Below are 57,671 nucleotides of genomic sequence, written 5' to 3' on the forward strand. Positions count from 1 at the left end.
CGTGTCCCGTCCTACTCGTTTTCACGTAAAGTTAGTTTTCATGTACGGGGCTATCACCCTGTGCCGCTGTGCTTTCCAACACATTCCACTAACACCCTCTACGCTTAAGGGCTAATCCCCGTTCGCTCGCCGCTACTAGGGGAATCTCGGTTGATTTCTTTTCCTCCGGGTACTTAGATGTTTCAGTTCCCCGGGTTTGCCTCACATACCTATGTATTCAGTATGTGATACTAGCTTATGCTAGTGGGTTTCCCCATTCGGACATCGTTAGCTCAAATGCTTGTTACTAGCTCGCCAACGCTTATCGCAAGTTACTACGTCCTTCATCGCCTCTGACTGCCAAGGCATCCACCGTATACGCTTAGTCACTTAACCATACAACCCACATAGGTTTTTCTCGCTTGCGATTTGCTATTTTGTCTGTATTGCAAGCTTCGTTCGCCAGTCATGTAGCACGCTACACTCCTTCCTCTCTCAACTTACGGCTTAGACAAAAACGCAACTTGCTGCGCTGATATTATCTATCGTTCAAACGGGTAAGTTTGAACGAGATGTATCGCAACTAATGGTGTTTACTTTCGCCAAAAGAATACTCTTGAACCATCGTTAAGATGATTCGGCACTTGATTTAAGTGTTTGAGAACTCAATTATTTATTTTTCGCGCTAATGCTATTAACAATAAATCACTTACAAATAAGATATTTACTGTCCCTTTCACATTAACACTATCAGCTTTCCAAATTTTTAAAGAACAAACATCACCGTAAAGGCGTGTTTCTCGCTCTAACAAGAACAAGTTATCTGTGTGAACACTCAACAAACATTAAGTTAGTCGTATAGGTAAGGAGGTGATCCAGCCCCAGGTTCCCCTAGGGCTACCTTGTTACGACTTCACCCCAGTCATGAACCACACCGTGGTAAACGCCCTCCCCGAAAGGTTAAGCTATCTACTTCTGGTGCAGCCCACTCCCATGGTGTGACGGGCGGTGTGTACAAGGCCCGGGAACGTATTCACCGTAGCATTCTGATCTACGATTACTAGCGATTCCGACTTCACGGAGTCGAGTTGCAGACTCCGATCCGGACTACGACCGGCTTTGTGGGATTAGCTTGACCTCGCGGCGTTGCGACCCTCTGTACCGACCATTGTAGCACGTGTGTAGCCCTACTCGTAAGGGCCATGATGACTTGACGTCGTCCCCACCTTCCTCCGGTTTATCACCGGCAGTCTCCTAAAGTTCCCGACATAACTCGCTGGCAAATAAGGATAAGGGTTGCGCTCGTTGCGGGACTTAACCCAACATTTCACAACACGAGCTGACGACAGCCATGCAGCACCTGTCTCTCAGTTCCCGAAGGCACAAGTCCATCTCTGGTCTCTTCTGAGGATGTCAAGAGTAGGTAAGGTTCTTCGCGTTGCATCGAATTAAACCACATGCTCCACCGCTTGTGCGGGCCCCCGTCAATTCATTTGAGTTTTAACCTTGCGGCCGTACTCCCCAGGCGGTCTACTTAATGCGTTAGCTTGGGAGCCCAGTAACTAAGTTACCAAACTCCGAGTAGACATCGTTACGGCGTGGACTACCAGGGTATCTAATCCTGTTTGCTCCCCACGCTTTCGTACATGAGCGTCAGTCTTTGTCCAGGGGGCCGCCTTCGCCACCGGTATTCCTTCAGATCTCTACGCATTTCACCGCTACACCTGAAATTCTACCCCCCTCTACAAGACTCTAGTCTGTCAGTTCCAAATGCAATTCCCAGGTTGAGCACGGGGCTTTCACATCTGGCTTAACAGACCGCCTGCGTACGCTTTACGCCCAGTAATTCCGATTAACGCTTGCACCCCTCGTATTACCGCGGCTGCTGGCACGAAGTTAGCCGGTGCTTCTTCTGCGAGTAACGTCACAGCTGTCGTTTATTAAACGACAACCTTTCCTCCTCGCTGAAAGTGCTTTACAACCCGAAGGCCTTCTTCACACACGCGGCATGGCTGCATCAGGCTTTCGCCCATTGTGCAATATTCCCCACTGCTGCCTCCGTAGGAGTCTGGACCGTGTCTCAGTTCCAGTGTGGCTGATCATCCTCTCAGACCAGCTAGGGATCGTCGCCTAGGTGAGCCATTACCTCACCTACTAGCTAATCCCACCTAGACTCATCTAATCGCGAAAGGCGCTCTCGAAAGTGCGTCCCCTCCTTTCCCCCGTAGGGCGTATGCGGTATTAGCAGTCGTTTCCAACTGTTATCCCCCACGACTAGGCAGATATCTAGGCATTACTCACCCGTCCGCCGCTCGACAGCGAAAGTAGCAAGCTACTTTCCTGTTTCCGCTCGACTTGCATGTGTTAGGCCTGCCGCCAGCGTTCAATCTGAGCCATGATCAAACTCTTCAATTAAAGTTTTTTGTTCTACTCCGTTAGAAGTAAAACGGCTCAACGAATTATACTGTTTTTCACAAACCCGAAGATTCATGAAGTTCACATATTATTGCTCCGTAACCTCATTTTCCCGAAAGAAGTTGAAGTCCGTTGCTATGGTCACTCAGTGGTTCATTGAGTAAATTTTTGATTGCCTCAAAAGAGACAATTTCGAATAACTCAACACCTGTGAGTGTCCACACAGATTTCTTGTTTTGAATTGTTAAAGAGCGTTAGCATCAATCTTTCAGATACTGCCGGTAGACGCTAGGTCATTGGCTTGAGGAGGCGTATTCTACACTCTCCAGTGTCGGCGTCAAGCGCTTATTTTAACAATTTTTTCGAGTGGTGATTTCTTAAGCAGAAGTCAAACTCGAAGCCCGTAAAGCGGTTGTCACCTGAATCAAATCCCCGAAGAGTTTTAACTCTCACTCTTCGTTAAAAGAGTGAACTAATCACGCTGCAAGTCCCGTGCTATCTAGCCTTTCGACTGGGTAGTCTGCCTGCTGTGCCGTGTCAGTGGATGCGCATTATAGGGATATCGGAGAAGAGCACAAGGGCTTTTTGTCTCAACGCTGCCGTTTGAACACTTTAAGCGCACTCTGAGCTTAAAACCACCAAAATCTGCCACAATCGCCATGTCAAATTCTTGCATATGACTAAATCGGTAGTATCTTGTATAAAAAACAAACCATACTGATTATATCGATGTTAAACCTAAGCTTAGCTTCAACTGAATATTGATTAGACTAGTTTCAGTTCTTTTACTTTTAACAAATAGGTTTTATTAAGTAGGTATTATGTTCAGAAAATTTATCTTACTCTCTTTACTGCTAACGCTTATTCCTTCGTTATCAGCTACCGTGATCCATAAATGGATAGATGAGAATGGGGTCACTCATTACAGTCAACAACCACCTGCAAATACTAACTCAAGTAAAATTTATAGTGAGGATTTAGAACAACAACCTATTGGCTTTATCCAGCCAAAAGTAAGAGAACATGCCGCTCCACTTCAAAGTGAAGATGAAAAAAACGCTGAAGCCATTAAGAAAAAAAACAGTGAACAAGCGAGTGCTATATGTGAAAGTGCAAAACAAAATTTACATCTTCTAAGTTCTCACTCCAGATTAAGGAGTAAAAATGAAAAAACAGGTGAACTTACCTCGATGAAAGAGGAGGACAGGCAGCAAGAGATTATCACTCAACAAGAACGTATCAAGCTCTTCTGTGATCAATAACCTTAATGTGGCTGAAAAATAAAACAGACCCAAATGAGTCTGTTTTATTTTACATCATGACATCTAAGGTTACTTATTGGCTAAAAACCAATTTACCTTCCAAACAATTAACATTAATAGGCTTACCAGGTACTAGACTTTCACTTAAAATACGTTGAGCTAAGGGGTTTTCTACCTCTTGTTGTAATGCTCGCTTCAGTGGTCTGGCACCATAGACAGGATCGAAACCTGCTCTAGCAATAAAAGCTAACGCCTCATCACTTAAACTCAATTCATAATCTTTCTCTTCAAGACGCTTCTTTAGAGATTCAATTTGAATTGAAGCGATATGCTCAATATCTTTCTCACCTAATGGATGGAACACGACCATCTCATCTATCCGGTTAAGAAATTCAGGCCTAAAGCTATGAATCACGACGTTCATCACCTCAGATTTCATCTCTTCATAGGATAAACTTATGAACTGTTCCTGAATGATATCTGAACCTAAATTAGAGGTCATTATCACCACAGTATTCCTAAAGTCGACCGTTCTCCCTTGACCATCAGTTAGACGACCATCATCAAGCACCTGCAGTAAAATGTTAAAGACATCAGGATGGGCTTTTTCTACTTCATCAAGCAAGATCACCGAATATGGTTTTCTTCTTATCGCTTCGGTCAGATATCCTCCCTCTTCATAGCCTACATATCCAGGAGGAGCACCAAGCAGACGCGCAACTGAATGCTTCTCCATAAACTCAGACATGTCGATACGTACTAATGCCGCTTCAGTATCAAAAAGAAATTTAGCCAAGGATTTGCATAACTCTGTTTTTCCTACACCTGTAGGACCTAAAAACAAAAATGAACCTATTGGACGATCAGGATCTGACAGACCAGCACGACTACGCCTAATCGCATTTGACACTGCATCAACGGCTTCGTTTTGCCCTATCACTTGAGTATGAAGAGCATCCTCCATATGTAAGAGTTTCTCTCTTTCTCCTTCAAGCATCTTAGAAACAGGGATCCCAGTTGCACGGGATAGCACTTCCGCTATTTCAACTTCCGTGACTTTATTCCTTAACAAAGTCATATCTTGCATTTCGGCTTGAGATGCCAAATCCAATTGCTTTTCTAGTTCTGGAATACGGCCATACTGTAATTCAGACATACGAGTCAGATCGCTTGCTCGTCGGGCAACCTCCAGATCTAATCGAGCTTGTTCAAGATCCGATTTAATATGTTGAGTTCCGGCCAAAGCGGCTTTCTCTGTTCGCCAAATTTCATTTAACTCTAACGCTTTAGTCTCGACACTTTTTAACTCTTTTCGTATAGTCAAAAGCCGACGAAGACTTGCTTCGTCCGTTTCTTTAGAAAGCGCTTGTTCTTCAAGTTTAAGCTGAATCGCGCGGCGATCTAACTTATCTAATAGTTCGGGTTTCGAATCCATCTGAATGCGAATACTCGATGCAGCCTCATCGATTAGGTCTATTGCTTTATCTGGTAGCTTTCGATCTGAGACATAACGATTTGACATACTAGCTGCAGCAACAATTGCAGGATCGGTGATCTCTACATGATGGTGTAACTCATAGCGCTCTTTAAGCCCACGTAAAATGGCGATAGTGTCTTCCACATTAGGTTCTTCAACTAACACCTTTTGGAAGCGTCGTTCCAACGCTGCATCTTTTTCTATGTATTTGCGATACTCATCTAGAGTCGTTGCCCCAACGCAATGAAGATCTCCTCTTGCTAAGGCAGGTTTAAGCATATTGCCCGCATCCATGGCACCATCACCTTTACCGGCACCGACCATAGTATGAAGCTCGTCAATAAAGAGAATCACTTGTCCCTCTTCCTGAGACAATTCATTAAGTACCGCTTTTAAACGCTCCTCAAATTCACCGCGATATTTTGCACCAGCAACCAATGCCCCCATATCTAATGAAAGTACACGCTTATTCTTAATCCCTTCAGGAACCTCACCATTAATGATTCTTTGGGCTAATCCCTCAACAATTGCCGTTTTACCTACACCAGGTTCACCGATTAATACCGGATTATTCTTGCTTCTACGTTGTAAAACCTGGATAGTTCGACGGATCTCGTCATCACGGCCAATAACCGGATCGAGTTTTCCCTGTTCGGCACGCTCCGTAAGATCAACCGTGAATTTTTTGAGCGCCTGACGTTGATCTTCCGCATTGGGATCATCAATATTTTTTCCTGCACGTATCTGCTTGATCGTTTGCTCCATCAAGTCTTTGGTCGCACCTGACTTTTTCAGGTTCTGTGCAAGCGTGTCATTCCCTTCGAGAGCTGCGAGTATAAATAACTCACTAGAAATATATTTATCTTTGCGTTTCTGGGAAAGTTTGTCACATAAGTTCAATAAGCGGATCAGAGACTGCGATAACTGAACATCGCCTCCAGTGCCCTCTACCTTAGGTAAACGTTCTAACTCTTGGCTAACTAAAGAACGTAGCGAACTAACATTCATACCCGCTTGGGTTAATAGTGAATGAATCGAACCATTATCTTGATTTAATAAGGCCATCATTAGATGAATGGGTTCAATAAATTGGTGATCACGGCCTAGCGCTAATGATTGTGCATCGGAAATTGCAGTTTGAAATTTATTAGTCATACGATCGAGTCGCATACAGCCTCCACAAACAAATTTAACATACCTGAATAACTAAAATATGGGGGATATTAAGGGTTTTTCAAGGTATAAGGTAATCTTTCTGTGAAAGAAATTATAGTATTTATGACAACCAAATATATGAAGCCATTCGACCAGTAGTTTTATCTCTTCGATAGGAGAAATATTCATCCGGATGGTTGAAAGTACAAATATCGGATTGATAGACCTCGGTCACACCCGCGAGTGTTAAACGAAGTTTTGCCAGCCCCTGAAGATCGGCAAAATATTTATCCTCAGCGGACATCTCGCCCTCTAGACAAGATATGGGGAGCAATTTTTTAATAAAATATTGTTCCGACTCTACATGTCGAGATAAAAATAATGCCCTCACCTCTGCACCGACCTCAAACTGTTCAGGACCTATTGCCGGACCGAGATAAGCAATTAATCGACTATTTTTAACATCAAATGTCCCTAAAGCAACTTCAATAATACCGTCGCACAAACCTTTCCATCCAGCATGCACTGCACACACTTGTGTACCAGCTTGATCACATAATAAAATAGGCAAGCAATCTGCCGTCATCACCACACAGACTTGTTCAAGGGAATCAGTATAACTAGCATCGGCATTTTGAACCGTGCGATTATCGGCTTTTACCACATCAGTACTGTGGATCTGGTTTAACCAAGCGGCTGATACAGGGAGTTGTAAGCGCTCTTGAACAAGCACTCGATTTGCCAACACATCATCAATGACATCCCCCACATGCAAACCTAAGTTTAAACTTGCATAGGGAGCACTACTTACACCATCACGGCGGGTAGTAAATGCGATATTAACGCCATTGGGAATGTGCCAGCCTTTATCTTTCATTACGTTTATCTTAAGTATAAATCTTGCTCACTTACTAAAAACCTTGAAAGATAAAGCTCAAACATTTAAACAATGACAGGATTATCTTCAGTATCTTTTCTCAAGGCTCTGGTTAAAGTAACCATATCCTCAGGTACTGGAGCTTGCCAACTCATTATTTCAAATGTATACGGGTGCGCCAATTCAAGCCTGATTGCATGCAAAGCTTGACGTTTAAAGCCCATATAGATTTCAAAAAATTCAGGTGTAATACCTTTAGGCGGGCGAGGACGACCACCGTATACTGGATCGCCGACTAAGGTATGACCAATATGAGCCATATGCACACGAATTTGGTGAGTACGACCCGATTCAAGACGTAATCTTAAACGGGTATGAGCTCTGAATTTTTCAGCAACACGATAATGTGTCATAGCAGGCTTACCGTTATGCACGACAGCCATATGAGTACGCTTGGTTGGATGACGATCGATAGGTTCATCGATTGTGCCACCTGCAATAATAGAGCCTAAAACAATAGCCTCATATTCACGCGTGATCTCACGAGCTTGTAGTGCAGAAACCAGATGAGTCTGAGCTTCTACCGTTTTAGCCACAACCATTAGACCTGTCGTATCTTTGTCCAAACGATGCACGATACCAGCACGGGGAACGAGTTCAATTCCTGGGCTATGATGCAGCAAGGCATTCATTAAGGTGCCATCTTGGTTACCTGCGCCAGGATGGACGACTAGACCTGCTTGCTTATTAATCACGATGATATGATCATCTTCATAAACAATATCTAAGTCGATCGCCTGAGCCTTAGCTGCAGTTTCTTCTTGGAGTGTCGCTTCAACAGCAATTTCTTGCCCTTCAAGCACTTTTTCTCTTGGCTTAGTTGAAGTAACGCCATCAATGTAAACCCAACCTGATTGGATCCACTCTTTGATGCGTGTGCGCGAATAATCAGGGTACAATTCAGCCAAAGTTTGATCCAATCTTTGGCCTGTTTGTGTTGCTGTAATCTCGCTTTTTAGATTAATCTCTAGTGTCATAGGAACCGTACCCGCTTTTCGGGGTCATAAAAAGTGTGTAATCTGTTACAATCGAATTGTTTCTATTTTATCTTGAAATGGAAAAATTCCTAACTATAACTTTAAAAGAATCGAATTTAAGTATGCATAATTTTGTTAAAGGCGCCTTAATAGGCCTGTTTTCACTGGCCATAACCGCCTGTAGTAGTAACCAAGAAGATCAGCTGAAGACTAGCAAAACCTCTCCAGACGTACTGTATTCACAAGCAAGAACCTCTATGGAGCTAGGTAATTACAGCAAAGCGGTACGATCTTTAGAAGCATTAGACTCCCGCTATCCGTTTGGCCCACATAAAACTCAAGTGCAACTCGACCTCATCTACGCCTATTATAAGCTAGATGACCCCGCTTCGGGTATAGCTAATATAGATCGCTTTATCAGACTCAACCCAACACATAAAAATATCGACTATGTTTACTACATGCGTGGCTTAGTCAACATGCAATCTGATAACTATATGTTCCATGATATGTTGAACATTGATAGAACTGATCGTGACCCTAAGGTTGCTCAAGATGCATTTAAAGACTTCAACCGCTTAATCAAATCATACCCGAATAGTAAATATGCTCCAGATGCGGCAAAACGCATGCAGCAGTTGAAAAACCGTTTGGCTAAATATTCAATCACTGTGGCCGAATACTATATCAAAATGAATGCTTGGAGCGCTGCTGCAATAAGAGCCCAATCGGTAATGGAAACTTACCCTGGTACTCCATCAACAGAACGAGCATTAGAGATAATGTCAGTAGCTTATGGTGAACTAGGGCAGACGAAGCTAAAAGAAAATGTCTTATCAGTAATGAAAGTCAATTTCCCAGAAAACTCAACACTTTCAAACTAGATGTTAGATGATTGATTTAAAAGCTCCGATGTTCGGGGCTTTTTTATCTGGAACATTTATGAAGATCGGTCATGGACCGTTAATCGTTTTCAGCGTCTTCCTGATTCGACTTGTATCATTTGACACCACTTAGTGCGAAAGGTGTGCAATCAGTAGATAAATAACGATTATTAAAAAAAACTTGTTGACTCAAAAGCGCAAAAGCTTTTTAATGCACCCCGTTGCCCGAATAGCTCAGTCGGTAGAGCAGAGGATTGAAAATCCTCGTGTCCCTGGTTCGATTCCGGGTTCGGGCACCAATTTTCTACTTAAAATAAAGTTTGATTAGCACTCCGAACATTTTCTCAGTTGTACCTCTTAATTTAAACTACTGTTAATTTCATATTCTATTTCACTCTACCAATTTTAATTCTTCCTCCTTGTTGTATTCCAGCTTGCTCTGATTCCGTCCTGATGTTTTAGCCTCATAAAGCTGTATATCCGCATGATCTATCATCATCTCCCACGTCATCTCTGAAAATGAGGGATGAAACCTCTCATACAAACTACCTCCTATACTTATCGTCACTCTTTTGCCATGAGATCCTTTAGGATGATACAAATTTAGCGCCCACACTTGCTTTAACATTCTTTTAGACAACAACTCCATCTGTGCAATATTGTCGCCATGGATCACCACACAAAACTCCTCGCCACCATAACGAGTCAGTAACTCGCCTCTGCGTCGACACTCTAGAAGTAAAGTTTGTGCTACCGTCAAAATAGCTTTGTCTCCAGCCAAATGACCTTGCGTGTCGTTATAAGCTTTGAAATTATCAATATCGATCATCAAGAAACCTATCATCCCTTTTCCTTCACGCCACTGTTCATAAGCCCTTTGGGCGAATATTTCTAAACTTCGGCGGTTAGCCACACCTGTTAACGAATCTTTATAAGACAAAGATTCAAGATAATTCTGGTGTCGTTCTAACTTCTCAACCACCTGATTAAACGAAACTGACAATTTCGTGATCTCGTCGATATGCCACTTGGTTTTCATTTTGATCAACTTGCCACTTTCTGCCATCTTCACCAGCACACGGTTAGCAGTTCGGAGCGGTTTCAATACCATAATTGAGATAGGGATTATCGTACCTAGAGAGACCATGAACAATATACAAAATAGCATTGCAGATTCAGGGGTAAATAGTGAGGGGGTCAGGTTCTTATCATGAGTCACGGATATTTTTAACGCAGGCGTTGCAAACACATCATTAACTAACCACATATGTTGCGGTGACAAAGAATCAATGGTAGGCACATTATTAAAGGTTTCAAGGCCATCATATTTATTGCTGGGATCTAATTTATCCAAACTAAAATTAACCAAACTTAGCTGCTGAATCTCCTCTGTCAGTTTGTTGTTTATCACCCTTACCATCAGTAGACTTCCTACAACGATCCCCCTTTCATCGGACGGTAATACTGATGTATTACTGAAGTAAACAACGGTTCCACCAAGGTTTATCAGTCCATTTCGAGTTGTTGGTGTCTCTTGTTCTATGGATTTTCTATCAGGCAGAACTAAGCCTATCCAATCTCTATTTTGTTGCGGAAAGGTTTGAGGAAGTAGGCGTTCATCGCTGCTGTAATGCCACAACAGCCTCCCATCTAAATCAAAAAGATAGGCACCATCTATATTAGCTGCTTCAAAGGTATTATTGTTCAAGCTCGATAAGCTAAAATCTGGGTCTCTTAGCGTAACGAAATCAACCATCTCATCCCAGACGGCATAGTCGTAGCACAACACTTCTAAATTCCGTTGTGCAAACTTAATTCCCATCTGAACGGCAAGTAACTCTTTTTCTTGCTGAGCACGAATTTCAGATTCGATCGCTGGTAGATAAGCAAAATAGTACAGCACACTTGTCAGTGAAAGCGAGACCAAGAGTAAGGCTAAACCCAGAACGTTTAAAAAATGGTTTAATTTCATCAATCATACCCATCTATTCACCTCCTTAAGCTTAGCCTACTCATACAAGTTAGATCTTAAATAAGCTCACAGCGTTATGTAGTAAATCAGCACTCGCCTTAACCTCTTCAGAAGCTCGTGCATTATCATCTGCTGATGTTGCCGACTCCTGGGCAATATCGCGGATGATAACCACATTTTTACTGACCTCTGAAGCCACCATACTTTGCTCCTCAATTGCAGCTGCTATCTGCGTACTCATATCCATAATATTGGTCACATCTAAGTTAATCTGTTGCAATAGAGTTCCAGCCGAAGCTGCTTGCTCAGCACTTTCACCTCCCTGCCTTTCAGTTGTTGTCATTAACTCTACAATGGAGCGGGTTCTAGATTGTAAGGTCTCAATAATACTAGCGATCACTTCCGTCGACTCTTGTGTTCTCATTGCCAGATTACGCACTTCATCAGCAACAACAGCAAAGCCCCTTCCCTGCTCACCAGCTCGAGCTGCTTCAATTGCGGCATTAAGAGCAAGTAAATTTGTTTGATCAGCGATTCCACGAATGACGTCCAAAACACTGCCAATCGTCTTACTGTCTTGCTCTAATTCACCAACAACTTTCGACGAGCTATTAAGTTGCTCTACTAAACATTGAATCTTCTCAATCGTCTGCTCTACACTCCTTTGACCTTTAAGCGCATTATTATAAGTATTACTTGCGCGCTCAGCAGCCAATTCAGTATTCTTTGCAATCTCATCGATGGTAGCCCCCATCTCTGTAATCGCTGTAGCGACCATATCTGTTTCATTTAGTTGTTGCCCAACACCTTCAGAAGCTTTTACTGCATTTAAAGAAATTCAGAACAGGAGTGGGTCATGCTATTAACTGACTCAATAACCTCTTCAATTAACCGTTGAAAACTATCCAACATTGTATTGAAATGTTTTGCCACTTGGCTGATTTCGTCATCTGCACCTGTATCACAACGGATTGTAAGATCTTTATTTCTCTCAATTTCTGAGATCGCCATTGTGAGACGAGTAACGGGTTCCATGATGCTACGGATAATGAAGATAGTAAAACCGATCAAAATGATTGTTATAATACTGAAAAGGACAAAACCTAAGGTAATTGAAGACTGTTCAGAATCTGCAATCGCTGTTAATGATTGTTTTTTTAATGTGACTAAGCTCGAATTCGCTGATGCAATGGCATCACCAAGCTTTCCCATTTGACCGTCATTATGAGTTAAGCCTAAGATTTGATCCTTAGACACTAATAAGGCGAAATTCTTCTGGTAACTTGACACTAATTCGGACAATTCATCTTTAGCTGAACTGTCGATATCAGAATGAGTTAAACCCTGCTGAAACTTCTCAATGTTGCCATTAAACTTTTCGACATAATTCATGCTTCGACGCAGCATAAAATCTTTCTCATTACGCCTAAGCTGCAGCATTATCACCATTAATTCTGGCTGTTTATACTCTTTAACTAAGGTTTCGACATTGTGAACCGCTTGCCTTAATGCCCCATACAAGCCGGTTTTAGGGGTTAAACCTATCTCTTGTTGAAGTGCAACAACACGCTGAAATGAATCCTGATAAAACTGTATATTGTTTTCAAAACCATCAAGCTCGACAGCAGGGATAACATTTGATTCAAAGATATCCCTAAGAGACTCTACTTCTGAATTTATCTCATCAGCACTTCTGCGATGCTTATCAAGGTAAGCAAGGTCTAAGCGGAAAAAAAATCTTTTTCATCCTTTCTTAGACTCAACACCTCTTTCTCCAGCTTAAGAACCCCTAGTGCGGCAAGTGATAACTCTTGCTGTATTCCACTGGAATATCGCTGTAATGAGAACATTGCCACTAACGCTACAATCGATACTGCAGCGCTGAGCATTAATTTATGACGGATGAGCATATTTAGATCCCTAGAATTCAAGCAAACTATAAAAAATAGTTAAAAATTTACACTATGATAAAATGAACACGGCCACATTAAATGCGACTCTTTATTTACCTCGGCTATCGACCGTCAGGTTAACATTATTAATCCAACTTTAAACGTAAAGGCAGTGTTAAATACCGTTCTAAGCAACCCCAATCAAGCACTTTCACTGCTCATCCATCCCCTTTTATTGAGAGATATTTATATAAACACTTATTTGGTATACAATATCCCTAAAAAGGGGTGAGTATGATAGTCATTGATGCAGCAGCTGTACATAACACACTTAACTTTCCAGAGTTAATATCTGAACTTAGAGATGCTTTTTCAAAGCCTGCTGGAATGCCACAAAGACAAGTATTTAACCTAGATGAAGCGAATTCACATAGTGATGCATTTGCGATATTGCCTTCATGGAATAACAAAACCATCGCAGTAAAAGCCTTTACCTATTTCCCTGAAAATCCAATGGAAAATCCAGAACTGGAAAGTCTATATTCTAAGATCATGATTTTTGATCGTAAAACGGGAGTGCCTCAAGCTTTAGTCGATGGCACCAGTATCACTTACTGGCGCACAGCCGCTATATCAGCGCTTGGAAGTGATTTCCTCGCTAAAAAAGATGCCCGTACTCTCTTAGTTTGCGGAACTGGCAGACTTTCCTCATATATGGCGCTAGCCCATGCCGGTGTTCGCCCCATCACGAAAATCTACATTTGGGGACGTGATATTGAAAAAGCAAAAAAGACAGTAGAGAAAATAAAAAAAGTCCGCTCAGACATCCTAGTCACTGTATGCCAAAGCCTAAAAGAGATTGTGCCAATTGCCGATATCATTAGCTGCGCCACTGGCTCTGCAGAACCTTTATTTAACAGTGATTGGGTCAAACCTGGCACACACACAGACTTTGTCGGCAACCACAATCATGATCGACGGGAATGTGACAGTCAGCTCATCTTAAAATCGGCGGTGTATGTAGATTCAAAAATCAATGTTTTCGCTGAAGCCGGAGAGATCTTAATCCCGATCTCTGAAGGTCTATATAAATTGGACTCAGTGAAAGGCGAGCTAGCACAACTTTGCAAAGGAGAGATAACGGGACGCACGGACGATCAAGAGATCACCGTTTTTAAAACTGTAGGTACTGCGCTAGCAGATCTTGTGGGCGCACAATTAGTCTATTCTCGTATTCAATTAACATTATAAACTCACCTAAATAAAGGGAGAATCCCTCCCTTTATTTCATCTAATCATTCCCTTCACTTACACGCTTCAATGTTATACCTTTGTTCTTTTTTATGAACGTCATTCAAACCTTTTACCCTCTTGGCTATGTCTAATCATTATCTAAGAAAAATAAACACAAGGAACTGAGTGTGAGTGCACAAGTAGGGTTCATCAAACCTTGTGAGATCCCCGAATCGGAACTGATAGAACAAGCTAAACAAGGTGACAGAAATGCCTTCAAGCAGCTCTATCTTAACCATCATAAGCGAGTATACGGGATCTGTTACAGGCTCTGTGGACAAACCTTTTTAGCTGAAGAAGCGACTCAAGATACATTTGTTCGCTTATGGCAAAAGTTGCCTCTATTTAGAGGAGATAGCCAGTTCTCCATTTGGCTGCACAGCATGACTGTTAACCAAGCCTTAAGCAGTATAAAGAAACATAAACGCTTTTGGACACGGTTTATCTCCCTAACTGATCACACTGAAATTGATGAAACTGAGATGGAATATGCTGAATTAGACAAATTACTGCTGAGATTACCTGAGCGTGCCAGAATTGTTTTTGTTTTGTTTGCCATTGAAGGTTATCAGCATAATGAAATAGCACTACAATTGAACATAGCGCAAGGCACCAGTAAGGCTCAATATCATAGAGCAAGAAAACTACTGCAGGAGATGATGTCATGAATAATAGCAATAAACGACTTGATAATATGATATCAAACTTACCTGAAAACCTGACTCCAGAGTCTGATCTTTGGGGAGCGATAGAGAAACAGCTCGACGCTCTAGAGACTAAGCGTATAAACCATTGGCGTACGTTAGCCGTCGCCAGCGTTATCGCACTCTCCTTACTTATCAGTCAACAACTGTTTTATCCCATCCATGTCATTCCTGATGCTAATCAAACCCTGTTGGCGAGCATTGAAGATATTCAGATGCAACATGCCAACCAAATTGCTGAACTGCAGTTGCTAGGAAAAAAGGTGAATTGGCAATCGAGTCCGTTTAGCTCACCAGTAGAGACCGGAATAAAACAGCTCAGAGAAGCCGCAACACTGATTTACCAATCACTAAAACTCAACCCAACAGATCAGCAACTCTGGCAGTTGTGGTTATGGACACATTCCAGAGAAATTGAGCTAATGACACAAGCTCAATCTCTTCCCTTAATACAGGATCAAAATGGAGTAATAATATGAAGATGAAAAGCCTAACACACTGCCTGCTACTGCCGCTTATCTTGGCGAGTCAACTTGTACTTGCTGCTGAGTCTATCGATAAACAGCTCAAGGTAGATGATAACCTTAAACTCTATATCAAGGTATTAAGAGGTGATGTCACAATCCGAAGTTGGGATAAACAAGAAGTCAGTATTCGTGGCAAATTAGATGAGCTCAGTGAAGGTTTTGTCGTCGACCATCAAGGTAACAAGTTAACCCTAGAAGATAAAATGCCCCGCCAGTTTAACGGTAAAAACAAAGAGGGTTCATCATTAATTTTTATGGTTCCAAAATCACTCAACTTAACCGTAAAAGGCTTATCGGCTGACTATCAAGTGAGCAAAATTCAAGGTGATATCTTTGTCAATTCCATCAGTGGCAATATTAACCTTGATGATTTAAAAAAGCAGGTGCACACCAAAACGGTCTCGGGCAACATTAACGCCTCAGCACTCAATGGCAAAATCAAATTAGCAACGGTGTCAGGAAAAATAAAAGACAATAACAGTAAAGGAGAGATAAGCTACAAGCTTGTCAGCGGTGAATTAAATGCTAACTCATCCGCACAGGATGTATCTATTGAACTTGTATCCGGTGATGCCGATATCAAGCTAACAGATCTACAATCGCTTCAGGTTAGAACCGTCAGCGGTGATATCGAACTATCTTTAGATTCTCTTACTTCTAAAGCAAGCTTAAACAGTGTCAGCGGTGATATCGACTTAACGTTAACTCAGGATATAAATGCCAGTTTCAAGATCAATGGTGGTCCTGGCGGTAAAATTATTAATCAGTTAACTTCGGATAAGCCCAGTAAAGAGAAATACTCTCCCACCTCATATCTTAAATTTAAGATGGGTGATGCCCAAGCTGATATCGATATATCAACCATCAGCGGCACAATTAAGTTGTCTAACTAAGCGTTATTAATCAATTTTATTTTATATAATACCAATAAGTATAAAGATTTGATCGCTCAGCGAGAGTTTAGAGGTCCTGAGGCAAGGCAACGAGTGAGAAGCATAGTTATTCTACGGTCAAGCTCGTTAACACAGCATCAGAACCGCTAAAACTCGCCTGTAAGGAGTGTTTTTGGCTGCCTACTTCTGCGTTGGATGAACTCATAAGAGAACAACCATTATGTCATCCATTCGCCTTGAATTAGTTTGCCAAAAAACACTCTGAGTAGATCAACTTCTTATACTGATTGGTATATAAACGGCTCTCAAAATGAGAGCCGTTTATCGTTAATACAGATTAAATCTTAGTGTTATTTAACTGATTTCATTTCAGCATCCGTCAAATAACGCCACTCACCGGGAGCGAGTGCTGGATCCAACTCTATTTCACCAACACTTTCACGGTGCAATTTAGTTACACTATTCCCAACCGAAGCCAGCATACGCTTCACCTGATGATACTTGCCTTCGGTGATAGTTAGGCGCGCTTGATGGGAGCCTAAAATCTCCAATATTGCAGGTTTAGTCAACCCGTCTTCATTGTTCAACTGTAGACCCGTAGCAAACTCTTCGATTAACAAAGGGTTCAAAGCTTCAGCCGTCTCAAGCAGATAACGCTTACCGCACTCTTTCTTCGGCGAAGTGATCTTATGTGACCACTGACCATCAGTTGTAATTAACACTAAACCGGTAGTGTCCACATCAAGCCTGCCTGCAATATGCAGATCTTCAGCACGGATAACATCAATCAAACCAATCACTGATGGGTGAATTTCGTCAACCGTCGAACAGATTGTGTCCACTGGCTTATTGAGCATAATAAAACGCGGACCAATAATCGACAGTGGTTCCCCATCTAGACAAATGGTTAGCCCATCCGTCACTTTAAAACCAGAGGTTTTAACTATCTCTCCATTGCAGGTAACACCACCACGGTGCAGGGCTTTCTTTGCAGAAACACGAGAGTGTGAAGTTGATTCACAAATAAATTTATCTAAACGCACAGGAGAAACTCAGCTTATATAACAATGGTCGACATTATGAGGCTAGCGCCGTCAAAGGGCAAAGTTTTGCTTGAATCGGTAATAGAGTAAGAGGTATGGTGCCAAACTATTCCGTAGGAGAATATAAATGGATCAACCACCTAGCATGATTAACATCGCTGAATTTGAAAAGATGATTTCGGGTCAAGAATATCATTGCCTCGACGCAAAGCTCAGCCAATTTAGGCAACAACAGCAAGTTCGTAATCGACAAATGAATCTCAATGGCAAAATCGATTCACAACTCCTGCCCAATATTGCCAACACTGCCTGTATTATTCTGCCCTGCTATATCAGTTACGGCGTCAATATCTCACTTGGAGAGCAAGTATTTATTAATGCCAATGCCACCTTACAAGATAATGCCCCTATTTATATCGGTCAACAAACCATGATTGGTCCCAATGCACAGCTTTATACTGCGAGTCACCCACTCGACGCCACACAGCGCTGCAGCGGATTTGAAGTCGCAAAAGCGATATACATTGGCCAAAGAGTATGGATTGGAGGTGGTGCGATTATTTTACCTGGCGTACGAATTGGCGATGAAGCGGTTATCGGTGCTGGCGCAGTGGTCACCAAAGACGTTAGCGAAAAACATGTCGTAGCTGGTAACCCAGCCAAAGTAATAAAAGTCTTATGACGGTATTATTTCTCGCTACAGATAAACATAATAACACTTAAGGAAACCTTTTCTTACACATGAAGCTGATTGAAACCCCACCATCTTCCCCCCTCCCCTTGTTTACATTCCTCCAATAGCCTTAACATGTGTACCACTATGCAAAGTTGCGATTGATAGATAACAAAAATGACCCTATATGGGCAAACTGCAGATTAAAAGGAAAACAAATGAAAAAAGCACTCGTTGGGGGACTTTGTGCCTCACTCATTGTAGGACTTACTGCCTGCTATAATGAAAAAGTTGAAGTGAAAACTCCCGATACCAGCAAAACAGAAACGGCGGCAGCAGTATCTAAAGCCCTAGGCTCAGGCATAGATTTCGCTCATTTCGACAAGTCTGTTCGTCCTCAAGATGACTTCTATAACTATGTAAACGGCACCTGGCTTAAGAACACCGAGATCCCAAGTGACAGAACTAGCACAGGTGCCTTTTACGATCTACGTGAAAAATCTCGTGACGATATAAAAGCCATTATCGAAGAAGTCGCTGCTACGACTGATTTAATTGTCGGCACTGACGAACAAAAAGTTGCAGATCTTTACCGTTCATTTATGGATACTGACACACTAAACAAACTAGGGACTGCACCAATCCAAGCTGAGTTAGATAAGATTGCCGCTCTAAAAACGAAAGAAGAGCTGGTGAGCTACTTTGCCCACAGCCAAATTATCGGTGGTGGAACACCACTGGCTTTCTATATCGATGTTGATGCCAAAGATTCAAGCCGTTACGCTACCCACCTGTGGCAATATGGTTTAAGCCTGCCGGAAAAAGATTACTACTTTAATGAAGGCGAACGCTTCGTCAATATTCGTAAAGCCTATGTCGAGCATATCGAAAAAATGTTCACTTTAGCAGACTTTAATGATCCAAAAGCCAGTGCCGAGCAGATTCTGGCTCTGGAAACAGCCATCGCCAGCAAACACTGGGACGTGGTTGAAACTCGTGATAGCACTAAAACCTATAACAAAATGACAATTAAAGAGCTTACCGCTCTAGCACCTGATATCGACTGGACAGGCTATTTAACCACTCTAGGCGTTGCAACACAGCCAGATATCATCGTCAATCAACCCAGCTTTATTGAGGGCTTCAATGAAGTCTTAAAAGCGAATGAACTTGCAGCTTGGCAGACCTACATGAAGTGGCAGTTACTGACTCATTTCGCTGGCGAAATGACGGCCGAACTTGATAATGAAAACTTCGAGTTTTTCTCTAAAACCCTCAATGGACAGCAAGAGCAGCAACCTCGCTGGAAACGTGGTGTAAGCACGGTCAATAGTGTGTTAGGTGAAGTCGTAGGCAAGGTCTACGTTAAACGTCACTTTACTCCTGAAGCTAAGGCACGTATGCAGACCTTAGTTGAAAATTTACGTGGCGCTTACGGCGAAAGTATAGACGGCCTGACTTGGATGAGTGCAGACACTAAAGTGGCTGCCAGAGATAAATTGGCTAAGTTTGATCCCAAAATAGGTTATCCGGACAGGTGGGAAGATTACGATAAACTCACCATCAAGGCCGATGAGCTGATTGGTAACAATATTCGTGCTAACGAACTTGGACACGAAAAAGAGCTGGCAAAACTTGCAGGTCCTATTCGTAAGTGGGAGTGGCATATGACACCACAAACCGTTAATGCTTACTACAACCCAACCATGAATGAAATTGTTTTCCCAGCGGCTATTTTGCAACCTCCTTTCTTCAACATGGAAGCGGATGATGCGGTCAATTATGGTGGTATTGGTGCGGTGATCGGACACGAAATGGGCCATGGTTTTGACGACCAAGGTGCTAAATTTGACGGCGAAGGCAACATGCGTGATTGGTGGACTGAAAACGATCTATCAGAATTTGCAGCTCGTGGTAAAGCACTTGTAGATCAGTATAATGGCTATGCTGTATTTGATGACTTAAATGTAAATGGTGAGCTAACACTGGGCGAAAACATTGGTGATCTCTCCGGGGTGACTATCGCTTACAAGGCTTATAAAAAGTCACTCAACGGCAAAGAGGCACCCGTTATCGATGGTTTAACTGGTGATGAGCGTTTCTTCATCGGTTTCACTCAGATCTGGCGCGCCAAGATCAAAGAGGAATCAATGCGTAATCGCGTAGCAACAGATCCACATTCACCAGCGAAGTTCCGCTCACTAGGCGCCCTGTCGAACATGCCTCAGTTCTATACCACCTTCGACCTAAAAGAAGATGATGCAATGTACATAGCTCCTGAAAATCGCGTAAAGATCTGGTAATACAAATTTATACCAATCAGCATAAAGATGTGATCGCTCAGCGAGAATTTAGCGCTTCTGAGGCAAGGCAACGAGTGAAGAACATAGTTGTTCTACGTTTAAGCTCGTTAACATCGCATCGGACGCGCTAAAACACGCCTGTAAGGAGTGTTTTTGGCTGCCTACTTCTGCGTTAAATGAACTCACAAGGGAATAACCATTCTGTCATCCATTCGCCTTGAATTAGTTTGCCAAAAAACGCTCTGAGTAGATCACTTTCTTATACTGACTGGTATTACACCTTTATCTTTTAAAAGAGCGCTATATGCGCTCTTTTTTGTTGAAAAATAGGAGTAATCTAACCTTAATAGGTACAAGAAAATGGTCGATACTATCTCTTTCCAGTGGTTGGTATTGTCCATGAACAAAGTTTAATTTTTCATTCAGCAAAGATTAAGGAAATCACATATACATTGTTACTTGAAACATTCGCATTCTTAACCAGTTTTGAGGTCCGTAATATGTTTATGAACAGTATGAACAAACTATTTAGAACATTTTTTATCTTTCTTCTGCTCCTTTCTACCCGTACCGGTTTTGCTGCAACTCATGAATTTCAAAACCAAGTCAAAGAGAAAAGTGATAACTATGCAGCTAGGCAATCACTGCCCAAAAATCTCACTGGTCTAAACTCCATCTCAAGTCTTCAGCATCATACTCCCAGACAGACAAGTAGTGATCTGGAGACCCTATACTCTCAAGCTCAACCCGCTCAGAATGAACTCAATATCCTCATAGAACAGATAATAAAGAATACTGTCCTCACTGCTTCACTGCCTCAGATAAAGACTTTTGAGCGAGCCCATAATAAGGTCACCACAAAGTTTAATGGTGACGCTAGCCAGATAACAGACCTAGCCAGAGCCAGTATTGTCGCCCATAACATTCACGATCTCATGCAGGCATACCAGACTCTCAGTGAACAGACAGAGGTTATCCAAGTCAAAAACCGCTTCGCTTCACCAAAAGAGTCTGGCTACCGAGATCTTAATGCGTTGATTAAGCTGCCCCAAACAGGAATGATTGTCGAAGTTCAACTCCACCTCAATGAAATAGCTAAAATCAAAAGTGGCTCAGAGCATCAAAATTATCAAGAGGTACAAGGGATCGAAGCGCTTGCGAGCAGTGAAAACAGAAACTTACTTGATGCAGAAACCGCAAGGATTGTTCAGTTACGTCAGAGTTCTCACAAGCAATATCATAAGGCTTGGTTGAACTATAAGCGCATTGATAATGCAGGTGTGCTCCAAGCTGCGGCCTAACTAACAAATTCACTCGATTCGGGATATACTCCCATTTCACTGATAGCTAACTAGCGAAGAGACAATGCACGACATCATAGAGCAACTACAGGAAATGAGTGAAACCGTTCCTATTCCTTTAGAACTTCCAACATTCGATCAGCTCGTCATGGCCGAAGAGGAAATTTTAATGCCTCTACCCGGAGAGTTAAAACAGTATCTGCTCTACGCCAGTGATGTTATCTATGGTTCGCTAGAACCTGTTACTGTCAGCGATCCAAACTCCCATACTTTTCTTCCTGAAGTCACTGCATACGCTTGGTCTATTGGCATGTCCCGTGAGTACGTTCCAATTTGTCAGCAGGGCAATAGCAACAACTTCTACTGTATTGATCAAGAAGGACAGGTGCTGTTATGGAACGAGAATGGAACCGAAAGTGAGTACTGGGAATCGTTGTGGGAATGGGTCGAACAAGTCTGGATGAAGAGTTAAGTTCAAATTAGAGTTTCTAGGCTTGGGTTCTAGGTTCTAGGTTCTAGGTTCTAGGTTCTAGGTTCTAGGTTCTAGGTTCTAGGTTCTAGGTTCTAGGTTCTAGGTTCTAGCATGTCAAGCGTTTATCTTTTCGCTTCAAACTAGCGAAAAGTCTATATATATTGGAAATACAATGTCAAAGAGTTCAGGCTTAAATGCCATTGAAATAAAGTACCTGCGTTTATCTTTAGGCCTCACTCCTGCGCAAGTTGGTGAGCTGAGTAAAGCAACTGAAGAGGATGTTATCGCATGGGAAGCGGGCGAGAAACCTGTATCTGGTTTAGCAGAAAAGAAGCTAATCGAAATCGATGAGACCATCGAGATGCAGGTACTTAATACGTGTGATGGTATCGAGGAACTATTCAAGCAGGAACCAAAGCGTAAGCTTAGCTTCGTGGTTTACCCAACTCAAGCGCTTTACGCACAATATAACCCTGAATTTTTAGGTGCTCTACCACTTACAGAGCTCTATAACACCTCAGCTTGGCGCATTAAGAAAGAGTGTCAACTTATCTTAGAGGTTGATGTCACTTTAGTGGCATTAGAAATTGAAAGTTATAAAGCCTACCGTGAAAAAGAGGGCTTGAAAGAGAGTCGTGAAAACCGAGCAAAATGGGCGGCAGCACAGCTTTAGTTTCGAGTTTCGAGTTTCGAGTTTCGAGTTTCGAAGAGCATAAACGAAAAAAGCATCTTTCATAGATGCTTTTTTCGTTTCTAACAGATGAGATTATAGTGAGAAAAGCTACTCGGCACCCGCCATCTCCTTTTCTAGCGCTTTGGTCATTGCTGGTCTGGATGTTACACGGTCACGATAAGCCGCTAACTTAGGCGGAATGTCTTGCTCGAACCGTGTTGCCCATAATAGAGTATGCCCTAATAATATGTCTGCTGCTGACAGCTTATCACCAAGCAAAAACTCACTATCAGGCAACCAGTTTTCAGCAATCGCAGCCGCCTTATCAAACTCCCATTTAGCCACGGCAAACATACTCTGCTGACGTAACTCCTCGGGCAGGGCAAACTTATGTTTACCTATGGTCCACAGTGGCTGCTCCAATTCACAGGTAATAAAACTCACCCATTGATGATGCAGCGCACTTGCATTGCTTCCCCTCTGAGGCAGCAAATTTCCATCACCATACTTTTCGGCAAGATACAGCACAATTGCTGCCGACTCAGTAATCACTAAATCATTTTCAACCAAGGCGGGTACCTTACCGCAGGGATTAATGGCCAGAAAAGCTTCGCTGCGACTATCGCCCTTAGCAAAGTTGATAAAATGGTATTGCCAATCGAGCCCTAACTCTTCAAGCATCCAAGATACGCGCAGTGAACGGCTACGAGGCACGCCATATAACTTAATCATTCTCACTCCTTCGACAATTAGCTTTTTATAAGTGTGTTGCCATTAAAGCAAAAAAAACGGCCCAAGTACGACCGTTTAGTATTTAGTTACAGTTTAAATTTTCAACAGATAAATTTAGAAGCTATAACTCGCTTGCAAGTATACGAAACGTCCCTGTCCACTGTGCACTGAAGTCACAAAGCCCATAAAGTCGTGATAAGAGAACGGTGGCTCTTCATCGAACAGGTTAGTCGCACCCAGTGTTAATACTGTATCGGGTAATCCATAATAGTTAACCGAAGCATCAACCGTCATCATGGCATCAATGTTGTCCATGCCCTCTTTTTGAACGACCTCTTTTTGATCAAATTCGCCAATATAATTCACACCCACATAGGACCTAAAATCACTGATGGTCCAATCAACGCCAGCAGTCCAACGTACTTTAGGTTGCTCAAATTCTCCCACTCGAATATTGGTCCTTTTCTCTCCAGGCTTATCAAGACTAGCTGGGCGTTTATCGTCGTACTTGAAAACATAGTTCAACATATAACTGAATTTAAACTCACCAGCATCGGTCTCTAGCAGATATTTTGCATCCAAATCTAAACCTGTGGTGACGAGATCGCCGATATTCTGAAATGAGTCATAGATGGTGACGACTTCACCGGGATCATTTGGAATGGTCGAAGGTAGACGCTCGACGACGCTAGGGTCATCACCATAGTTACTGAATACAAATTGGGTGTCTGAATCAATTATACTGTTAATATCATAGCTATAGTAATCAAGAGTAAAGTTAAATTCCTCGGTTACATTGTAGATCATACCTAAGTTATAGCTTGTGGACTCTTCCGGCCCTAAATCCGGATTACCCTCAAACACAGCAGTGTACTCTTGCGTCTCACAAGCCTTATTAATGTTCCCCACCGCTGCACAACGTATTGTATCCACAAGCCCTGGTGACTCATCGGTACGACCTAAACCCAGTTGAGCCAATGATGGCGCTCTAAATGCAGTGCCCCAAGAGCCTCTAAAGGAGAGATCTTCTGTGGCTGACCATAAGAGTGCCACTTTAGGATCGGTTGTTGTACCAAAATCACTGTAATTCTCATGACGAGCGGCTATCTGCAGCTCTAATGAGTCAAGAAGTGGCACACTTAATTCGACATAGAAAGCGGTGCTATCTCGCTCACCATTGGCCTGAGTCGCCTCAGTGCCAAATACTTCACCGCGCAAAAATTGATCATCGGGATTATCACTGATTGATTGTTCTCGATACTCTGCTCCCATAGCCACCATCAGCTCACCAGCTGGCAACTCCATGATAGGGCCGGAGATTTTTGCATCTATTGAGCGGTTAGTCGACTCACCAAAACGATTGGTGGTGGTTTCGATAAAATCTAACGCTGCTTGGGTATTTGTTGAAGGCTCAAACGGGTTCCAACTGCCATTGTCTATCGCTTCTTGGGCACGGCGAGAGTTAGGGAAACCATCAATGCCGCGCTCAATAGACTTACTGTTTATATAGCTAAATGCCGTTTCCCAATCCCAATCGCCAAACTGACCATTGAGCCCTACGATAGTTCGATAGTAATCTGATTCAACTTCTTTTAGACGATTACCAATATCCACCATACGTCGACGCATAGTCAGGTCTTCATTATAAAACTCATGGGTTGGCATATCGGCGAAAGGGTGATTTGGATTGTTGGCTGACATAAACAACTCATTAAAGCTTGGGCTACCGGCACCTTTAATCGTTGTTGTTGAGGTTTGGCCATTAAACTCAAGGAAGCCGCTAACATTATCATTAATTTCGTACTTACCCATATAATTGACACTAAAGCGCTTATTCTCAGGCACCATGGTCATCATAGGCGCATAATCATAGCGACACAGGTTATTGGCTAAATCGATATCCTCTGGAGCACAGACATCATTGCCAAAGGTATCCGGCAGGCGATTGGTTGGATCTGAAGCTAATGCAACTGTACCAGGAAAACCTGAAGAACTTCTCATATCTTCAGCAAAGGGATCATTAGGCCTTAACGCCGATTGATTAGATGATCTTGAGTAATCACGATCGCCATAGAGTAACTCTTCGCGATTAAAATAATCTAAAATAAAGGTATGGCTACTTTTCTCAGTATGGCTTCCCCACACTAAACTAACAGTCTCCTCCTTCCCTCCACCAGCAGAAGTATCACCGACTCTGGCAATGATCTCAGCGCCATCAATATCATCTTTAAGAATAATATTAATTACACCAGCGATAGCATCTGAACCATAGGTCGCTGACGCCCCATCTTTAAGAATATCAACACGTTTAATAGCTGATACAGGAATGTTGTTAATATCAACAAAAGCGGTATCAATGCCCTTAGCAAATGGACTCACCGATACGCGGCGCCCATTCACCAAGATTAATGTGGAGTCAGCACCGAGTCCACGTAGTGAAACACTTGAGCCACCATTAGCCGTATCATCACTGCTGTTAGCTTGTGTAGAGAAAGTACCTTGTCCTGAAATAGGAAGTTTCGAAAATAAACCTATCAAATCAGTGGCCCCAGAGTTACTAATGTCCTCTTCTGATATCGATGTTACCGGTGAAGGTCCTTCCATATCGGTACGTTTAATATGGGAACCAGTAACTTGAATACGTTCAACAGACTCTTCTGCCGCTATTATGTTAGGTGCGTAAACAGCTGTTACAGCCGCAGCGCACAGGCTAGGTAAAGCTTGTAGTAATTTCATAATCATCCTCTGATTTAAGTTTTATATTTTTATATTTATTTTTTATGTGATTCGACTACTACAAACTTCAGTCACGTTACTCAAACAATCACAAAACCCAACCTAAGGGCTAAATTAGTAAAGTCAAATGAATAGATGGAGATAAAATGTAAAAATTCGTAAAAATAGGTATAAGATAGCCAATATAAGCCAGATAATTTAACTGTTTAAAATCAATAGCTTAGATGGTTTCACTCTAGCTATATTTTATATCTCTGAGGAAATAAATATTCTGAACAGTGACGTTAAACTGTGGAGTGAAAAATACTCCCTTTAAACTAGGTCATAAGCATGTCATATTCTATGGCACTGCTTAAATATGAAATTAGAATAGGTAAAATGGAAAAGTTGTACCCACAAAATAATAATCTTAACACCTCCTTATTAACACGATTTCAATATTTTCTAGCGGCATTAGGGCCTGGGATTTTAATGGCTGCCGCAGCGATTGGCGCTTCTCACTTAGTCTCTTCGACGCGGGCTGGTGCCGAATTTGGTTGGCAGCTCGCTTGGGTCATTCTTGCCGTTAATCTACTCAAGTACCCTTTTTTTGCTGCAGGTGCTCGTTATACCGCTGCTACTGGTGAGAGCCTACTCCACGGTTACCTAAAACAAGGGCGAGGCTACCTACTGCTCTTTAGTGGATTAAATACCTTTGCCGCTATCGCCAGCACCGCAGGTGTGACCATGCTAACCGCTGCTATGTTGACGCTATTTATACCGCTATCAATCGATCTACTCGCCTTAATTGTGCTGCTTTCTAGTATTGCTCTGTTAATTTTTGGCCACTATACCTTGCTCGATAAATTGACTAAGGTCATCATGCTCAGCCTTACTATCAGCACATTAGTTGCTGTCGCGTTAGCGTTTAATATCCCGCCGGTCATGAAGCCAGACTTTATCTCACAGTCTCCTTGGCAGTGGGCCAATATAGGTTTCTTAATTGCCATGATGGGTTGGATGCCAGCACCAATAGAAGTCAGCACTTGGAACTCATTATGGTTACTAGAAAAACAAAAAAAGCAGCCAATATCTAAACAGCAGGCCATTTTGGACTTTAACTTTGGCTACTTGCTCACTGCGCTGTTAGCTATTGTCTTCTTAGCCTTAGGGTCGCTGGTTATGCATGGCAGTGGTGAACACTTCTCTGCATCAGGGGCTAAGTTCGCCAGTCAACTTATCACCTTGTATAGTCAGGTTCTCGGCAATGAAACTCGCTATCTTATTAGCACTGTCGCCCTACTCTGCATCTTTAGCACCACTGTCACTGTGATCGATGGTTATAGCCGCACCTTAAATATGGGCTGGCAACTTTTGACTAAACAACAGGACTCAGATAAACGCCTAACTGGCATCATGCTTACAATCTGTACACTGGGGCTAGCCATCATTGTTTTCTTTAAAGGCGCCCTGCTGCCTTTACTTGAATTGGTGATGATCCTCGCTTTCATGACTACGGTTATTTTTGCCTGGCTCAACTACAAGCTGATGACCAGTGAAGCCTTGCCAGAAAAAGATAGATACGGTAATAAGATGAAAGCGTTATCTTTGTTGGGAATGATTTACCTACTCGGGTTTGCAGGCCTGTTTATCTACTGGATAGTATCTAAGTAAAGTAACCCTGATAACCAAGCCGTTAGGTAGGAATACAATTCAATGAGATACATCAAAACAGCCACCATGTCTGTGACGCTGCTTTTGTGCATGGCACAGTCTGGTTATAGCCATTCAGCAGAAATAGAGAGCAGTGATTATCAAGCCCTTATCGAATCAATACTTGATAAAGCTGCAGTCCCTTTCAGTGGCAGAGTGTTGCTTTCAAAAAATGGTAAGCTTCTCGCCTCTGTGACAAAGGGAGAGGGGATCACGCTCAACTCCAGTTTTGTTATGGCTTCACAGTCGAAACAGATCACTGCCGTACTGGTTATGCAAGCCGTCGACAATGGAAAGCTAAACCTGAAGCACACTCTCAATCATTACCTTAATCAGCAGGGTACAACCAAAGAATTTCCTCGGTTTGCTCACTATGACAAACGTATCACCTTGGAACAACTTCTTAGTCACACCTCAGGTATTAATCACTTAGGAAAACCCAATCTATTTAAACCGGGAACAAAGTTTCACTATTCAAACTTAGGCTACACAGTACTGGCTCAAGTGCTGGAACAGATCAATCATCTCAGCTTTCAAGCACAGATCACGAACCTAGATCAAATTAATCAACTCAAAGGAATTTCAGCCAGAACTGGCACTATCGATAAGCTCCACAGCCAGATACCCTCTCTCGCTTATGGAAAAGTCGAGACCAATAGAAAGTTATCCCCTACTGATTTAACCATAACCCATGAGTTGATTCCCGCTGGCGGGCTCATGAGCACAGCCCCTGCTTTTGCTCGCTTTATGCATCAACTGCATACAGGAAAATTGATGAGTGATACAAGTTATGCATTGATGACTCAGGCGCACACCACTCGTCCCCATCGCTGGCCTGAAATGAACTATGGCTACGGTTTACAAATAAATGAACAAGATGGAATAATCGAATACAGCCACAGCGGCTATCTACCTGGTTATATGTCCCTATCACTGCATTATCCTCAAGCGAATTTAGACCTCATTGTGCTTGAGAGTACCTCTTTATCTCTTAATGATATAAAGCGCACTTTTTCACTACACGATCAGATGCGCACCGCCATTAGAACACTCGTGAAATAGACAAGCTCACTGGATAAAAATAAAACAAATAACTGACACCAAACTCAGTGATACTGATTTTGCCAAGGGAACAACCATTACCTAAAATCAATATATTGCCTAAAGCACATTAAATTCCCGCTGAATCCTGCATTTCCAAGTAGCTTGGGTATATAATGTCGCCAAATGATGATTGCGCAGCCGCGCAATCGCGTAGATGAAAGAATGAAGACTTATGATAAACAATGATATTTTACGCCGTGTCCGTTTCGTGTTTGATTACCAAAATGCAAAAATGATTAAAATTTTCGCAAAGGTAAATCATGAAATGACGCAAGAGCTTCTACTCAACATGCTTAAGAAAGAGTCAGAAGAGGGCTATCAACCATGTAATGACAAGACTATGTGTCTTTTCTTAGATGGTTTAATCATTGAAAAACGTGGTCTTAAAGAGGGTGCTGAAATTCCTGAGCCAGTATCTCAACTGAACAACAACCTAATTTTTAAGAAGTTAAGAGTGGCACTTGAGATGCGTGAAGACGACATCATTAGCACTTTAGCATTAGCCGAGTTCAATATGTCTAAGTCTGAATTAGGTGCATTATTTAGAAAGCCAGGTCATAAACACTTTAAAGAGTGTGGCGATCAAGTATTACGTAATTTCCTAGCGGGTCTATCGCTTAAGCTTCGCGGTAAGTAATCACCCTAAAAAATGATATCCAATGCGTCTCAGTTACACCTGAAACGCATTTCATCTGATTGACTGAAACCCCACAACCTTTAAATCACTATTATTTCTTAAGCAAAAAACGCAGTATCACACCTTGCTGACTAACGTCCAGCACTTCATAACCGTGGCTTCTTGCATCATTAGGGATATTATTGATTGATTGCGAGCAATCGGTGATCACCTCTAACACTTCACCTGGTTTTAGTGATGCCATCGCTTCAAGCGTAGCAACCGCAGGATAAGGGCAAGGCTCCCCATAAATCTCTAAATTGTAATCAGGCTCGATAGATCCTGTCATACTCTGCTCCTCAGCAAAAATAAGCTCAAGTCACCTTGAGCCCTATATAAAGTTAATCAATTTGTTAACGAATATCAGCGGCAGCTATCTCTTTCACCTTATTCTGCTTTTTGAAAAAATGGCGTTCCCACAATAAAATCAGCACAAACGACAAGCCAAGCAATAGGTAAGTCACCCCCAGAGCCCCTAATGGCCCGAACACATCTAATAAGTTCACCTTATCCCAACTCGTTGCCAAAGGTTCCGCGAGTTCGTCCCAGTAATAAGCCAAAATGGTTGCGCCAACAATATTCCCTAAACCCACCCACCAAAAATGAACTTGGCCCTCTAATGCACGGTACATCCAACCCGTTTCACAACCACCAGCAATCACAATGCCGATGCCAAACAGCAAGCCACCAATCACGACATTGGGACCCGCCCAAAGGGTCTTTGGCGTCATACCTAGCTGCACATAGCTATAAATGCCGATAACACTGACCGCCATGCCTAAGATAATGGCTTTAGCCATATGGGTCCGGCCAGTGATCCACATGTCTCTGAAGGCTGAGGTAAAACAGATCTGAGCTCGTTCAATCAACAAACCAAAAATAATACCCATAAACATAGCCATACCTAGCTTTGTAGAACGACTCATCATATAGAATGAGCCCGATATCATCACTGCAAATACCACCCAGCCCAGACGAAAACGGTGCTGTACTTGATGAATATTAACTTTCGTCACTTTTTTCAAGCCTCCGGGTTTAACCCTTGCGCTTGAGCGGAAAAAAGGTAATAAGGTGATCTTTGCCCCAATATAAGTACCCGCGGCAGCTGTAAAGGCAAAGATCCATGCATGCAAGGTAAATTGTGGAATGCCGGTAAAGAAGGCGGCGAGATTACACCCCATTGCCATACGAGCACCAAAACCAGCAATGATGCCGCCAATCAGTGCCTGTGCAATACGCTTCTTACTACTGGGCATCCGTAGCTTCATGTTGTTCGCCCACAACACTGCAGCTAAACAGCCACCAAACATACCAATAATCATTACGCCGCCGACACGATCCAGCGGTGTACCTTGCAAGCCGATAATTTTAAAATATTCCCATGTTTCAGGTTCCGCTCCGAACCACTGTAATACATGTCCGCCCCATCGCGTAAACTCCCCAGTCACGGCCCAAAGCGAGCCCGTTAAACCAAAAAAATAAGTAGACAAAATCCCTGCGGCAATCACGGCAGCAAAAGGCGACCAGAACTTAATAAAAAACTGATTTTTAAACGTTAACCACATATTTAAAATCACCAAAAATTATTTACAATTAAAAACTAGCTCGACTGGTTAATAACAAGGCCGAAGAACGAGTCTGATTATTGGAATATATATGACTAATTAATTAATCTAACGTGACGTCATACATGTTTGAGACCGGAGATAATATCACCTTCTACAGACAATATTTCTGCTGCATTTGTGGCCTCCGTCAAATTAAATGCATTAAGAAATCAGTGGTTAAAGATAAGTTGAAAAAATATAAATAATCACTGCCAAAAACAGAACAAAGCTCACATTTCATGCTAATCTTGCAATACAAACAACATTCTAAATAACTAAGACATTATAAAGGTCACTAATGGACGATCATAAACGCCCGCTCTACCTTCCATTCGCTGGTCCCGCAATTCTCGAAGCTCCCCTCATTAACAAGGGCAGTGCATTTACCGATGAAGAGCGTATATTTTTTAACCTCGAAGGCCTGCTTCCCCATGTGATTGAAACCATCGAAGAGCAAGCATCTCGTGCCTATGACCAATACACCAACTTTACTAATGATCTCGACAAACATATCTACCTGAGAAACATTCAAGATACTAACGAGACCCTCTACTACCGATTAGTGCAGAATCACATTACCGAGATGATGCCTATCATCTACACTCCTACAGTAGGTATGGCGTGTGAACGTTTCTCGAAAAACTACCGCCGTAATCGTGGTCTGTTTATCTCCTATCCCCATAAAGATCGTATCGAAGATATCCTCAATAACTCGACTCGTCAGAAGGTCAAAATCATTGTGGTCACCGACGGCGAGCGTATTTTAGGTCTTGGCGATCAAGGTATTGGCGGCATGGGGATCCCAATAGGTAAACTCTCTCTTTATACTAGTTGTGGTGGGATCAGCCCGGCATACACCCTACCGATCACATTAGATGTCGGCACAGATAACCCACATCTACTCGAAGACCCCATGTATATGGGCTGGCGTAACCAGCGCATAGGTGGCGACGAGTACAAGGAATTTGTCGAAGCCTTTATGCAGGCTGTAAGTCGTCGTTGGCCCGATGCTCTTATTCAGTTCGAAGATTTCGCCCAAAAAAATGCGATGCCGCTGCTTGAACGCTACAAAGATCAATATTGCTGCTTTAACGATGATATTCAAGGTACCGCCGCTGTCACAGTTGGCTCTCTACTTGCCGCCTGTAAGGCTGCAAAAAGTCAGCTTTGTGAGCAACGCATTGCCTTCCTCGGCGCAGGTTCCGCAGGTTGTGGTATTGCAGAAGCTATCGTTGCACAAATGGTGTCTGAAGGTATTAATGAAGCTCAGGCACGCAGCCAAGTGTTTATGGTTGACCGTTGGGGACTGCTACAAGACAGCATGCCTAACCTGTTAAACTTTCAACAGAAGCTGGCTCAAAAAGCTGAAATGGTTAAGGGATGGACAATCGAGAACGGCAATGTCAGTCTGCTCGATGTGATGAATAATGCTAAGCCTACCGTACTAATCGGTGTCTCTGGCGCACCAGGGCTGTTTAGCGAAGCGATCATCAAGGCGATGCATAAACACTGCCCTCACCCTATTGTCTTCCCACTATCGAATCCAACCAGCCGTGTAGAAGCTACGCCAAAAGATGTGCTGCACTGGACCAATGGTCAAGCCCTCGTTGCTACAGGTAGCCCATTCGAGCCCGTCGTGCTTAACGGTGATACCTTCGAAATAGCCCAATGTAACAACAGCTATATTTTCCCCGGTATCGGCCTTGGCGTACTCTCTGCTGGCGCAAAACGTGTCAGTGATGAAATGCTAAGGGCATCGAGCCGCGCCCTAGCAGAATGTTCACCATTAGCAATAAACGGTGAAGGTCCTCTGTTACCGCCACTTGAAGAGATCCATAAGGTCAGCAAGCATATCGCCTTCGCTGTTGCCAAGGTTGCGGTAAAACAGGGACATGCTCTCCCCTGTACCGATGAACTACTTGAGCAATCAATCGAAAACAACTTCTGGACAGCAGAGTATCGACGTTACAAGAGAACCTCTTTCTAACAATTAGGATCAGTTTCGAGTTTCGAGTTTCGAGTTTCGAGTTTCGAGTTTCGAAAAATCATAGAGCTACCACTTAATACTGGTAGCTTTTTTTCGCCTTCAAATGCAAACTGCTGCCATTTACAAATCCCAGTTCAACATCCGTGCGTCTCGACACTGCATGCAACAAAATCATTCAATAAACACATAGCAAATTTGATACAGAACAATGAATATTTCCTGAATTGGGATAGATTTGAACAAGGCTATAGCTCTCTATCTAAACCAAGGACTGAACATGATATACACTAAACCTTGTTATAAAAAACAGTATGAAAACTTTATTAATGGTGAGTGGCTTGCACCTTTAAGTGGTGAGTACACAGATAATATTTCGCCCGTTGATGGTGAAGTGTTAACTCGGGTCCCACGTTCGAACGAGGCCGATGTCGATGCTGCTGTCGCAGCTGGAGTCGCTGCATTCGCCTTATACAAGCACAGTACAGTCATTGAACGCTCGACTATGCTCAATAAGATAGCCGATGCCATCGAGCTAAGACTAGAAGATCTGGCCATCGCTGAAACCTTAGATAATGGCAAAGCAGTTAGAGAAACACTCAACGCCGATATCCCGCTGGTCGTGGATCATTTCAGATACTTCGCCTCGGTTATCCGCGGTGAAAGCGGTACAGTATGTGACTTAGATGAAAATACCGTCTCACAAGAAATTCATGAACCATTAGGGGTCGTGGCTCAGATTATCCCATGGAACTTTCCTCTATTGATGGCAGCCTGGAAAATCGCCCCCGCACTCGCAGCGGGAAATGCTGTGGTACTAAAACCTGCAAGTAGTACACCTATGTCCATCTTGCTTTTGATGGAAGCCATTCAAGATGTGTTGCCTAAAGGACTCATCAACATTATCAACGGTTCTGGTGCCAAAATAGGCAAGCATCTGTCAACTCATCCAGATATTAAAAAGATCGGCTTTACTGGTGAAACCACCACAGGTCAGTTGATCATGCAATATGCTACGGTCAACATCATCCCATCGACCTTAGAGCTCGGTGGCAAGTCACCAAATATCTTCTTTGAATCCATCATGGATAAAGACGATGCCTTCTTCAATAAAGCGATTGAAGGCTTGGTATTGTTCGCCTTCAACTCAGGAGAGGTGTGTACTTGTCCATCACGCGCCTTGATTCAAGAGTCTATCTATGAGCCCTTCATGAAGCGAGTGCTGGCGCGCATCGAAGCTATCACTATGGAAAATCCATTAGATCCCACAACGATGATGGGAGCCCAGTGCTCTAATAGTCAAAAGGATAAGATCCTGTCGTATATTCACATCGGCAAAGAGGAGGGCGCCGAGCTATTAATCGGTGGTGAGGCCTACGATAATAAGACCTACCCAAATGGGTATTATATTAAGCCTACCGTGTTTAAAGGACACAACAAGATGCGGATTTTCCAAGAGGAGGTTTTTGGCCCTGTGTTAGCGGTGACCACATTTAAGGATGAAGATGAGGCTCTCGAGATAGCCAATGACACTATCTATGGTCTAGGTTCCGGTGTCTGGTCTCGTGATACCCATCAAATTCATAAGATGAGTCGAGGCATCGAAGCGGGCCGCGTCTGGGTCAATTGCTATCACATGTATCCGTCACATGCATCATTCGGGGGATATAAAAAATCTGGCATAGGCCGTGAAACCCATATGATGATGTTAAATGCCTACCGCCACACTAAGAATATCTTAACCTCACACAGCAAGGATGCCATGGGCTTCTTTTAAGCCGATAACTTTTTAGCCACATGAAAATAGTGTGTTAGTTAACCGGCTAACACACTACATAAGAAGTCATAGTCAATTAGAGCCTAATAAAAGTAAGAAATCGAAGAGATACTTATGTGATAGCCTGCTTACTGCGTTTTGAATTCCCGCTGAACGATCAGACATTTAATAGGATGAGTATTACATCGCAAAGGTATAACTGAGATGTCACTATCTAAAAAACAATCAACACATACGATTAGCTTTTATAACACATATTGAATTGTAACATTATACTTACCCTTGAAAAGTATGGGAAATAATGTTCTTTAATACTAAATAACAGTTCTATTATATTTTATAACCAATATGATACTTTTAAACCAATTAAAGGCTAAGAAACACATTTACACCCACCATTAAACAATAATAAAATTAATTTCAAAATGCTGATAATAAACAAATAAATTACAATAAGGTGCATTTTAGTTACTTTGACCTAGATCAATACATTGCAACCGTGAAACAACTTGAATTATATTACGCAAGTTATCATTTAGGCAGTATCAAAGGAAACACCTTGTCGAGATTAAATCGTATTAGTAAAGCATTAAGCTTATTAGCATGTGCCACCATTTCACACACAGTATCGGCCCATGGTTGGGTTGAATTCCCTGCGGCCAGACAAGTTATTTGTTATAACGATGGGGGTTATTGGTCTGTAGATGGCCAAGATATTCCTAATGCGGCCTGTAAAGCAGCATTTGATCAGTCTGGTACTTACCCATTTATTCAAAAAAATGAATTTGCAGCATTAACTAAAAACTATCACGATATGGAAGCGGTTAAACGCCAAGTCCCCGATGGTCAGTTATGTTCTGCAGGTAATCAACCTAAAGCAGGCATGAGTATTGCTTCACCTCAATGGCAGAAAACCAAGGTAAAGTTAGACAACAATGGTCAAATTGAGATGGTATTTAATGCTACTGCGCCACATAACCCATCGTTTTGGCAATTCTATATAACCAAGCCAGGTTATGATCATAATGAAGCATTAACTTGGGATGATCTTGAGTTAGTCGATACCGCTGGCAATGCCGCGGTTGATAGTGATCGTAAGTATCGAATTAAAGTAACCTTACCAAATGATCGCACTAATGATGCGATTCTATATACCCGTTGGCAGCGTGACGATGCTGCTGGTGAAGGTTTCTACAATTGCAGTGATATCAGTTTTAGTACTGATGGTGAAAGCGGTGGCGGTGGCGGAGAGATCCCCGACCCAGATAAGCCCTATTTAACGGCATTAGGCTATTACATTCCAGTGGGCTACCCAACACCTGATGAAGGTGATTATATGAGCTTTCGCGGTTTTAACGACCAAGGTCATGAAATACTTGAAGAGCGCTTATTGATCACTGCTGATAACCGCTACAGCTGGCAAGAACAACTCGGTATGCAAGTATCAGATAAACATAAGCCGGATTGGTTTATTGGTATCTGGCATGCTGAAATGGCGCATTATATGTATGACCGTAATAACGTTCATGCAAACCAAGTGTTATCTAAGCAGGCAAATGCATCATTTGTGCTCTCCATTATTGAAGCAGAAGTGCCACCGGTAGAACCGCCAGTTGAACCAGAAGTACCAGCAGGTCACTGGGATAAAGCGGCTACTTATATAGAAAGTAATGTAGTTAGCCATAAGGATAAAAAATGGCATGCTCATTGGTGGACTAAAGGTGATGAGCCTGGTACCACTGGCGAGTGGGGGGTATGGCGTGAAATTGCAGGTACGGTTGATCCAGAACCTGAATTACCAGAGCCACCAGTTACAGGCCAAGTATGGAACCCAACAGTGGAATATAGTGAGCATGATGTGGTCATGCATAATAATCAAAACTGGCGTGCTCATTGGTGGACCAAAGGTGATGAGCCTGGTACCACTGGGGAATGGGGAGTGTGGCGCTTAGTTGATTAATAATAAATGAACATAGGCTGCTGGTAAATCAGTAGCCTATTTTTTGTCTGTAACAGAGCAAAAGCAAAAAAGATTGTTAATGAACCGCTATACTTTTTTACCCTCCCGCAGTTTCATCAATAACATTGCAACAACTAAAAAAAGCAAAACGATCAGCCAGACTAACCAGGTATTAACTTGTAAATTGATCAGTTGAAAACCAATCACAGACGCACTAGCAGCGATTAATGCAAATGGCAGTTGAGTTACCACATGTTGGTATGGATCACAGCCGCTACTGGTCGCACTTAACACACTGGTATCTGATATCGGTGAACAATGATCGCCAAACACAGATCCAGCCATCACCGCACTTAATGTCACCAATAATAAACTAGAGTCGAGTGTGTGAGCTATTTGCGCACCGATCGGTAACATAATGGCAAATGTTCCCCAACTTGAACCTGTACCGAATGCCATCACAGCACAAAGAATGAATAAACCTGCCACCAAAAATTTAGGCGATAGATATATTTTTGCGAGTCCTGCCAGCATTGAGGCTATCTGTAAATCTTTAATGACCTGCCCAATTAACCAGGTAAACACCAAAATAGCCATGGCAAATAACATCGATTTAATCCCATGGCATAAGTCTATCAATAGTTGCAGACAAGTTCGTCCTGAACGCCAAAATAACCAACAGGATAATGCTAATGATAATAAACAAGCATTACGCATTGCCGCGCCAATATCAGCCTTAGCTAACCACTGGATGACACTATGACTCGTTGAAGCTTGGGCACCAGAGATTAACGTGAGTAACATAGATAGAATCAACAAACTCAACATAGGCAAGGCTAACAACCAAGGATCACCAACTGCTTTGGTCGTTGCCTCTGGTTCTATTGAGGCGACTGTATCAAGCTTAAAACCGACCCCAGACCATGCAACCCATATCGCTAGTAACAACACCGCAACGGCATAGAAGTTTAGTTGAGCAATTTCAATAAATGCTGATATGGGGGATTCATTCAATAGGGTTAATCCGGCTAGAATAGCCATAACATACGGCCCCCAACTAGAAAATGGTAACAAAGAACATAACGGCGATGCCGTTGAATCAACAAAATAAGCTAGTTGAGTTCGGCTAATACCATAACTAGTTTGTAATGGCCGACATACATGCCCTACCGATAGACAGCTAAAAATACCATCAATAAATACCATAAAACCTAATAACACGACCCCTAATCGAGCTTGTCTAGGACTGTGTAATCTTAGCGTCAACCAATCACTAAATTGAGCAACTGCACCACCGCGAGCAAGTAGTTGCGTTAATGAGCCCAGCAACAACATGGCGATGAGTACGTTTATATGCCATAGCTGCCATTGACCATTGGCATAAAATTGTGATTGGCCAGTCTTTACAATATAAACTAGCGTTGTCGGAACTGAATATTGCGAAAGAATAAATGCGCCACTAATAACTCCTGCAGCTAATGCCCATAGGGTTTTACGAAATGTAAAAGCCATCACTAAGGTAAGAATAATCGGCAGCATCAGTACAACATTGGAACTTGTCACAAATATACATTCCATTTATAGCAGGACGTTAAGCATACCTTTGCAGAACTCAAAAAGGTAAATAAAAAACAATAACATCCGATGCAAGCTTATTTTTTGATCGATACGTCTATCGCGATTCTATAGCAAGATTCGCTTCAGCTGCAGATATTAGCGAACTTGATGTTAAAACCTACGCCTGTTAATTTGTGGCATTCTTTGAATATTATCTTTGTGAACCGGTGGAGCAACTTGATGAGCCTGTTACGTAACGTTTTAATGCTGATCACATGCACCATGACTCTCAATAGTTTTTCACTTTCAGCAGAAAATAAGCAGCCATATCTATATATTCTTGGGGTAGCACAAGATGCGGGTTACCCGCAGACTGGCTGTTATGCCGAGCACTGCATGTCGGGCTGGAATGATCCTCAGCTTAGACGTGGTGCGGTCTCTCTTGGACTTATCGATCCAGCAGCCCATAAAAAATATATGTTCGAAGCCACGCCTAATTTTCCTGAACAGCTGTTTGAGCTAGAGAAGGAAGCACCTAATGAGCAGTTTGAGTTTTCGGGATTATTTATTACCCATGCCCATATTGGTCACTATTCAGGGTTGATGTTCTTAGGTCATGAGGCGATGGGGGCAACTGGTGTCCCGGTTTACGCTATGCCTAAAATGAGTCAGTTTTTAAAAAGTAATGGCCCTTGGAGCCAATTAGTCAGTCATAATAATATTACGCTGCGCCCTCTTAAAAACAATAAAGTGCAAGTGTTAGATGGAATTAGAATCACTCCTTTCTTAGTACCTCATCGCGATGAATATTCTGAAACCGTAGGATATCGTATTGAGGGACCCAACAGATCTGCACTGTTTATTCCCGACATAGATAAATGGTCAAAGTGGAAGGTAAATATTGCTGATTTAATCCGCACAGTTGATTATGCTCTTATTGACGCAACCTTTTTTGCTAATGGAGAACTTGGCAATCGAGATATGTCTAAAGTGCCTCATCCCTTTGTTTCAGAGAGTATGGAACTATTTAACGATTTTTCGCCGCAACAGAAAAAGAAAGTATGGTTTATTCACTTCAACCACACCAACCCTTTACTTAACCCCGATAGTAAAGAAAGCCAGTACGTTAACTCTCAGGGCTTTAATATTGCTAAAGAAGGGATACGCCTAGTGCTTTAATCAGCACTAAGCTAACGATAACATCACTTTTCAAACTCGCAAAGCTGATAGTGAGTGATTATTTACTATCGCGCAAATCGTTAAACCACCGAATAAGCACTTTGACTGAGTGTTTGTATAGTGGTTTCAACCTCATACAAACTTTTGATAAAGTGAGCCATATTCTGCGCAGCGCCGATGCTGATACGAATATGGTTATCGTGATTATCGAAGTCATCGCCATTTCGCACCATGATCCCTTTTGCCGCCAGAGCAGTGACCACGTGATGAGCTTTTAAAGGTGGAGTGAGTTTTAACCAACCGTTAAGTCCGCGCCAGCGGTGTTGTAAACCTAAGCGATCACACATGGCTACAGCTAAGGCTTGCCGCTCACGGATGAGCTGTGCTCTATCGCCGTTAAGGGCGAGGGTATTAATCAAGCGAGCGGCTATCTCCATATTCAACGGTGACACCATCCAACATTGACCGTGCAGTGCCAACTTAACTGGAGCCAGTAATGGCTCTGGTAACAAAATAAAACCTTGGCGTAAGCCACCGGAAAATATTTTAGACAAGCTGGCAAGATAGATAACTCTCGATTGTGCCTGAGCTGAATGCTCTTGGGCCTGTTGCCATAACGGCAGGTGCCACTCTTCGGGTAAACAATAGTTAACGTCATCTTCGAGAATATAAAAATCATGCTCTATGGCCATAGACAGTAAAGTTTGCCGCTGGGCCATGCTGTACTGAATACAAGTAGGGTTTTGATTATTCAACGTAAGATAGAGTAATTTGGGCTGATGCTGTTCAACCAAAATTGTTAATGCCTCCAAATCTAAGCCTGAGTCAGTCAGTGGCATGGACATTGATTTAAGCCCAAGCTGATTAGCTGCGACTCTAATTCCCGGGTAACAATTCTCCTCATACATCAACAGGTCTGTCTTATCGAGCAGGCCATTCAATACACAGAAGAGTCCTTGCTGTGCACCGTGACAGAAGATCACTTGTTTAGCTTGCTGCTCAATGCCACGGGCTAAAAGCCAGCGATGAAACGCCTGTTGTTGATGAGGCAGTGGATCGGCCTGATAACCCATGATCTGATTTAACGTGTGTGGATCTTTAGCAATGGCTGAGAGCACATCACTGAGCGCGGTAGTTTGGTTCGTCAGCGGAGGCTGACAGGTAGCAAAATTGACTTTACCATCTTGCTCAGACTGAGACTGCAATAGGACTTGAGCCTTGACATAGGTGCCATCACCGATCCGCGCCTCAACATAACCTCTCTGCTCAGCCAGTGCATAGGCACGTGTAATTGTACCTATTGTCACGCCAATTGTATCAGCTAGACGCCTCTGGGGAGGAAGCTTGCTGTTTGCAGCTAACTCACCCGACTGAATCGCTTGTTCTATCGCTGCAACAACCCGTTGATATTTGGGTCCGGTAAAGTCATTGAGATCTAAATGCCAGATTGTACCCATAACAATAAACTCATTGATCCATTTCACATAGTCGTTAACATGCACTTAAGCGGGCTTAATGTCAATCATTGTATGCATACAATTATTGAGCCGATATATTCAATGTTATCAAATGGAGAGATTATGCAGGAGACACTATGGACCTTGATGCTATCAGCAGCATTTTTTTGTGCCACTATGACAATGACGCCAGGGCCAAATAACATTTTATTGACTCAATCGGGTGCCAATTATGGGGTTAAGCGAACCTTACCCCATCTTTTGGGGATCAGAGCGGGACAAACTAGTCTGCACATCGCCATACTGTTAGGCCTAGGCAGCTTATTCGAGAGCTGGCCTATGTTGCATCAAGTGCTTAAAGTCGCTTCTATCGGTTACTTAATCTATTTAGCTTACCGTATTTCAACCTCTTCAGTGAACGATCCGACTTGCGCAAAGGAGAGCAAACCGATGACCTTTAAAGAGGCGGCCTTGTTTCAGCTCATCAACCCTAAATCCTGGATGGCCACCATCACTCTCTGTAGTGCCTTCACTGTTACCGGTGATGCTTATTGGCTGAGCGGTATATTGGGGGTGCTAGTGTATAACCTGGTGGGATTTCCAGCATCGTTTACTTGGGTGTTTCTTGGGGCGGCGATTCGTGAACAGTTAAATTCAGCCAAGCGACGCAGTCACTTTAATTGGACAATGGGATTTTTATTATTGTTAACGATACCTTTAATCATTAAATAGCCAAAACTAAATACTACTAAGGAGTGGAGATGGATTTAAAAATACATATTATTGATGCTTTTACCGATGTGAGATTTAAAGGTAATTCAGCGGCGGTGATCATTACCCACTCTTGGCTATCTGATGAGCTGATGCAGTCGATTGCTATCGAGAATAATCTGTCGGAAACGGCTTTTTTGAAACAACTGACTCTAAAACAGTATCAGATAAGGTGGTTCTCTCCGCTCACTGAGATTGATTTTTGCGGCCATGCCACGCTTGCTGCCTCTTTTGTGATTTTTAAGGAGTATCAAGAGATAAAGGAGATAAGTTTTAGTGCGAAGGCCGTAGGCGAATTGACCGTTACCCAAGGCCTTGATGGTTATATTGAGATGTGTTTTCCCAATCTAGCCCCAAAAGTAGTAGCAGATGCCCCCCGAGCTTTGCTCGATGGATTATCGATTGAACCTGTAGAAGTACTGCTCAATCAGCAAGCCTATATTGTGGTTTATCAAGATGAGGCTGACGTGCTTGGTGTAGAGAAGAATGATGAGTTACTAAAACGGTTAGCCCCTTTCGACGTTGTGGTTACGGCTAGCACTGAGACTGGAAAACAAAAATATGATTTCGTCTCCCGTTATTTCTGGCCAGCTAATGGCGGCGGAGAAGATCCAGTCACTGGCTCAATTCATGCGGGATTAGCTCCTTACTGGTCACGAAAGCTAGCTAAAGGTGAATTAATTGCCTATCAAGCTTCAAAGCGAGGAGGCTTACTCTTATGTCGCGTCGAAGCTGACAAGGTCTATATCTCGGGCAAAGCTATTCAATATTTAGAGGGTGTTATTCATTTATAGCACTAAATATTTATAGCACTGTCCATTTATAGCATTGGGCATTATCAGAGCTGTATAAAATAAGCGGCCAGAGGTATTCACTTCTGGCCGCTTATTTTGATTATTAACGATAAACATAGTGAGCATAGTTAATGCTCACCTAATTATATGGGCTCTATCTGATCGACCATCAACTGCAACGTTTGATTACCTCTGAACTCATTCACATCGAGTTTATACACCACTCTAGCATGCTGAATGGTGGCATCTGGCCAGGTTTTCATATCGACATTAAAGGCAATAGCATCAAGCATCAGTTGACCACAACTTGTTTCCAAAACAAGTTTAAGGTGCTTCTCACCGACAATTCGCTGCTGAACCACTTTAAAATAACCATCAAACAGAGGTTCTGAAAACTCCTGTCCCCAAGGGCCAGCATTTCGCAGCTCCCATGCCATAGGCAAGGTCATCTCATCGGGAGTGAGCTCACCGTCAGTCACCATCACTCCAGTTAACTGTTCTGGTTTTAACAGCTCTCTTACTGCTTCATCGTAGGCTTGCTCAAACTTGAAAAAGTCTTTCTCAAGCAACGATAGGCCAGCGGCCATAGCATGACCACCAAACTTAAGGATCATACCGGGATGCCTGCTATTGATAAGCTCCAGCAGATCCCGCATATGTAAGCCTTTAATCGAACGGGCTGAACCTTTTATCTCCCCATTTCCAGCATCGGCAAAAGCGATAACGGGTCGATGATATCGGTCTTTAATCCGCGAGGCTAATATCCCGATCACCCCTTGATGCCAATCCTCCTTAAACAGGGCGATGCCCCATGGAAGCTGATCTTCATTAAGTTCTAACTTCTCCAGACTTTTTAACGCTTCCTGCTGCATATCAGCTTCGAGATCGCGCCTTTCAGCATTGAGACCATCAAGCTCTGATGCCATACGTCTTGCCGTCATCATGTCATCACAGAGCAAAGTTTCGACCCCGAGCGCCATCTCATCGAGTCGACCTGCTGCATTTAGCCTTGGCCCGACCGCGAAACCAAAATCAGAAGCGACAATCCGTGCAGGATTACGTTTAGCCACTTCTAACAGTGCGGTGATCCCTGGGCGACAACGTCCAGCGCGCACACGTTGTAACCCCGCTTCAACCAAAATCCGGTTATTACCATCGAGTGCGACCACATCCGCCACCGTGCCTAATGCCACAATATCCAGTAACTGGCCCAAATTAGGCTCAGCGATGCCCTGCTCTCGATACCAGTTACGGGTTCTCAGTTCCGTTCTCAATGCCGACATCAAGTAGAAGGCAACGCCAACACCAGCAATCGATTTACTGGCAAAGCTGCAATCATTCTGATTCGGATTCACAATAGCATCAGCGTCAGGAATGGTTTTGCCCGGAAGGTGGTGATCAGTGATAACCACTTGCATGCCCATTGCTTTTGCTGCTGCGACACCCTCAATGGAGGAGATGCCATTATCGACGGTGATCAACAACTCGGCGCCCTTCTGGCCAGCAACCGCGACAATCTCAGGACTTAAACCATAACCAAAATCGAACCGGTTAGGGATAAGATAATCCACCCGAGTCGCCCCCATCATCTTAAGCGCTAGCAAACACACACAAGTCGATGTTGCACCATCGGCATCGAAGTCGCCCATGATAAGAATTGAACGTTGATCGCGGATCCCGTCAGCGATGACCTCTGCCGCACGCGAGATCCCACGCATTGTATCTGGCCTGAGTAATCGTTTCAGAGTTAAGTCACAATCTAAGGCTGTACTACCGCGACTGGCGTAGATCTGTCTTAGCAGTGGTGAAAGTGTTGGCGGAAGGTGACTATCATCGACTTTAGCGCGGCGAACAATCTTATGGATCACGTCATTACAGCCTTATTCAAAAAGGTATCTTGGGTATATACATACAAAAGCACAGCTTATCAAACGAGATAAGCGATGGCACATAAATTAAAATAAAAAGCCAGTAGGGTGAGCTACTGGCTTAAGGGATAGTTTGGGTTATTACCCTTGCTTCATTATCGACTAGTTAGCCGACTCCAACACTTTAAGTAATGCAGTAGGTGGTTGGTAACCTGGGATCATGCTGCCATCTTCAAGGACAATTGCCGGAGTGCCATTAACACCAAAGCTTTGACCTAAATTGTACTGCTCTGCAATTTTCGCATCACACTTACTCAGTTTAAGGCTCTTGCCACCTTTTACATCAGTCATCGCTTGCAGTGGATCAGCTGCACACCATACTGATTCCATCTCATCAGCATTCGCTGAAGGCACACCACTACGTGGAAAAGCTAAATAACGAACGGTAATGCCTAGATCATTATATTCCTGCATCTCGTTATGTAACTTACGGCAATAACCACATGTGGTATCAGTGAACACTGTCACCACATGTTTCTCATTTTTGGCCTTATAGACCAACATGTTTTCTTCAAGAGGTTTCATCATCTCAATACGCGGGCCAGCCATTGCTGCCTCTGTCAGGTTCTTCATTCCTTTGTCGAGATCATAAAGATTACCGTGAAACATCTTTGAACCATCTTGTGAAATATAAAGCACACCGCGGTCGGTCAAGGCTTCATATAATCCAGGAATTGGTGATTCTTGCAGCGAGTGAACTTTGACACTTAACATTTCTGTTAGTTTTTCTTTTAACACTTCGCTGTTATCTATCGGTGTGTTGGGTGCTGCCATAGCTGATTGAGCGAACACTAGCGCTAAAAACAAAGAGCATACTCGGGTCAAAATCATGGGTTATCCTGTTCTTATTTATGTCAAACATAATCAATAAAGAGTGAACTAATGAGTCATAAGAGAGTAGACCCCGATTAGTACTGAAAAGTTACAGTTTCAGTGAGATTAAAGCAAATATAAACTGTAAGTAGATCCATCAAATGCAGCCTAATGCACAAAAAGTTGTCAATTAGGTGAGATTGGCATTAAGTAAAGTTATCCTCTGGGATGATGCTCACTGTGTAACTGACTAAGTCGAGCTTTGGCAACATGGGTATATATCTGGGTTGTCGACAGATCACTATGGCCCAATAGCAGTTGCACCACTCGCAGATCGGCACCGTGATTGAGCAGATGTGTCGCAAAAGCATGCCTTAGAGTATGAGGCGACAAAGTGGTGCTAATCCCAGCTCTTAATGCATACAATTTAATTCGATGCCAGAAAGTCTGTCGAGTCATCATGTTTCCACGTCGAGAGGGAAACAACACATCACTCAATTTCTGCTTTAATAGCTCACCTCTGGCAGCAAACAGATAGTTCTCCACCTCATTAATGGCTAGCTCGCCTAAAGGGACCAGCCGCTCCTTGCCACCTTTACCAACAACCCTAACGACACCTTGGCGCAAACTGATCTGCTCCATCGTTAAACTCACGAGCTCAGTGACTCGTAGACCTGTTGCGTATAATAACTCCAACATAGCCTTATCTCTAGACTCTATCGGATCATCAACATTGGGCTCACTGAGCAGACTGTCAACATCGGCTTCACTGAGAGAGTTTGGCAGTGAACGGGCAAGTTTTGGCGATTTCATCTGACTAATAGGGTCAATCTCAATCTTTTTCTGCACTAATAGGAAGCCATAAAATCGCCTTAGACTACTCATCAAGCGAGCACTACTTGTTCGAGCAAATCCAGCTTCTAAGCGAACATTGAGGTAAGTCCGTATCGTTGCTTGAGTCACCTCTAACAAAGTGATGTCTAATTTAATTAGGTATCGTTCAAAGTGACAAAGATCGGTTCGATAAGCACTTAAAGTGTTATTGCTTAACCCACGGCCAGACCATAAGTCATCGAGAAAATTGTCAATAATAGGGTTAGGTTGATACTGTGTAGAATCAGCTAATTCAGCCAAGCTAATCTCTCCTTGAAATAAAAAAGCGCGCTCTCATCGAGACCGCGCTTAGTATTCTATGGTAAACCCGCGACACTTAACAGTTTAGCAGGCCTCCATACCATATCTATTAACCTATCCCAATACTGGCTCAGCTTTGCTTTTCTTGATAAGCAGACATGCCACAATGGTCATCCCCGTCGGCAGCAACCAAGCCATTCCTTCGCTGTATAACGGCATAAAGTTGACCAAGCTCATATCCAAGCCAGCAGCTTTCAGACCGTCAATCACACCAAACACAAGTGCAACACTCAACACGATACGGTGTGAGAACTCAGGCATTGCAAACTTGTCCGTTAGGAAAGTCACCGCAACTAGCGCAATCGCCACTGGGTAGATGGTATACAACACAGGCACACTAATGCTAATGAGCTGCGATAAGCCAACATTGGCAACCGTGGCGCAAATAAGACTGATAATAATGACAAATGCACGATAAGAGATGCTAGGTATAAGCTCATTAAAGAACTCAGAACAAGCCGTCACTAGACCGATAACCGTTGTTAAGCAAGCTAAAGTCACTACAGCGGCTAAAAGTACTTGACCAAACTCACCGAATTCATGATTCACATAGTTAGTTAAAATCACACCACCATTGTCAGCACCAGCAGCAACATCACCCGCAGTAGCGCCAAGATAAAAAAGTGAAATATAAACAAACGCTAAGCCTGCAGCCGCAATAAAGGCTGCTTGAATCAAATATCGAGTTTGATCTTGACTATCACTCACCCCTTTACGACGCAAAATATCGATGATCAACATACCGAAAATAAGCGAAGCTAAAGTGTCCATGGTGTTGTAGCCTTCCAAAATACCTTTCGTTAAAGGATTAGTTTGGTAATCGCCTACCGCCTGACCAACTTCAGCACCAGGCGTCATAAATACCGATGCTGCCAGCCCCATAAGTAGCAGTAACATAATAGGTGTTAACACTTTACCTACGCTATCGAGCAGTTTGCCCGGATAGAGCGACAGTAGCATAGAGCCACCGAAGAAAATTAAAGAATAGAGAAGCTGAGAAACATTAAGTGTAATACCCGCAATCATGAAGGTCACACTGCTATCGGTAAGAAAAGGTTTTAATCCCATCTCATAAGCAACAAGGCCAGCACGAGGTGCTGCAAAAGCAGGCCCTATAACGATATAGATAGCGACAGCAAATGCCGTAGCTGCCAATGGAGGTAACAAACCCATGATCTTCCCTTGCGCCTTAGCAACGGCAATAAGAGTGATCAAAGGTAGGGTAACCGCGGTGATTAAGAAGCCGGTCATGGCCAAGCCCATATTCTCACCGGATAAGAAACCAGCAAGCGGCGGAAAAATTAAATTACCTGCACCGAGAAAAAAAGCGAAAGTCATAAAACCTAGGCCCAAGGTATCAGATATAGTCATTTGTTTATTTTGCACTTTTTGCCCCATCATTATATTTTTTTATCGTTCTCAAGCCATCGCACCAATCACAGGTACCACTCATAAAGAGAGTTTGCATTGTGTGTAACGTATTATTTACACAGTTATAAAGTTAATTTTGTCGATACTTGTCTAGTTATTAAACAGAAACAGAAAACACTAGTGCTAAATTTGTTTAAAACTGGTTTGCCTGCCCCAAAAGACTGTCAAAATCTGATTTGGGGGGCATACTATTATCAAAAGGATTAAGACTTGACAAGGAAACACATCTCCAATCACGCAATCAACACCAGACAAGTAACAGTTTAAAAACCCACGATTAACACTCGTTACTTAACGAAAGCATAAGCCGCTACCAAAAGACTCAAGCAACAAAGGAGCAACATGAAATGTGTGATTTTCGTTCTTTGATTTGTTGTTCTTTTACGCGGATAATAACAACAGATAAGGAATAATTTCCCACAGAAATCGACTCATTTACCCATGCTTCTACTTGCCTAATTACTGCATGCAAGCCTTTAGCTCGCGATATGAAATCAGTTAGCGTACAATCCGCGCCTATTTCAATCAGTCAAACACCCTAAATGGCCTTTACTTTTAAGCAATTTCATATCGACGACCATGGTTGCGGCATGCCTGTCAGTACTGATGCCGTATTGCTTGGAGCTTGGGCTCCTATGACTCAGGCTAAGCATATTTTAGATATCGGTGCCGGTAGCGGTTTACTTAGCTTGATGGCTATGCAACGAAGTAATGCACATCTCACCGCAATTGAACTTGATGATACCGCTGTCCGCGCATGCGAGAAAAACTTCAGCACCTCCAAATGGCTGAGCCGATTGGATCTGGTACACGCCAGTGTGCAAGACTTTAGTTTGACTCATCAGGCAAGTAATGCTGTTAAGTTCGACCACATTATCTGCAATCCGCCCTATTTTAAGGGAGGCACTCAGTCCAGCAACCGACTTAGAGCACAAGCCCGTCACACAGATACCTTAGATTTTCGCTCACTGCTGCAAGCAATCGCTCAGCTATTGACCTCAACTGGCACTGCAAGTTTAATTTTGCCCACTCAAAGCATGTCGCCCTTTAATGAGGAACTACTCCGCTCTCCTTTATGGATGAATCAGATAACTGACATTCGAGATTCTGAGCAAAAAAGCCCTCATCGTCATCTATTTACCCTCAAACATCGAGATGCTGATTCTGAGCAAGATCTGTCACTCATAAAAGCTGATTTCTGTATCAAAGAACGGGACGGGAGTTACACTCAAGAGATGATTGCGCTAATCACAGACTTCTATCTAAAGTATTAACCCGTTAAAGTGGAATACGGAGTTGAAAATTAAAAGAGATAATTTGCTCTATTTTCATCAAGCTAAAACCAAATTAGTCGCTTTGTTCCTCCTTTAATGGTGATTTTCAATACTAATGATTTAAGTTAGTTCGATTAACCTTTATAATGTGCCGCTATTATTTATTGAGACCTGCACATGCAATTTGAAGACTTCCTGCTTGACCCTATATTATTAGAGTCATTGAAAGCCATGGGCCATATTAAGCCTACAACCATACAGCAACAAGCGATCCCATTGGCCATGGATCAGCGGGACATTCTTGCGCGTGCACCGACAGGAACTGGCAAAACGGCTAGTTTCTTACTGCCGGCTCTACAACATATTATTGACTTCCCACGTCGATTTTCAGGCCAAGCCCGAGTCCTTATTCTTACGCCAACCCGTGAACTAGCGAGTCAAATCCACAGATATGCCTCTCACTTGGCTTATGAGTTAGATTTGAATACTGTCATCATCACTGGTGGTGTCCCTTATGCTCCGCAAGAAGAAGCACTAAAAGGCAATGTTGATATTCTAGTCGCGACCCCCGGTCGTTTAATGGAATACATGGATAAAGGGCTATTTAACGCTGAAGAGGTTGAAATTCTGGTTATCGATGAAGCCGATAGAATGCTCGACATGGGCTTTTCTGCCGCGGTTGAAACCTTAGCAATCGAATCAGTAGGTCGTAAACAAACCATGTTATTCTCTGCCACATTAGAAGGCAGTGACGTAGGTCGTTTCTCTCATCAATTGCTTACTAACCCGGCAAAGATTGAAGCTGAAGCACCTCGCAGTGAAAAAGCAAAAATCCATCAGTGGATCCATATAGCTGATGATAAAGAACACAAATTTAAGCTCTTATGCAGTATTCTTCAGCAAGAAGAGACTAAGCGAACCATCGTTTTTGTTAAGACTCGCGAATCAGTCGCTAGCCTTGAAGGCTTACTGCAGAAAGTCGGCATCACCTGCAGCTTTATGCGTGGTGATATGGAACAAAAACAACGCTTCCAAGCACTCGGTCGTTTCACTAAAGGCGAAGTAAACGTCTTGCTTGCTACCGATGTTGCCGCGCGTGGTATTGATGTTGAAGACGTCACTCATGTAATCAACTTTGATATGCCAAGATCTGCCGATACCTATGTTCACCGCATAGGCCGCACAGGTCGTGCTGGCGCTAAAGGCACTGCAATCTCGCTAGTCGAAGCCCATGACATTCGTGTCGTAGGTAAGATTGAACGCTATTTAGATCAACCTCTTAAACGTCGATTTATTAAAGATCTTAGACCTAAGAATAAAGAAGCTAAGCCTCCAGGAAAGAATAAAGTTAAATCTGGTGAGAAAGTCTTTAGCAAGAAAAATAAAAAGAAGAAAAAGTAAACCTTATAATAAGGTAATGCTATTCTTGGGGCCGCTATCAGCGGCTCTTTTTTTGTTTTGGTGTCCAGACCTAACATTCGTTCAATAATTAACCAGCAATATCTATTAGTCCTAGCTCTTCAGTATTAATTATCTTCTCTCGCACCATTTAAACCACATTTGATACACTTTATTTACAAAAACGTTTTATCCCGCCTCCCGACTCTGTTAAATTCATTTATGTATAGGAATTTCAGCATGGAACAGCGGGAAAATAATGATAAAAATAATACTCCGAAGATTGACTCCCCTCTTTATTCTTGTTTTTTTTGGTTTAGCCGCTTGGCTTCTCATTAACACCAAAGAAGCCCCCGAACAGAAGGAAGAAGAAAAAGCAGTCCCTATCATAGATGTGGTTAAAGTCGAGCAGAAAACAGTCTCCTTAAACCTGCCTTCATACGGTGTTGTTACCCCAAAGAACAAAACTCAGCTGGTAACAGAAGTGAAAGGTCGCTTACTTACCATCTCTCCCAATTTTGTTGCCGGTGGTGTCGTCAAGAAAGACCAACAGCTTGCCGTGATTGAGCCTTCTGACTACGAGGCAGATCTGAGTCAGGCCCAAGCCAGCCTAGCCCAGGCAAACGCAGCATTAGAGGAAGAGATCGCCCGTGGTGAAGTCGCCAAAAATGATTGGAAAGGCTATGACGGTGGACTCCCCCCTGAACTTGGATTGCGTCTGCCTCAACTAAAAAAAGAACAAGCGAATGTGAAATTTGCTGAAGCCGCTATGGCTCGCGCTCAACGTAATCTTGAAAGAACCGTTATTCGGGCTCCTTTTGAGGGGATAATCAAAGTAAGAAATGTAGATCTGGGCCAGTACGTGACGTTGGGCACTAACTTAGGTGAGCTTTATGACACGCGCATTGCAGAAGTACGTCTTCCCCTCGCCAATAACGACCTTGCTTACCTTGAATCGGTAGATAATCCTGATACACAAGTCACCCTTAGCGCATCACTTGCGGGTAAAAACGTCACTTGGACTGGTGATATAGTCCGCAGCGAAGGCGTGATCGATGCCGACAACCGCATGGTTTATCTGGTTGCCGAAGTTAAAGATCCTTACCTGCGAGAATCTCATCAAGAGGGACGGTTACCGCTTAAATATGGCAGTTTTGTCACCGCTGTGATAAAGGGGCGTACCGTCGATGGTATTGTTGAGCTTCCACGCCATATAGTCCGTAACGGTCAGGTTGCTGTCATCTCCGTTAATAACATTGTTGAAGTTCGCGACGTTAACATCGTACGTACCGATATTAATAGTGTTTATATCAAGGATAGCCTGCAAGATGGCGAGCGTATCTCGTTAACAAAATTGGCCAGTATGCGTTCAGGGCAAAAAATCAAAATCTTAGGTGAAGCTAGCAAGGATGCCACTAACCTGCCTGAAACCGATATAACCAAAAAACACTTAGCTGCAGTGGGTGATCAATAATGGCCCCACAAACAGGAATAATGGCTTGGTTTGCAAGAAATGTTGTAGCCGCAAACTTGCTGATGATTTTCCTTATATTTGGCGGAATATTCAGCAGCTTTTTTATTATTAACAAAGAGATATTTCCCACTTTCGAACTCAATTACCTGCAAATTACCGTTGCCTATCCCGGCGCAGCACCTCAGGAGATCGAAGAGGGGATCAACATAAAAATTGAGGAATCGATTCAGGATATTGATGGCATCAAAAAAGTCACCTCTATCGCCAGCGAAGGGGTAGGGTCAGTCACCATTGAAGTGCAAGACAATTATGACCCGCAAGATGTTTTAGATGAAGCAAAAGTAAGACTCGATGCTATATCGACCTTCCCCGATAATATCGAAAAACCGAACATCTTTCGTATTAAACCAGAAAGCAATGTTATCTGGGTCTCTGTTTATGGCGATCTCGACCAACACGAAATGAAGGAGTTGGCCAAAAGTATTAGAGAAGAGATCACCTCACTTCCTTCGGTAACCCGAGCAAAAGTCACTGGGGTACGCGATTACGAAATAGGCATTGAAGTCTCAGAAAATAAACTCAGAGAGTATGGGCTTAGCTTCGCTCAGGTGGCAAAAGCAGTGCAAAGTTCCTCTATCGATCTTCCTGGCGGTGCAATTCGGGCACAAGATGGTGACATTCTATTGAGAACCAAAGGCCAAGCTTATACCGGAGAGGATTTTGCTAAAATCTTGGTGTCAACCCAGGCCGACGGTAGCCGAATCATGTTGCCACAAGTTGCCACCATTAAGGATGATTTTGAGGAGCGCCAGGAGTACACTCGTTTTAATGGTAAACCAGCAGCAATTATCGAAGTTTCCAGTATTGATGATCAAAATGCACTAGAGATCTCAGCTCAAGTAAAAGAGTATATAGCCGAACGTAGTAAGTCCTTGCCTGCATCTGTCAAGCTAGACACTTGGGGCGATCTGACTCACTACCTTAAAGGTCGTTTAAACATGATGCTATCCAACATGTTCTACGGCGCCTTGTTAGTATTTCTCATTCTCGCGCTTTTTCTCGAGATCAAACTGGCCTTCTGGGTCATGATGGGATTGCCGGTCTGTTTCTTAGGCACCGCATTATTAATGCCCGTTGAACCCTTTTCGATGTCGATCAACCTATTAACTCTATTCGCTTTTATTCTAGTACTCGGCATTGTTGTCGATGATGCTATTGTAATAGGAGAGAGTGCCTACACAGAAACTGAACGCCATGGTCACTCTCTTGATAACGTCATTAAAGGCGCGAAAAAGGTCGCTATGCCAGCCACCTTCGGGGTATTAACCACCATAGCCGCCTTTGTGCCCATGCTGATGGTATCGGGCCCTCAAGGGATTATCTGGAAATCCATTGGCATGATTGTCATCCTCTGTCTAGTGTTCTCCTTAGTCGAATCTAAGCTTATTTTACCGGCTCATCTGGCTCATATGAAGCCTAAAAAACCTAACCTTAACCCCAATGTATTTGTGCGCTTTAAAATTGCCCTTAACGACAAGCTTCAATATTTTATTAACCATAAGTATCGCTACTTTTTAGAAACCTGTATCAAGAAAAGGTATACCGTTGTTGCCGTATTTATCGGGGTGCTTATTTTATCTGTGGCCCTAGTTGTTAGCGGGACAGTACGTTGGGTCTTCTTTCCAGATATACCCTCGGACTTCATTCAGGTTCAATTGGAGATGGAAGCGGGTAGCTCAGAAGAGAACACCTTAAAGGTTGTCAAGGAGATTGAGGACGCCCTTTATGCCATGAATCAACAGATAAAAGATGAAGTAGGTTACCCTGTAGTTCAACACAGCTTTATTGACATGAGTTCACGTACCTCAGCCTTTATCTTTGCTGAACTCACCAAGGGCGAAGATCGTGAGGTCGATGGTGAAAGGATCGCCAATGTTTGGCGTGATAATTTACCCGAATTACTATCCGTTAAAAAACTAAACATCAATGCCAGTACCAATGACACTGGCGCTGATATCTCATTCAGACTCTCTTCCAGTAATTTAGAGCAGCTAGCAGCAGCCTCCGCTGAACTAAAGAATAAACTGAAATCCTATGAAGGTATCTATGATATTTCCGATAACAATTCATCAGGAAGTCTTGAGATCCGCCTCAACATCAAGCCTGAAGCAGAGGCCCAAGGGTTAACCTTGTCAGATCTCGCCAGTCAGGTTCGTTACGCTTTTTACGGCTTCGAAGCACAGAGAATATTGCGGAGTAAAGAGGAAGTGAAGGTGATGGTGCGTTATCCTCTCGATCAACGCCGCTCTATTGGTCATCTTGAAAATATGATGATACGCACTCCAAATGGAAATTCTGTCCCCTTCTCTACTGTTGCTGATATTCAGTTAGGAGATTCCTACTCATCCATTACCCGAGTCGATGGACGCCGTGCTATCTCTATTATTGCCAATGCCGATAAAGATAAAGTGGAGCCCTCTAAAATCGTTGCTGAAATTCAAGAAGAATTTCTGCCCTATTTAGAAACGCAATATCCACAAATTTCAACAACCTTAGATGGTGGCAGCGCCGATGAACAAAGTGCATTAGTTAGCTTAGTGCAGGGCTTCTTATTCGCACTATTTGCCATCTATGCCTTGATGGCAATACCATTGAAATCCTATAGTCAACCATTCATCATTATGGCGGTGATCCCTTTTGGTATCATAGGGGCGTTGTTTGGCCATCTGCTGCTTGGCTTAACACTCAACATTCTTAGCTTATGTGGCATCGTCGCACTCGCTGGCGTTGTCGTGAATGACTCACTCATTCTGGTCGACTTTGTCAATAAGGCGCGAGCTCAGGGTCAATCGATAATCCAAGCCGCGGTGGACTCAGGTTGTTATCGTTTTCGCGCGATAATCTTAACGTCATTAACGACCTTTGTTGGGCTAGTTCCTATTCTTTTGGAAACCAGTTTGCAAGCTCAGATCGTTATCCCTATGGCAACTTCTCTCGCTTTTGGTATCTTGTTTTCGACGGTGGTGACACTAATTTTGATCCCGCTGCTTTATATCATTCTTGATGACATCAGGCATCTCTTATCATGGTTAGGTAAAGCGTTGCGACGTTTCTATGTCTGGTGGTGGCAACCAAAGCATCATCAAGATGATATCGCTTAAGCGATGACAATATAGGGAAAAGGGAGGCTTGCCTCCCTTTTTCGATCTGGGCAACATTATCATCTCTTGATTTGGGATAAGCTGCCCAGCTTATCAGCCACTTTAGATCCCATCTTATGAGCAACTCAACACTCGTTTACGATATACGCAACAGTCGCTACCTCAATATTACTGGTCGCTGTACTCTGCGCTGTCAATTTTGCCCTAAACATAACGGCAGTAAACAGGTACATGAGTATCAATTGGATCTAGATAATCAGCCAAAAGCTGAAGAGATCATCGCCTTGCTAGGCAATGTGGAACTATTTGAAGAGTATGTTTTTTGTGGCTATGGTGAACCCACACTTAACTTGCCAACCTTGATGAGTGTTGCAAAGGTAATTAAACAAAGAGGTGGACGAGTCAGAGTCAATACCGATGGTTTAGGTAATCTATTTCATAAACGCAATATTTTGCCTGAGTTGGCCCAGTACGTAGACAGTTTATCCATCTCTCTCAATGCCGATACAGAACAAGCCTACCAACGCCATTGTAAACCTAAGCTCAAAAACAGCTACCAAGCAGTTAGGGCATTTATCACACTCGCACCTGATTATATAAATTCCGTACAGGTCTCGGCAATTGATGGACTTGAAGGAGTGGATATTGAGGCTTGCCGAAAATTTGTCACCCGCTGTGGAGCCGAATTTAAACATAGAGTGCTAGGCGTAGTTGGCTAGATATGCAGATAATGAAAAAAACTATCATTAAGTTATCTCAATACAACTGCCACTGTTTGGATGATAAATTTGTGTTAATATCTCTTTCCATAAAACAGATAACTAAAAAACATCAATGCTGACGCGCAAACAACCTCTTCTCATTGCTGAACAAGGGATCCACTGGTCTCATCAACGCCTACTGGCTATCGCAGCTCAGATCTGTTTATTAATCCTCACCGTAACGCTTCTCAGTAATGTCATTATCACCATCGGCGAGCGTCGGCTTCAGGAAGACTGGGCGATTCAGAGATACAGTGAACTACAGGCTGTCGGTACTGTAATTGCGGATAAGATCGCATTTCAGCAATTTCGCACACAGATGTTTGCTAAATCAGAGCTACTTAAGCGATACCTAGAGTTTCCCAGCAGCGAAAGAGAAGAGAAATTAACCCATAACTGGAATATTATCAGAAATAATATTCCAGAGCTGCTTGATTTAGCTCTGTTCGACCCCCAAGGTAATTTTAAATTTGCCACCAGTGATGACTTTGGCCGTGAACCTCTTCCCGCAGTGTTACTCGGTGCTTCCCGTAATATGGGAGGCGATGAGATCTACACGTCGCCACTGGAATTTAGCCCAATCAAGGGTAAGCTAGAACCTTATATGTATCAACTTGCTTGGCTTGAAAATCCAGATCAGAGTATCAGAGGTTATCTGGTCACTTATACCTCAATGGCTCAGATATTAAAAAGCATAAAACCAGCCTACTCAAGTAGCCAGTCACCACTGCTTATGCTTGATACACAGGGACTACTCTACGCTGGAGCTGAAGCAACGCCTCCATTGCAAAGAATACCTGATACCATGGGCGGTAGCCTTAGACAAAGCTACCCCGCACTGTGGCGTAAGATGGCGATCAGTAACTTCGGCCAATTTCACGGTGACAATGCAACATTTGTCTATTTGAAGGTTGAGTTCACCGATCAATATGAAACTCGCAGAGAGTATTTCCTAGTCTCCTATATACTTAATGACGATATTGCTGCTAAGTTCACTGAATGGCGAAGCTTACTGGTTGTCGGGGCTTCTGTACTGACCATTCTGGCATCTTTACTTATATTTCTCAGTCACCTTTATAGGTTGGAGCAAGGCTCGCGGAAATACAGTATTGAGCTTTCTAGTCGTCTGTTTTGTCGCAACATTGGTTGTATTATCGTTAGGAATAGCCGGGTGATTTCTGCAAATAAGAAAGCAGCCGAACAGCTAGGTTTACCCAAAGATGAGCTACTCGATCGTAGTCTGCAACGACTCCTGCATTTAGAAGACCATGAGTATTCTGAGATAATGCTTAAGGTGCAGCACGATGGCGAATGGATTGGAGAGTTTGACTCAGGGGGTGAGAGTCAGGCACAACTTATCGCACATATCAAAACTCAGC

The 57,671-nt window shown here is 42.9% G+C and carries 41 protein-coding genes, 1 tRNA gene, 2 rRNA genes and 1 pseudogene (2 of these 45 only partly in view); 27 read left to right on the forward strand and 18 right to left on the reverse strand.

The window, feature by feature from the left end; genetic code table 11:
- Together HWQ47_RS20975 and HWQ47_RS20980 are read right to left on the reverse strand one after the other, a co-directional pair.
- Nucleotides 1–375 (reverse strand): 23S ribosomal RNA (locus HWQ47_RS20975); it reaches 2,543 nt to the left of the window's first position.
- A gap of 467 nt (nucleotides 376–842) precedes the next feature.
- Nucleotides 843–2,394, reverse strand: a 16S ribosomal RNA gene (locus tag HWQ47_RS20980).
- The 16S and 23S rRNA genes sit together here, the layout of an rRNA operon.
- An 821-nt stretch (nucleotides 2,395–3,215) precedes the next feature.
- Here HWQ47_RS20980 and HWQ47_RS20985 point away from each other — a divergent pair.
- Nucleotides 3,216–3,656, forward strand: a complete 441-nt coding sequence (locus HWQ47_RS20985; protein ID WP_269967951.1) for a DUF4124 domain-containing protein — start codon at nucleotides 3,216–3,218, stop codon at nucleotides 3,654–3,656.
- A 73-nt stretch (nucleotides 3,657–3,729) separates the two neighbouring features.
- Here HWQ47_RS20985 and clpB read toward each other — a convergent pair whose 3' ends face one another.
- The 3 genes from clpB to rluD form a co-directional block, all read right to left on the reverse strand.
- On the reverse strand, nucleotides 3,730–6,303 hold the full coding sequence (clpB, locus tag HWQ47_RS20990) for an ATP-dependent chaperone ClpB (RefSeq protein WP_269967952.1): 2,574 nt from the start codon (nucleotides 6,301–6,303) through the stop codon (nucleotides 3,730–3,732).
- 106 nt (nucleotides 6,304–6,409) lie between these two features.
- Nucleotides 6,410–7,165 carry a peptidoglycan editing factor PgeF gene (gene pgeF / locus HWQ47_RS20995; protein WP_269967953.1) on the reverse strand — a complete coding sequence of 252 codons (756 nt, stop codon included), beginning with the start codon at nucleotides 7,163–7,165 and terminating at the stop codon, nucleotides 6,410–6,412.
- Nucleotides 7,166–7,230: 65 nt separating this feature from the next.
- A complete protein-coding gene (gene rluD, locus HWQ47_RS21000; RefSeq protein WP_269967954.1) occupies nucleotides 7,231–8,202 on the reverse strand; it encodes a 23S rRNA pseudouridine(1911/1915/1917) synthase RluD in 972 nt (323 codons plus the stop codon).
- A gap of 122 nt (nucleotides 8,203–8,324) precedes the next feature.
- Between rluD and HWQ47_RS21005 the strand changes: the two genes are divergently transcribed.
- Both HWQ47_RS21005 and HWQ47_RS21010 read left to right on the forward strand, forming a co-directional pair.
- On the forward strand, nucleotides 8,325–9,086 hold the full coding sequence (locus HWQ47_RS21005; protein ID WP_269967955.1) for an outer membrane protein assembly factor BamD: 762 nt from the start codon (nucleotides 8,325–8,327) through the stop codon (nucleotides 9,084–9,086).
- Between the two features lie 223 nt (nucleotides 9,087–9,309).
- A tRNA-Phe gene (locus HWQ47_RS21010) sits at nucleotides 9,310–9,385 on the forward strand.
- Nucleotides 9,386–9,477: 92 nt separating this feature from the next.
- Here HWQ47_RS21010 and HWQ47_RS21015 read toward each other — a convergent pair.
- Nucleotides 9,478–11,058: a sensor domain-containing diguanylate cyclase gene (locus tag HWQ47_RS21015; protein ID WP_269967956.1), complete on the reverse strand. Its 1,581-nt coding sequence runs from the start codon at nucleotides 11,056–11,058 to the stop codon at nucleotides 9,478–9,480.
- A 49-nt stretch (nucleotides 11,059–11,107) separates the two neighbouring features.
- A pseudogene (locus HWQ47_RS21020) lies at nucleotides 11,108–12,968 on the reverse strand (methyl-accepting chemotaxis protein).
- 276 nt (nucleotides 12,969–13,244) lie between these two features.
- Here HWQ47_RS21020 and HWQ47_RS21025 point away from each other — a divergent pair.
- The 4 genes from HWQ47_RS21025 (at nucleotide 13,245) to HWQ47_RS21040 (ending at nucleotide 16,367) form a co-directional block, all read left to right on the forward strand.
- On the forward strand, nucleotides 13,245–14,201 hold the full coding sequence (locus tag HWQ47_RS21025) for an ornithine cyclodeaminase family protein (RefSeq protein ID WP_269967957.1): 957 nt from the start codon (nucleotides 13,245–13,247) through the stop codon (nucleotides 14,199–14,201).
- Between the two features lie 170 nt (nucleotides 14,202–14,371).
- A complete protein-coding gene (locus HWQ47_RS21030; protein ID WP_442802097.1) occupies nucleotides 14,372–14,911 on the forward strand; it encodes an RNA polymerase sigma factor in 540 nt (179 codons plus the stop codon).
- A complete protein-coding gene (locus HWQ47_RS21035) occupies nucleotides 14,908–15,426 on the forward strand; it encodes a hypothetical protein (RefSeq protein WP_269967958.1) in 519 nt (172 codons plus the stop codon). The genes HWQ47_RS21030 and HWQ47_RS21035 overlap by 4 nt, the downstream gene beginning before the upstream one ends.
- On the forward strand, nucleotides 15,423–16,367 hold the full coding sequence (locus HWQ47_RS21040; protein ID WP_269967959.1) for a DUF4097 family beta strand repeat-containing protein: 945 nt from the start codon (nucleotides 15,423–15,425) through the stop codon (nucleotides 16,365–16,367). Before HWQ47_RS21035 ends, HWQ47_RS21040 begins: the two co-directional genes overlap by 4 nt.
- Nucleotides 16,368–16,717: 350 nt before the next feature.
- On the opposite strand, the gene HWQ47_RS21045 is transcribed toward HWQ47_RS21040, so the two are convergent.
- On the reverse strand, nucleotides 16,718–17,410 hold the full coding sequence (locus HWQ47_RS21045; RefSeq protein WP_269967960.1) for a pseudouridine synthase: 693 nt from the start codon (nucleotides 17,408–17,410) through the stop codon (nucleotides 16,718–16,720).
- A 154-nt stretch (nucleotides 17,411–17,564) separates the two neighbouring features.
- On the opposite strand from HWQ47_RS21045, the gene HWQ47_RS21050 reads away from it, so the two are divergent.
- The 5 genes from HWQ47_RS21050 (at nucleotide 17,565) to HWQ47_RS21070 (ending at nucleotide 22,832) form a co-directional block, all read left to right on the forward strand.
- The gene (locus tag HWQ47_RS21050; protein WP_269971819.1) at nucleotides 17,565–18,092 is read left to right on the forward strand and encodes a sugar O-acetyltransferase; all 528 of its coding nucleotides are present in this window, start codon (nucleotides 17,565–17,567) and stop codon (nucleotides 18,090–18,092) included.
- A gap of 209 nt (nucleotides 18,093–18,301) precedes the next feature.
- On the forward strand, nucleotides 18,302–20,386 hold the full coding sequence (locus HWQ47_RS21055) for a M13 family metallopeptidase (RefSeq protein WP_269967961.1): 2,085 nt from the start codon (nucleotides 18,302–18,304) through the stop codon (nucleotides 20,384–20,386).
- 515 nt (nucleotides 20,387–20,901) lie between these two features.
- Complete coding sequence (locus HWQ47_RS21060; protein ID WP_269967962.1) at nucleotides 20,902–21,687, forward strand: RelA/SpoT domain-containing protein; 786 nt, start codon at nucleotides 20,902–20,904, stop codon at nucleotides 21,685–21,687.
- A 64-nt stretch (nucleotides 21,688–21,751) separates the two neighbouring features.
- Complete coding sequence (locus HWQ47_RS21065; RefSeq protein WP_269967963.1) at nucleotides 21,752–22,159, forward strand: SMI1/KNR4 family protein; 408 nt, start codon at nucleotides 21,752–21,754, stop codon at nucleotides 22,157–22,159.
- Nucleotides 22,160–22,331: 172 nt separating this feature from the next.
- A complete protein-coding gene (locus HWQ47_RS21070; protein ID WP_269967964.1) occupies nucleotides 22,332–22,832 on the forward strand; it encodes a DUF4447 family protein in 501 nt (166 codons plus the stop codon).
- Nucleotides 22,833–22,940: 108 nt separating this feature from the next.
- On the opposite strand, the gene HWQ47_RS21075 is transcribed toward HWQ47_RS21070, so the two are convergent.
- Complete coding sequence (locus HWQ47_RS21075; protein ID WP_269967965.1) at nucleotides 22,941–23,564, reverse strand: glutathione S-transferase family protein; 624 nt, start codon at nucleotides 23,562–23,564, stop codon at nucleotides 22,941–22,943.
- A 114-nt stretch (nucleotides 23,565–23,678) separates the two neighbouring features.
- On the reverse strand, nucleotides 23,679–26,300 hold the full coding sequence (locus tag HWQ47_RS21080; RefSeq protein WP_269967966.1) for a TonB-dependent receptor plug domain-containing protein: 2,622 nt from the start codon (nucleotides 26,298–26,300) through the stop codon (nucleotides 23,679–23,681).
- 378 nt (nucleotides 26,301–26,678) lie between these two features.
- Here HWQ47_RS21080 and HWQ47_RS21085 point away from each other — a divergent pair, with 378 nt between their 5' ends.
- The 3 genes from HWQ47_RS21085 (at nucleotide 26,679) to HWQ47_RS21095 (ending at nucleotide 29,733) form a co-directional block, all read left to right on the forward strand.
- A complete protein-coding gene (locus HWQ47_RS21085) occupies nucleotides 26,679–27,953 on the forward strand; it encodes an Nramp family divalent metal transporter (protein ID WP_269971820.1) in 1,275 nt (424 codons plus the stop codon).
- A gap of 42 nt (nucleotides 27,954–27,995) precedes the next feature.
- Complete coding sequence (locus HWQ47_RS21090) at nucleotides 27,996–29,054, forward strand: serine hydrolase domain-containing protein (RefSeq protein WP_269967967.1); 1,059 nt, start codon at nucleotides 27,996–27,998, stop codon at nucleotides 29,052–29,054.
- Nucleotides 29,055–29,268: 214 nt separating this feature from the next.
- Nucleotides 29,269–29,733 (forward strand): DUF1456 family protein, encoded by a 465-nt coding sequence (locus tag HWQ47_RS21095; protein ID WP_269967968.1) that lies wholly within the window; start codon nucleotides 29,269–29,271, stop codon nucleotides 29,731–29,733.
- 91 nt (nucleotides 29,734–29,824) lie between these two features.
- On the opposite strand, the gene yedF is transcribed toward HWQ47_RS21095, so the two are convergent.
- Together yedF and yedE are read right to left on the reverse strand one after the other, a co-directional pair.
- Nucleotides 29,825–30,061 carry a sulfurtransferase-like selenium metabolism protein YedF gene (gene yedF / locus HWQ47_RS21100; RefSeq protein WP_269967969.1) on the reverse strand — a complete coding sequence of 79 codons (237 nt, stop codon included), beginning with the start codon at nucleotides 30,059–30,061 and terminating at the stop codon, nucleotides 29,825–29,827.
- A 64-nt stretch (nucleotides 30,062–30,125) separates the two neighbouring features.
- Nucleotides 30,126–31,337, reverse strand: a complete 1,212-nt coding sequence (gene yedE / locus HWQ47_RS21105; protein WP_269967970.1) for a selenium metabolism membrane protein YedE/FdhT — start codon at nucleotides 31,335–31,337, stop codon at nucleotides 30,126–30,128.
- A 340-nt stretch (nucleotides 31,338–31,677) separates the two neighbouring features.
- On the opposite strand from yedE, the gene HWQ47_RS21110 reads away from it, so the two are divergent.
- From HWQ47_RS21110 to HWQ47_RS21120, 3 genes are all read left to right on the forward strand, one after another.
- Nucleotides 31,678–33,366 (forward strand): NAD-dependent malic enzyme, encoded by a 1,689-nt coding sequence (locus HWQ47_RS21110; RefSeq protein WP_269967971.1) that lies wholly within the window; start codon nucleotides 31,678–31,680, stop codon nucleotides 33,364–33,366.
- Nucleotides 33,367–33,643: 277 nt separating this feature from the next.
- On the forward strand, nucleotides 33,644–35,140 hold the full coding sequence (locus HWQ47_RS21115; RefSeq protein WP_269967972.1) for an aldehyde dehydrogenase family protein: 1,497 nt from the start codon (nucleotides 33,644–33,646) through the stop codon (nucleotides 35,138–35,140).
- A gap of 559 nt (nucleotides 35,141–35,699) precedes the next feature.
- Nucleotides 35,700–37,100, forward strand: coding sequence for a lytic polysaccharide monooxygenase (locus HWQ47_RS21120; RefSeq protein ID WP_269967973.1), 1,401 nt, complete (start codon nucleotides 35,700–35,702; stop codon nucleotides 37,098–37,100).
- A gap of 87 nt (nucleotides 37,101–37,187) precedes the next feature.
- On the opposite strand, the gene HWQ47_RS21125 is transcribed toward HWQ47_RS21120, so the two are convergent.
- Nucleotides 37,188–38,639: a Na+/H+ antiporter NhaC family protein gene (locus HWQ47_RS21125; RefSeq protein ID WP_269971821.1), complete on the reverse strand. Its 1,452-nt coding sequence runs from the start codon at nucleotides 38,637–38,639 to the stop codon at nucleotides 37,188–37,190.
- A gap of 258 nt (nucleotides 38,640–38,897) precedes the next feature.
- On the opposite strand from HWQ47_RS21125, the gene HWQ47_RS21130 reads away from it, so the two are divergent.
- Complete coding sequence (locus tag HWQ47_RS21130; RefSeq protein ID WP_269967974.1) at nucleotides 38,898–39,836, forward strand: MBL fold metallo-hydrolase; 939 nt, start codon at nucleotides 38,898–38,900, stop codon at nucleotides 39,834–39,836.
- Between the two features lie 80 nt (nucleotides 39,837–39,916).
- Here the strand turns inward: HWQ47_RS21130 and HWQ47_RS21135 are convergent, their stop codons facing one another.
- Nucleotides 39,917–41,293, reverse strand: coding sequence for an aminotransferase-like domain-containing protein (locus HWQ47_RS21135; RefSeq protein ID WP_269967975.1), 1,377 nt, complete (start codon nucleotides 41,291–41,293; stop codon nucleotides 39,917–39,919).
- 123 nt (nucleotides 41,294–41,416) lie between these two features.
- Here HWQ47_RS21135 and HWQ47_RS21140 point away from each other — a divergent pair, with 123 nt between their 5' ends.
- Together HWQ47_RS21140 and HWQ47_RS21145 are read left to right on the forward strand one after the other, a co-directional pair.
- Nucleotides 41,417–42,025 carry a LysE family translocator gene (locus tag HWQ47_RS21140; protein WP_269967976.1) on the forward strand — a complete coding sequence of 203 codons (609 nt, stop codon included), beginning with the start codon at nucleotides 41,417–41,419 and terminating at the stop codon, nucleotides 42,023–42,025.
- Between the two features lie 29 nt (nucleotides 42,026–42,054).
- Nucleotides 42,055–42,858 (forward strand): PhzF family phenazine biosynthesis protein, encoded by an 804-nt coding sequence (locus HWQ47_RS21145; RefSeq protein ID WP_269967977.1) that lies wholly within the window; start codon nucleotides 42,055–42,057, stop codon nucleotides 42,856–42,858.
- Nucleotides 42,859–43,001: 143 nt separating this feature from the next.
- On the opposite strand, the gene recJ is transcribed toward HWQ47_RS21145, so the two are convergent.
- From recJ to brnQ, 4 genes are all read right to left on the reverse strand, one after another.
- Complete coding sequence (gene recJ, locus HWQ47_RS21150; protein WP_269967978.1) at nucleotides 43,002–44,726, reverse strand: single-stranded-DNA-specific exonuclease RecJ; 1,725 nt, start codon at nucleotides 44,724–44,726, stop codon at nucleotides 43,002–43,004.
- Nucleotides 44,727–44,888: 162 nt separating this feature from the next.
- Complete coding sequence (gene dsbC, locus HWQ47_RS21155; protein WP_269967979.1) at nucleotides 44,889–45,617, reverse strand: bifunctional protein-disulfide isomerase/oxidoreductase DsbC; 729 nt, start codon at nucleotides 45,615–45,617, stop codon at nucleotides 44,889–44,891.
- A gap of 198 nt (nucleotides 45,618–45,815) precedes the next feature.
- Complete coding sequence (gene xerD / locus HWQ47_RS21160; protein WP_269967980.1) at nucleotides 45,816–46,733, reverse strand: site-specific tyrosine recombinase XerD; 918 nt, start codon at nucleotides 46,731–46,733, stop codon at nucleotides 45,816–45,818.
- Between the two features lie 114 nt (nucleotides 46,734–46,847).
- Nucleotides 46,848–48,191, reverse strand: a complete 1,344-nt coding sequence (brnQ, locus tag HWQ47_RS21165) for a branched-chain amino acid transport system II carrier protein (protein ID WP_269971822.1) — start codon at nucleotides 48,189–48,191, stop codon at nucleotides 46,848–46,850.
- A 575-nt stretch (nucleotides 48,192–48,766) separates the two neighbouring features.
- Between brnQ and HWQ47_RS21170 the strand changes: the two genes are divergently transcribed.
- The 6 genes from HWQ47_RS21170 to HWQ47_RS21195 form a co-directional block, all read left to right on the forward strand.
- A complete protein-coding gene (locus HWQ47_RS21170; RefSeq protein WP_269967981.1) occupies nucleotides 48,767–49,498 on the forward strand; it encodes a tRNA1(Val) (adenine(37)-N6)-methyltransferase in 732 nt (243 codons plus the stop codon).
- Nucleotides 49,499–49,675: 177 nt separating this feature from the next.
- Nucleotides 49,676–50,899 (forward strand): ATP-dependent RNA helicase SrmB, encoded by a 1,224-nt coding sequence (srmB, locus tag HWQ47_RS21175; protein WP_269967982.1) that lies wholly within the window; start codon nucleotides 49,676–49,678, stop codon nucleotides 50,897–50,899.
- A gap of 256 nt (nucleotides 50,900–51,155) precedes the next feature.
- Complete coding sequence (locus HWQ47_RS21180) at nucleotides 51,156–52,370, forward strand: efflux RND transporter periplasmic adaptor subunit (protein WP_269967983.1); 1,215 nt, start codon at nucleotides 51,156–51,158, stop codon at nucleotides 52,368–52,370.
- On the forward strand, nucleotides 52,370–55,531 hold the full coding sequence (locus HWQ47_RS21185) for an efflux RND transporter permease subunit (protein ID WP_269967984.1): 3,162 nt from the start codon (nucleotides 52,370–52,372) through the stop codon (nucleotides 55,529–55,531). Before HWQ47_RS21180 ends, HWQ47_RS21185 begins: the two co-directional genes overlap by 1 nt.
- 116 nt (nucleotides 55,532–55,647) lie before the next feature.
- On the forward strand, nucleotides 55,648–56,250 hold the full coding sequence (locus HWQ47_RS21190) for a TatD family nuclease-associated radical SAM protein (RefSeq protein WP_269967985.1): 603 nt from the start codon (nucleotides 55,648–55,650) through the stop codon (nucleotides 56,248–56,250).
- Between the two features lie 115 nt (nucleotides 56,251–56,365).
- On the forward strand, nucleotides 56,366–57,671 hold the 5' portion of the coding sequence (locus tag HWQ47_RS21195; protein WP_269967986.1) for a PAS domain-containing protein. The gene runs 908 nt beyond the window's last position; the window shows 1,306 of its 2,214 coding nt (coding positions 1–1,306); the start codon lies at nucleotides 56,366–56,368; its stop codon lies beyond the right edge, outside the window.

Origin of the sequence: Shewanella sp. MTB7, assembly GCF_027571385.1 — a bacterium.
Classification (GTDB): Bacteria; Pseudomonadota; Gammaproteobacteria; order Enterobacterales; family Shewanellaceae; genus Shewanella.

Coding starts and splice junctions, on each gene's coding strand:
- HWQ47_RS20985 (WP_269967951.1), top strand. CDS start 3,216: ATGTTCAGAAAATTTATCTTACTCTCTTTACTGCTAACGCTTATTCCT.
- clpB (WP_269967952.1), bottom strand. CDS start 6,303: ATGCGACTCGATCGTATGACTAATAAATTTCAAACTGCAATTTCCGAT.
- pgeF (WP_269967953.1), bottom strand. CDS start 7,165: ATGAAAGATAAAGGCTGGCACATTCCCAATGGCGTTAATATCGCATTT.
- rluD (WP_269967954.1), bottom strand. CDS start 8,202: ATGACACTAGAGATTAATCTAAAAAGCGAGATTACAGCAACACAAACA.
- HWQ47_RS21005 (WP_269967955.1), top strand. CDS start 8,325: ATGCATAATTTTGTTAAAGGCGCCTTAATAGGCCTGTTTTCACTGGCC.
- HWQ47_RS21015 (WP_269967956.1), bottom strand. CDS start 11,058: ATGAAATTAAACCATTTTTTAAACGTTCTGGGTTTAGCCTTACTCTTG.
- HWQ47_RS21025 (WP_269967957.1), top strand. CDS start 13,245: ATGATAGTCATTGATGCAGCAGCTGTACATAACACACTTAACTTTCCA.
- HWQ47_RS21035 (WP_269967958.1), top strand. CDS start 14,908: ATGAATAATAGCAATAAACGACTTGATAATATGATATCAAACTTACCT.
- HWQ47_RS21040 (WP_269967959.1), top strand. CDS start 15,423: ATGAAGATGAAAAGCCTAACACACTGCCTGCTACTGCCGCTTATCTTG.
- HWQ47_RS21055 (WP_269967961.1), top strand. CDS start 18,302: ATGAAAAAAGCACTCGTTGGGGGACTTTGTGCCTCACTCATTGTAGGA.
- HWQ47_RS21060 (WP_269967962.1), top strand. CDS start 20,902: ATGAACAAACTATTTAGAACATTTTTTATCTTTCTTCTGCTCCTTTCT.
- HWQ47_RS21065 (WP_269967963.1), top strand. CDS start 21,752: ATGCACGACATCATAGAGCAACTACAGGAAATGAGTGAAACCGTTCCT.
- HWQ47_RS21070 (WP_269967964.1), top strand. CDS start 22,332: ATGTCAAAGAGTTCAGGCTTAAATGCCATTGAAATAAAGTACCTGCGT.
- HWQ47_RS21075 (WP_269967965.1), bottom strand. CDS start 23,564: ATGATTAAGTTATATGGCGTGCCTCGTAGCCGTTCACTGCGCGTATCT.
- HWQ47_RS21080 (WP_269967966.1), bottom strand. CDS start 26,300: ATGAAATTACTACAAGCTTTACCTAGCCTGTGCGCTGCGGCTGTAACA.
- HWQ47_RS21085 (WP_269971820.1), top strand. CDS start 26,679: ATGGAAAAGTTGTACCCACAAAATAATAATCTTAACACCTCCTTATTA.
- HWQ47_RS21090 (WP_269967967.1), top strand. CDS start 27,996: ATGAGATACATCAAAACAGCCACCATGTCTGTGACGCTGCTTTTGTGC.
- HWQ47_RS21095 (WP_269967968.1), top strand. CDS start 29,269: ATGATAAACAATGATATTTTACGCCGTGTCCGTTTCGTGTTTGATTAC.
- yedF (WP_269967969.1), bottom strand. CDS start 30,061: ATGACAGGATCTATCGAGCCTGATTACAATTTAGAGATTTATGGGGAG.
- yedE (WP_269967970.1), bottom strand. CDS start 31,337: ATGTGGTTAACGTTTAAAAATCAGTTTTTTATTAAGTTCTGGTCGCCT.
- HWQ47_RS21110 (WP_269967971.1), top strand. CDS start 31,678: ATGGACGATCATAAACGCCCGCTCTACCTTCCATTCGCTGGTCCCGCA.
- HWQ47_RS21115 (WP_269967972.1), top strand. CDS start 33,644: ATGATATACACTAAACCTTGTTATAAAAAACAGTATGAAAACTTTATT.
- HWQ47_RS21125 (WP_269971821.1), bottom strand. CDS start 38,639: ATGCTGCCGATTATTCTTACCTTAGTGATGGCTTTTACATTTCGTAAA.
- HWQ47_RS21130 (WP_269967974.1), top strand. CDS start 38,898: ATGAGCCTGTTACGTAACGTTTTAATGCTGATCACATGCACCATGACT.
- HWQ47_RS21135 (WP_269967975.1), bottom strand. CDS start 41,293: ATGGGTACAATCTGGCATTTAGATCTCAATGACTTTACCGGACCCAAA.
- HWQ47_RS21140 (WP_269967976.1), top strand. CDS start 41,417: ATGCAGGAGACACTATGGACCTTGATGCTATCAGCAGCATTTTTTTGT.
- HWQ47_RS21145 (WP_269967977.1), top strand. CDS start 42,055: ATGGATTTAAAAATACATATTATTGATGCTTTTACCGATGTGAGATTT.
- dsbC (WP_269967979.1), bottom strand. CDS start 45,617: ATGATTTTGACCCGAGTATGCTCTTTGTTTTTAGCGCTAGTGTTCGCT.
- brnQ (WP_269971822.1), bottom strand. CDS start 48,191: ATGGGGCAAAAAGTGCAAAATAAACAAATGACTATATCTGATACCTTG.
- HWQ47_RS21170 (WP_269967981.1), top strand. CDS start 48,767: ATGGCCTTTACTTTTAAGCAATTTCATATCGACGACCATGGTTGCGGC.
- srmB (WP_269967982.1), top strand. CDS start 49,676: ATGCAATTTGAAGACTTCCTGCTTGACCCTATATTATTAGAGTCATTG.
- HWQ47_RS21180 (WP_269967983.1), top strand. CDS start 51,156: ATGATAAAAATAATACTCCGAAGATTGACTCCCCTCTTTATTCTTGTT.
- HWQ47_RS21185 (WP_269967984.1), top strand. CDS start 52,370: ATGGCCCCACAAACAGGAATAATGGCTTGGTTTGCAAGAAATGTTGTA.
- HWQ47_RS21190 (WP_269967985.1), top strand. CDS start 55,648: ATGAGCAACTCAACACTCGTTTACGATATACGCAACAGTCGCTACCTC.